Annotated in this window: 48 protein-coding genes and 1 tRNA gene; 17 read left to right on the top strand and 32 right to left on the bottom strand. The window is 64.8% G+C overall.

What is annotated here, in order from left to right:
* Positions 1-12: 12 nt before the first annotated feature.
* Positions 13-1,236, bottom strand: coding sequence for a hypothetical protein (locus B7R93_RS08340; RefSeq protein ID WP_232798201.1), 1,224 nt, complete (start codon positions 1,234-1,236; stop codon positions 13-15).
* A gap of 55 nt (positions 1,237-1,291) precedes the next feature.
* A complete protein-coding gene (locus tag B7R93_RS08335; protein ID WP_103020326.1) occupies positions 1,292-1,543 on the bottom strand; it encodes a DinB family protein in 252 nt (83 codons plus the stop codon).
* 446 nt (positions 1,544-1,989) lie between these two features.
* On the opposite strand from B7R93_RS08335, the gene B7R93_RS08330 reads away from it, so the two are divergent.
* Positions 1,990-2,418 carry a SpoIIAA family protein gene (locus B7R93_RS08330; RefSeq protein ID WP_103020325.1) on the top strand — a complete coding sequence of 143 codons (429 nt, stop codon included), beginning with the start codon at positions 1,990-1,992 and terminating at the stop codon, positions 2,416-2,418.
* 29 nt (positions 2,419-2,447) lie between these two features.
* On the top strand, positions 2,448-2,669 hold the full coding sequence (locus B7R93_RS08325; protein ID WP_103020324.1) for a helix-turn-helix domain-containing protein: 222 nt from the start codon (positions 2,448-2,450) through the stop codon (positions 2,667-2,669).
* A gap of 85 nt (positions 2,670-2,754) precedes the next feature.
* On the opposite strand, the gene B7R93_RS08320 is transcribed toward B7R93_RS08325, so the two are convergent.
* Positions 2,755-2,827, bottom strand: a tRNA-Thr gene (locus B7R93_RS08320).
* A gap of 131 nt (positions 2,828-2,958) precedes the next feature.
* Between B7R93_RS08320 and B7R93_RS08315 the strand changes: the two genes are divergently transcribed.
* Positions 2,959-3,708 (top strand): ATP-binding cassette domain-containing protein, encoded by a 750-nt coding sequence (locus B7R93_RS08315; protein WP_103020323.1) that lies wholly within the window; start codon positions 2,959-2,961, stop codon positions 3,706-3,708.
* A gap of 21 nt (positions 3,709-3,729) precedes the next feature.
* Positions 3,730-5,241 carry an ABC transporter permease/substrate-binding protein gene (locus B7R93_RS08310; protein ID WP_103020322.1) on the top strand — a complete coding sequence of 504 codons (1,512 nt, stop codon included), beginning with the start codon at positions 3,730-3,732 and terminating at the stop codon, positions 5,239-5,241.
* A 123-nt stretch (positions 5,242-5,364) separates the two neighbouring features.
* Here B7R93_RS08310 and B7R93_RS08305 read toward each other — a convergent pair whose 3' ends face one another.
* From B7R93_RS08305 to B7R93_RS08280, 6 genes are all read right to left on the bottom strand, one after another.
* On the bottom strand, positions 5,365-5,763 hold the full coding sequence (locus B7R93_RS08305; protein ID WP_103020321.1) for a CHY zinc finger protein: 399 nt from the start codon (positions 5,761-5,763) through the stop codon (positions 5,365-5,367).
* 15 nt (positions 5,764-5,778) lie between these two features.
* The gene (locus B7R93_RS08300; protein ID WP_103020320.1) at positions 5,779-7,254 is read right to left on the bottom strand and encodes a DUF5687 family protein; all 1,476 of its coding nucleotides are present in this window, start codon (positions 7,252-7,254) and stop codon (positions 5,779-5,781) included.
* A 75-nt stretch (positions 7,255-7,329) separates the two neighbouring features.
* Positions 7,330-8,829 (bottom strand): DUF5687 family protein, encoded by a 1,500-nt coding sequence (locus tag B7R93_RS08295; RefSeq protein ID WP_103020319.1) that lies wholly within the window; start codon positions 8,827-8,829, stop codon positions 7,330-7,332.
* 50 nt (positions 8,830-8,879) lie between these two features.
* The gene (locus B7R93_RS08290; RefSeq protein ID WP_103020318.1) at positions 8,880-9,614 is read right to left on the bottom strand and encodes an ATP-binding cassette domain-containing protein; all 735 of its coding nucleotides are present in this window, start codon (positions 9,612-9,614) and stop codon (positions 8,880-8,882) included.
* A gap of 66 nt (positions 9,615-9,680) precedes the next feature.
* Positions 9,681-11,189: a DUF5687 family protein gene (locus tag B7R93_RS08285; protein ID WP_232798200.1), complete on the bottom strand. Its 1,509-nt coding sequence runs from the start codon at positions 11,187-11,189 to the stop codon at positions 9,681-9,683.
* Between the two features lie 81 nt (positions 11,190-11,270).
* Positions 11,271-11,573, bottom strand: a complete 303-nt coding sequence (locus B7R93_RS08280) for a hypothetical protein (protein ID WP_103020317.1) — start codon at positions 11,571-11,573, stop codon at positions 11,271-11,273.
* A 212-nt stretch (positions 11,574-11,785) separates the two neighbouring features.
* On the opposite strand from B7R93_RS08280, the gene B7R93_RS08275 reads away from it, so the two are divergent.
* On the top strand, positions 11,786-13,291 hold the full coding sequence (locus B7R93_RS08275) for a carboxypeptidase M32 (RefSeq protein WP_103020316.1): 1,506 nt from the start codon (positions 11,786-11,788) through the stop codon (positions 13,289-13,291).
* A gap of 89 nt (positions 13,292-13,380) precedes the next feature.
* Here the strand turns inward: B7R93_RS08275 and B7R93_RS08270 are convergent, their stop codons facing one another.
* A complete protein-coding gene (locus B7R93_RS08270) occupies positions 13,381-14,856 on the bottom strand; it encodes a sensor histidine kinase (RefSeq protein ID WP_103020315.1) in 1,476 nt (491 codons plus the stop codon).
* 226 nt (positions 14,857-15,082) lie between these two features.
* Positions 15,083-15,811: a response regulator transcription factor gene (locus B7R93_RS08265; protein ID WP_103020631.1), complete on the bottom strand. Its 729-nt coding sequence runs from the start codon at positions 15,809-15,811 to the stop codon at positions 15,083-15,085.
* A 192-nt stretch (positions 15,812-16,003) separates the two neighbouring features.
* On the opposite strand from B7R93_RS08265, the gene B7R93_RS08260 reads away from it, so the two are divergent.
* Positions 16,004-17,362, top strand: a complete 1,359-nt coding sequence (locus B7R93_RS08260) for a class II 3-deoxy-7-phosphoheptulonate synthase (protein WP_103020314.1) — start codon at positions 16,004-16,006, stop codon at positions 17,360-17,362.
* Positions 17,363-17,413: 51 nt separating this feature from the next.
* On the opposite strand, the gene B7R93_RS08255 is transcribed toward B7R93_RS08260, so the two are convergent.
* Entirely contained in the window at positions 17,414-18,484 is a 1,071-nt protein-coding gene (locus B7R93_RS08255) for a M42 family metallopeptidase (RefSeq protein ID WP_103020313.1), read from the bottom strand.
* Between the two features lie 516 nt (positions 18,485-19,000).
* On the opposite strand from B7R93_RS08255, the gene B7R93_RS08250 reads away from it, so the two are divergent.
* A complete protein-coding gene (locus B7R93_RS08250; protein ID WP_103020312.1) occupies positions 19,001-19,711 on the top strand; it encodes a response regulator transcription factor in 711 nt (236 codons plus the stop codon).
* 105 nt (positions 19,712-19,816) lie between these two features.
* Here the strand turns inward: B7R93_RS08250 and B7R93_RS08245 are convergent, their stop codons facing one another.
* From B7R93_RS08245 to mnmA, 3 genes are all read right to left on the bottom strand, one after another.
* Positions 19,817-20,557, bottom strand: coding sequence for a response regulator transcription factor (locus B7R93_RS08245; protein WP_103020311.1), 741 nt, complete (start codon positions 20,555-20,557; stop codon positions 19,817-19,819).
* Between the two features lie 255 nt (positions 20,558-20,812).
* Positions 20,813-22,246, bottom strand: a complete 1,434-nt coding sequence (locus B7R93_RS08240) for an RtcB family protein (protein ID WP_103020310.1) — start codon at positions 22,244-22,246, stop codon at positions 20,813-20,815.
* Positions 22,247-22,463: 217 nt separating this feature from the next.
* Positions 22,464-23,615 carry a tRNA 2-thiouridine(34) synthase MnmA gene (mnmA, locus tag B7R93_RS08235; RefSeq protein ID WP_103020309.1) on the bottom strand — a complete coding sequence of 384 codons (1,152 nt, stop codon included), beginning with the start codon at positions 23,613-23,615 and terminating at the stop codon, positions 22,464-22,466.
* Between the two features lie 247 nt (positions 23,616-23,862).
* Between mnmA and B7R93_RS08230 the strand changes: the two genes are divergently transcribed.
* Positions 23,863-24,261, top strand: a complete 399-nt coding sequence (locus B7R93_RS08230; protein WP_103020308.1) for a RidA family protein — start codon at positions 23,863-23,865, stop codon at positions 24,259-24,261.
* A 78-nt stretch (positions 24,262-24,339) separates the two neighbouring features.
* On the opposite strand, the gene B7R93_RS08225 is transcribed toward B7R93_RS08230, so the two are convergent.
* From B7R93_RS08225 to radA, 6 genes are all read right to left on the bottom strand, one after another.
* On the bottom strand, positions 24,340-24,819 hold the full coding sequence (locus B7R93_RS08225) for a hypothetical protein (protein WP_232798199.1): 480 nt from the start codon (positions 24,817-24,819) through the stop codon (positions 24,340-24,342).
* A 154-nt stretch (positions 24,820-24,973) separates the two neighbouring features.
* Entirely contained in the window at positions 24,974-26,248 is a 1,275-nt protein-coding gene (locus B7R93_RS08220; RefSeq protein WP_103020306.1) for an N-acetylmuramoyl-L-alanine amidase family protein, read from the bottom strand.
* A gap of 172 nt (positions 26,249-26,420) precedes the next feature.
* A complete protein-coding gene (locus B7R93_RS15850; protein WP_232798198.1) occupies positions 26,421-27,164 on the bottom strand; it encodes a hypothetical protein in 744 nt (247 codons plus the stop codon).
* A gap of 51 nt (positions 27,165-27,215) precedes the next feature.
* Complete coding sequence (locus tag B7R93_RS15845) at positions 27,216-27,791, bottom strand: hypothetical protein (protein WP_232798197.1); 576 nt, start codon at positions 27,789-27,791, stop codon at positions 27,216-27,218.
* Between the two features lie 47 nt (positions 27,792-27,838).
* Positions 27,839-28,441 carry an RNA polymerase sigma factor gene (locus tag B7R93_RS08210; protein WP_103020305.1) on the bottom strand — a complete coding sequence of 201 codons (603 nt, stop codon included), beginning with the start codon at positions 28,439-28,441 and terminating at the stop codon, positions 27,839-27,841.
* Positions 28,442-28,580: 139 nt separating this feature from the next.
* Positions 28,581-29,960, bottom strand: coding sequence for a DNA repair protein RadA (radA, locus tag B7R93_RS08205; protein WP_103020304.1), 1,380 nt, complete (start codon positions 29,958-29,960; stop codon positions 28,581-28,583).
* A 233-nt stretch (positions 29,961-30,193) separates the two neighbouring features.
* Between radA and B7R93_RS08200 the strand changes: the two genes are divergently transcribed.
* From B7R93_RS08200 to B7R93_RS08185, 4 genes are all read left to right on the top strand, one after another.
* Entirely contained in the window at positions 30,194-30,946 is a 753-nt protein-coding gene (locus tag B7R93_RS08200) for an MlaE family ABC transporter permease (protein WP_103020303.1), read from the top strand.
* A gap of 58 nt (positions 30,947-31,004) precedes the next feature.
* Positions 31,005-31,775, top strand: a complete 771-nt coding sequence (locus B7R93_RS08195; RefSeq protein ID WP_103020302.1) for an ABC transporter ATP-binding protein — start codon at positions 31,005-31,007, stop codon at positions 31,773-31,775.
* 71 nt (positions 31,776-31,846) lie between these two features.
* The gene (locus tag B7R93_RS08190; protein ID WP_103020301.1) at positions 31,847-32,779 is read left to right on the top strand and encodes an MlaD family protein; all 933 of its coding nucleotides are present in this window, start codon (positions 31,847-31,849) and stop codon (positions 32,777-32,779) included.
* Between the two features lie 47 nt (positions 32,780-32,826).
* A complete protein-coding gene (locus B7R93_RS08185; protein WP_103020300.1) occupies positions 32,827-34,017 on the top strand; it encodes a DUF445 domain-containing protein in 1,191 nt (396 codons plus the stop codon).
* A 225-nt stretch (positions 34,018-34,242) separates the two neighbouring features.
* Here B7R93_RS08185 and B7R93_RS16025 read toward each other — a convergent pair whose 3' ends face one another.
* The 3 genes from B7R93_RS16025 to B7R93_RS08175 all read right to left on the bottom strand — a co-directional run bounded on the left by B7R93_RS16025 (position 34,243) and on the right by B7R93_RS08175 (position 36,309).
* Complete coding sequence (locus tag B7R93_RS16025) at positions 34,243-34,368, bottom strand: hypothetical protein (protein WP_262507556.1); 126 nt, start codon at positions 34,366-34,368, stop codon at positions 34,243-34,245.
* A 291-nt stretch (positions 34,369-34,659) separates the two neighbouring features.
* The gene (locus B7R93_RS08180) at positions 34,660-35,157 is read right to left on the bottom strand and encodes a hypothetical protein (RefSeq protein WP_103020299.1); all 498 of its coding nucleotides are present in this window, start codon (positions 35,155-35,157) and stop codon (positions 34,660-34,662) included.
* Positions 35,158-35,169: 12 nt separating this feature from the next.
* On the bottom strand, positions 35,170-36,309 hold the full coding sequence (locus B7R93_RS08175; protein ID WP_232798196.1) for a glycoside hydrolase family 19 protein: 1,140 nt from the start codon (positions 36,307-36,309) through the stop codon (positions 35,170-35,172).
* A 562-nt stretch (positions 36,310-36,871) separates the two neighbouring features.
* Here B7R93_RS08175 and B7R93_RS08170 point away from each other — a divergent pair.
* Positions 36,872-38,290, top strand: coding sequence for a wax ester/triacylglycerol synthase family O-acyltransferase (locus tag B7R93_RS08170; protein ID WP_232798195.1), 1,419 nt, complete (start codon positions 36,872-36,874; stop codon positions 38,288-38,290).
* Here B7R93_RS08170 and B7R93_RS08165 read toward each other — a convergent pair.
* The 3 genes from B7R93_RS08165 to B7R93_RS08155 form a co-directional block, all read right to left on the bottom strand.
* Positions 38,287-38,769: a phasin family protein gene (locus B7R93_RS08165; protein WP_103020297.1), complete on the bottom strand. Its 483-nt coding sequence runs from the start codon at positions 38,767-38,769 to the stop codon at positions 38,287-38,289. The two genes, B7R93_RS08170 and B7R93_RS08165, sit on opposite strands and share 4 nt — an antisense overlap.
* A 51-nt stretch (positions 38,770-38,820) precedes the next feature.
* Positions 38,821-39,261: an SCP2 sterol-binding domain-containing protein gene (locus B7R93_RS08160; RefSeq protein ID WP_103020296.1), complete on the bottom strand. Its 441-nt coding sequence runs from the start codon at positions 39,259-39,261 to the stop codon at positions 38,821-38,823.
* 219 nt (positions 39,262-39,480) lie between these two features.
* Positions 39,481-39,798, bottom strand: coding sequence for a hypothetical protein (locus B7R93_RS08155; protein ID WP_103020295.1), 318 nt, complete (start codon positions 39,796-39,798; stop codon positions 39,481-39,483).
* Positions 39,799-40,584: 786 nt separating this feature from the next.
* On the opposite strand from B7R93_RS08155, the gene B7R93_RS08150 reads away from it, so the two are divergent.
* Together B7R93_RS08150 and B7R93_RS08145 are read left to right on the top strand one after the other, a co-directional pair.
* Positions 40,585-41,067: a CBS domain-containing protein gene (locus B7R93_RS08150; RefSeq protein ID WP_103020294.1), complete on the top strand. Its 483-nt coding sequence runs from the start codon at positions 40,585-40,587 to the stop codon at positions 41,065-41,067.
* A gap of 718 nt (positions 41,068-41,785) precedes the next feature.
* Positions 41,786-44,653, top strand: coding sequence for a PAS domain S-box protein (locus tag B7R93_RS08145; RefSeq protein ID WP_103020293.1), 2,868 nt, complete (start codon positions 41,786-41,788; stop codon positions 44,651-44,653).
* 603 nt (positions 44,654-45,256) lie between these two features.
* On the opposite strand, the gene B7R93_RS08140 is transcribed toward B7R93_RS08145, so the two are convergent.
* The 3 genes from B7R93_RS08140 to B7R93_RS08130 all read right to left on the bottom strand — a co-directional run bounded on the left by B7R93_RS08140 (position 45,257) and on the right by B7R93_RS08130 (position 50,226).
* Positions 45,257-46,816 carry a methyl-accepting chemotaxis protein gene (locus B7R93_RS08140; RefSeq protein ID WP_103020292.1) on the bottom strand — a complete coding sequence of 520 codons (1,560 nt, stop codon included), beginning with the start codon at positions 46,814-46,816 and terminating at the stop codon, positions 45,257-45,259.
* A gap of 76 nt (positions 46,817-46,892) precedes the next feature.
* The gene (locus B7R93_RS08135; protein ID WP_103020629.1) at positions 46,893-47,612 is read right to left on the bottom strand and encodes a bacteriorhodopsin; all 720 of its coding nucleotides are present in this window, start codon (positions 47,610-47,612) and stop codon (positions 46,893-46,895) included.
* Between the two features lie 388 nt (positions 47,613-48,000).
* Positions 48,001-50,226 carry an ATP-binding protein gene (locus B7R93_RS08130; RefSeq protein ID WP_103020291.1) on the bottom strand — a complete coding sequence of 742 codons (2,226 nt, stop codon included), beginning with the start codon at positions 50,224-50,226 and terminating at the stop codon, positions 48,001-48,003.
* 933 nt (positions 50,227-51,159) lie between these two features.
* Between B7R93_RS08130 and B7R93_RS08125 the strand changes: the two genes are divergently transcribed.
* Positions 51,160-52,830 carry a sensor histidine kinase gene (locus B7R93_RS08125; protein WP_232798194.1) on the top strand — a complete coding sequence of 557 codons (1,671 nt, stop codon included), beginning with the start codon at positions 51,160-51,162 and terminating at the stop codon, positions 52,828-52,830.
* A 58-nt stretch (positions 52,831-52,888) separates the two neighbouring features.
* Entirely contained in the window at positions 52,889-53,722 is an 834-nt protein-coding gene (locus B7R93_RS08120; protein WP_103020289.1) for an HDOD domain-containing protein, read from the top strand.
* A 37-nt stretch (positions 53,723-53,759) separates the two neighbouring features.
* On the opposite strand, the gene B7R93_RS08115 is transcribed toward B7R93_RS08120, so the two are convergent.
* The gene (locus B7R93_RS08115; protein ID WP_103020288.1) at positions 53,760-55,121 is read right to left on the bottom strand and encodes an SPFH domain-containing protein; all 1,362 of its coding nucleotides are present in this window, start codon (positions 55,119-55,121) and stop codon (positions 53,760-53,762) included.
* 60 nt (positions 55,122-55,181) lie between these two features.
* On the bottom strand, positions 55,182-56,870 hold the full coding sequence (locus B7R93_RS08110; RefSeq protein WP_103020287.1) for a hypothetical protein: 1,689 nt from the start codon (positions 56,868-56,870) through the stop codon (positions 55,182-55,184).
* Positions 56,871-57,671 lie beyond the last annotated feature (801 nt).

The raw sequence follows: 57,671 nt of genomic DNA, 5'->3' as shown, positions 1-57,671 counted from the left end.
CCCCGAAATGTGCTAGCGAAGGGCCTCTGCGGGAAGGCGCCCGACCTGAACTCCGTCCTCCGGGTGTGTCCAGGCCGCGTAGAGATGGGATTCATTCTGCACGAGGCGCGGCATGCTCACCCCGCGCGAGGCCGACGGAAGCTTCGCCATCGAGCCCGAAGCTCCGGGCGACCCGTCGGCCTCCACGGCCCGGACCCGAAGGGCCGCGGAGTCGTCAACCGTCCCCAGCCAGCTTACGGCGGCGCGCCCGTCCTCAAGCAGTGCAACATCGACGCGCCCCGTCGGCGTGTCTTCGGCCACCACGACCGGCTCCGAAAAGTGCCGTCCGCCGTCGCCCGACAGGGCCACCTTCACGCGGGGCGTGCCCTTCGGGGCCGTAAACCACGCTGCAGCCACCCGGTCGCCACGGGCCGCCAGCGCCGGGCCGTTGACCGGACACCCTTCGATTTGCCACCCGTCGTCGTGTAGGAGCGAAGGCTCGGACCAGGACTGGCCATCGAACCGCACGAGTTGGATGTTGCGAATCTCGTTTTCGGACCGGTCCCGGTACGCCACGAGCACCTCGTCGCCCGTCCGCACCGCCGTGGTGGGACAGCACTCACAGGTACGGGCATCCAACAACGCCCGCTGCTCGACCGCCCCGGTGGAATCGAGCACGGCCCCACGAAGGGTCATCTCACGCTCGCGCCCCTCCTGCTCCGCCGTCTTGCGCCCGTCGAGCCACACGGCCAGCAGGCGGTTCTTTGGCCACGGGAGCATCGACACGAATCCGTGTTCGGTCTCCGTCCCATCGCCGTGCGGCGTGATGGCCGACCGCCACGCGCCCGCCCCGTCGGCCTGCACGATTCGCACCCCGTAGGCGAGCGGATCCGGTCCGTTGCTCCGGAGATAGTGCGCGCCCAGACGCCCGTCGGGCAGGGGCCGCAGGGAGGGCACGTCGGCCCAGTTTACGAACCAGTCGCTCCCACGCGCCACGGTGCGCGGCTCCGTCCAGTTCGTGTCACTGAGCGTGGCGTAGCGGAGGGCGTGCCGGTCCTCCCCCATCGGCTGGACCCAGCTGAGCCACACGGTGCCGTCCTCGCCAGCATGGAGATGGGGCTGCCCACTCTCGGCGGGGAGCGGAGCGTCCAGGCAGGTGGCCGTTTCGGGAACGGACGTGTCGGCGTCATGCTGGCACCCCCACCCGAGCACGAGCCCGGTGATCAGGAGGCCCCACGGGACGAGCGAACAGCGCATCGGCGACAGGAGTGGTGAAAAGGACGGTGCAGTGTTCCGGCGCACAGCCGTTCGGCTACGCGTCCCCGACGAGGTAGATGGAACCCGTCATGGGCGGGGCAACATCGGCCTCCCGGAGCACGAGTGCAACTTGGGCCCGGTGGTGGGTGCGGTGGTTGACGACGTGGCAGAGAATGTCCCGAGGGGATGTTTCGAAGCGGGGGCCCGTGGAATCGGTGTACGCGATGGGCCGACCACGACCCGCTGCGAACCGGTCGTTAAGGAGCGATTGCCAGCGCTCTACGCGGGCCCTCAGCCCGCTCGGCACGTGCCGGCAGGCCCTCGTCCCCCCAAAGGTCCGGGGCGGCTTGAACTGTCTTCGCTACTCGTTCCTGCCACACGTCTTGGGCGCGGGGAAATGGCTAAACAGCCCAACGGCCCGACTCGGAACCGCACCGGCGGCCCGTACACCATCGAGCACCTGGGCGTTGCGGCAGGTGTAGCGAATCAGTGTTGAACCATCGGCGGACGAACGGGGGAATTTGACATATGGCGGAGGGCGGCTGTACAGATGGATGCGCGCCTTCCGGCATGCCGGCAACGAAGACCCGTTTCGTTCTTCCCGCGAACACTCCCGACTCGGCATCCCAAACTCTTGAGATTCTGCAAGTGTCCTTGAACAGTGTGCGCCCCGCATCGTACGTCGACGTGTTACGCCGGTGCATCGTACATTCCGGCTTCTCGCTGCGCATTCATTACGGTCCATCGTTGCTCATGCACGAGACTTTCGACCTTCCCGATTCCAACCTCGTCGGCATCACGTTGAGCGACACGCTGACAGAGGAGGACTACGAGGCGTTCACTTCAGTCCTCGAAGACCAATTTGCAGCCCACATCACGACCCGCATACTGCTTGTAGTGGAGGACGTGGACGACTGGGCCCCGGAGGAACGCTGGGAAGACTTGGCGTTCGACGTTCGCTACCTGAGCGACGTGGACAAGGTGGCCGTCGTGGGCGACGACCTGTGGGACCGCTGGCTGGAGAAGACGGAGGCCCTCTTCCCAATGTCGACGATTCAGACCTACGACGCGGCGGACCAGGAAGAGGCGCTCAACTGGATTCGCGGCGGCATGGACGTGCCCGGCGTCGGTCCTGGCAGCGCGTCCGACCCGGAAGCCTCCTTCTCGGACGAGGACGAATAGCATCTTCTAAACTGCCCTGACCTGTCCCGATGTCGTCTCTCGACCTCTCCGACACAGAGGCCGCCGTGCTCCGGGCGATGCAGCCCGAGGACACCGCCGACCTCTACGACCTCGCCCGAGCGGTGGGCGTGGGCCCCCGGGCGGTGCAGGACGCCGTGCGGCGTCTCGCCCAACACGACCTCGTACACGTGTCGGGACGGCACGTGCGCTGCACAACCACAGGTGACCAGTGGGTGCGCGCCCACTCATAGATCGCCGCCGCGAGAGCCCACGGCCACAGAAAAAGCCCCGTTGCACAGAACGGGGCTTCGGCGGAGGCCTGAATGGAACGTCAGGAGCCAACGACCGGACTCGAACCGGTGACCTGTCCCTTACGAGGGGACTGCTCTGCCAGCTGAGCTACGTTGGCTTGCGCTGGCATTGTTTTCTCGACGCATAGTCACGAACGGCCCGTAACCGAAGATCCCAGCCGGCCCGCACTTTCACGTTTGATTAACGGTTTGGGGGACGACGTGTGTTCGGCACCGGGTCCCACGCGCGATGATTCAGCTCCACGGCGTTACCAAGCGCTACGGCGACGCCTACGCGGTGCAGGACGTAACTCTTACCGCTGCGTCCGAGGCGACAACCCTCCTCATCGGCCCCTCCGGCAGTGGCAAGTCGACCCTGCTCCGGCTCATGATCGGCCTGACTCGACCGGACACAGGCACGGTCACCGTGGCGGACGACCGGCTCGCGCCGTCCAACGCCCGGGCCCTTCGCCGTCGCATGGGCTACGTCATCCAGGAAGGCGGCCTCTTTCCCCACCTCACAGGCCGGGCCAACGCGGCCCTGATGGCCCGTCATCTCGGCTGGTCTTCGGACCGCATCAACGCCCGGATCGACGAGCTGACCCGCCTCGTCCAGCTCGACCCGGACCGCCTCGCGCAGTACCCCACGGAGCTTTCCGGCGGTCAGCGCCAGCGCGTGAGCCTCATGCGCGCCCTCATGCTCGACCCTGACGTGCTGCTCCTCGACGAGCCCCTCGGCGCCCTCGACCCCATGATCCGCGCCGACCTGCAGGACGACCTGCGCGACATCTTCCGACGCCTCGGCAAGACGGTCGTCTTCGTTACCCACGACCTTGGCGAGGCGGCCTTCTTCGGCGACCGAATCGTTCTCCTCCGCCAAGGTCGCATCGAGCAGTCCGGCACGATGCAGACCCTGCTCAGCGACCCGGCCTCCCCGTTCGTTACGGACTTCATCCAGGCCCAGCGTGCCCCGCTGGAGCACCTGCACGCTGAGGAGTAACCATAGCCCCCTGCCCCACCGATGGTTCAAAATGCGAGTCTCAGCCCTCGATCCATCCTCCTCTCATTTCTCGTTTTCCTGACACTCTCAGTCGCCCCCGCATACGGCCAGGGCACGGATTCCACCCTCACCCTTGGCTCCAAGAAGTTCACCGAGAACGTCATCCTGGGCTGGATGGGCACACACCTCATTCGGGCCGAGGGGCTGCCCGCCACGCACCGCGAGGAACTGGGCGGCTCGCGCTTTCTGTGGGAGGCCCTCCGGCGGGGCGACATCGACGCGTATCCCGAGTACACCGGGACGCTCCGTCAGGAGCTGCTCGCCGACGTGGACGTTGCCCCCGGCGCCCTGGCCGACACGCTGGCCCGCTACGGCATCGCCATGACCGCCCCCCTCGGCTTCAACAACACCTACGCCCTCGGCATGCGGGCCGACCGGGCCGCGGCGCTCGGCGTCGAGACGATCGCCGACCTGCGGGACCACCCCGACCTCCGGCTCGGCTTCACGAACGAGTTCATGGATCGCTCCGACGGCTGGCCCTCCCTGCGGCGGGCCTACGACCTGCCGCAGTCGGCCCGGGGGCTGGACCACGACATTGCCTATCGGGGACTCGAGAGCGGCGAGATCGACGTGATCGACCTCTACTCGACCGACGCCGAGATCGAACAGTACGACCTCCGCGTCCTGCGGGACACGAAAGACCACTTCCCCGCCTACGAGGCCGTGTTCCTCTACCGGCGCGACCTGGCGACGCGGGCGCCCGCCGCCATCACAGCCCTCAAGCGCCTCGCCGGCCAAATTCCGGCCGATACGATGCAGCGGCTCAACGCCCGGTCCAACATCGACCAGACGGACGAGGCCACCGTGGCGGCCGACTTCCTGAATCAGTCGCTCGGCCTCAACGCCACGGCCGAGACCGACACGCGGGCGGAGCGCCTGCGCCGGTACACGGCCGACCACCTCGTGCTCGTCGGCCTCTCGCTCGGCCTCGCGATCCTGTTTGGTGTCCCGCTGGGCATCGTGGCCGCGAAGCGGCGGATCCTGGGCCCGGGCGTCCTGGTCGTCGTGGGCGTCATCTACACGATCCCGGCACTCGCGCTGCTGGCGATGATGGTGCCGCCGCTCGGCCTGGGCCGCGTGCCCGCAGTGACGGCCCTTGCCCTCTACAGCCTCCTCCCGATCGTGTGGACCACGTACACGGGCCTGAAGGGCATTTCGGGGCCGCTGCGGGAGTCGGCCGACGCGCTGGGGCTGTCGGCCGCGGCGAAGCTGTGGCGGGTGGAGCTGCCCCTGGCGGGCCGGTCCATCCTGGCCGGCATCAAGATCGCCGTCATCATCAACATCGGCGCGGCCACGCTCGGGGCCCTCATCGGGGCGGGCGGCTACGGCCAGCCCATCCTCACCGGCATCCGGCGGGCCAACCTGGGGCTCATTCTGGAGGGCACGGTGCCGGCGGCAGTGCTCACGATCCTCGCGCTGGCGCTGCTGGAGGGGCTGGAGCGCGGCCTGCTGCCGCGGTCGATGCAGTCGTGATGCGTTTGCGGACTGCACGCGGCACCGTCTAATTGCACGCCGGGCGTCACCATCGGCGAGAACAGGAGATTGCTTAACGCGCCAACGGTGCAACGTCGAACGTGGGCACGTCCGCCCAGGGGCTCAACGCACCTCAAAGTAGCGGTCGTGGTGCCGGGCACAGCCGGGGTTGAACGCTGCGCCGCACGTCGGGCACGTGGGCCCCGCCTCCAGGTACTGCCGGATGGGGAGGACCGACCGGCAGGCTCCGCAGAGGACCGCGGCCTCGTCGAACTGATCTGAGGACCATCGCCGCGCCTCGTGGCCCGTCGCGTCCTCGTGGCACGCGAAGCAGGGGTAGAATGCGTCGCAGCACGGAAAGCGAATCGCGATGATGTCGCTGGGGCCGTGGTAATGCGCGCACCGGGTCTCGGGGCCCACCTCCACGCCGCGCACGGGCACGTCGAAGCGATCATCGAGACCGGGCGCGCGGGTGGTGCGCCGCGGTCCCCATCGGTTGGGCTGGGCGTCGTCGTTCATCATCGGAGCGCAGAAGAACTATTCGTCGCGAAAGCCGGACGCCATGGCGTGGCGCTGCTGCCGGAGCAGCCTGCTCACACCGCGGGTCCAGAGCGGCACTGTCACGAGCCCAAGAAGGCCCAGCCCCGCGGCAACGAGCAGCGTTAGCGACAGTCCTACCCCCACCACGAGCCCAATTGGCAGGCCCATGACTGGCAACACCATGAGGAAGTGATGGGTGGACGTGCCCTGGTAGTTGAAGAACGTGCTCTGGTCAAGCTTCAAGGCCGTGCGGCCCCACGTTCCGAGGACAAGGAACAGAGGGGCAGTGACCCCGGCGTTGTAGAGAAAGAAACTCCCGAGCGACGCGAGCAGCTGTGGACGAACGGCCGCAATGACCGGCACGATAAGCATCAGCGGGGCCATACACAGTCCCACGAACGTGACAACCTGCGCCTGCACCAGCAAGCGCGGCGCCACCGCCCGGGCGAGGAGTCCATCAAAATGAGCCCCGTGCCAGGCGTAGCCGAACTGCATGTAGGTCAGCCCCAGATAGCCGCTCAGCACGAAGCCGAAAAGCACGACGTTCATCGGAGGGACCTCTTCCCCAAGCAGCAGTATGCCGAGAAACGGCCCGATGACCAGGAGGCCAGCGCCAAGCATCTGGCGCGGGCGCTTGTTGCGAAGGATGAGCTTCAGGTCCAGCAACGCCAGCGACGCGATGCGGCCCTGTCCGCGTCCTACCCCGCGGAGGACCCCCGTGGACTGCGTGCGGGGGGAGTCCACATCCCCCAACACGCTGTAAAGCCGCCCCCGAAGCATCCGGTGGGCCGCTCCAGCCAGGACACCCGTCCCGGCGAAAAGCAGGGTCAGCGGAAGGATCCGCCCTGCCGCCAGCCCCTCAAAAAGCCACGTCGAGGCCAACCGCAGCACGCCGGCTCCCGTCCAGTTGCTCCCTATGATCAGAACCGCAAGGAGGCCCGCTGCGCCGAGCACAAGCCCAGCATTCCGGTCCCGCACCGCCCGCAGGAGGCTGTTCAGGAACTGGGTCGCGGCCACCAGCAGGAGCGCCCCGACGGCCCAGTACGTTGCCCCCACGGCCGAGGTGGCCGGGAGCACCGTGCGTCCCCACAGCGCCGCAAGGACGAGGAGGGGCAGCAGGTTCAGCAGGCTGAGCGACGAGAGCACCTGCATGAGGCGAACGATCTGCGGGCGGCGGAGGGGCAGGTGCAGGTACGGCCGCACGTCGCTCCCCGCGGACCGCTGCAGGAAAAATCGAGCCGGCACGAGGCCCACGGCTCCATGCAGCAAGAAACCGTTGAGCAGTTGCAGCGGTTTCCGCTCCAGGGCCACTTCCGCCACGATGTCCGGAAAGAACCAGCCGAGCGCGACGAAGAGAACGCCGAAATATCCGGCTGCCAGCAGGAGGACCAGGGCGCCAATCAGGCTGCGGCCCCAGGTTGGTGATCGCGTCCGGCGGCGCCACTGGTGGCGCAGCGCGTCGAAAAGGGTCATGACGAATCAGCTCTGTAGCATCAAGCGTCTGTAGCTTCAAGCGTCGAGAGGTCGTACCTCGTGTGTGTTCTCGTCTCAGATCGGCTCGTTCTCCCGGAAGCCCGCCAGCATCTCGTGCCGACGGGCACGAAAGCGCCGGGTCAGCAGCTGTGGCATCCAGTAGCACGCAAGAAGACCAACCAGGCCGGGTGCTCCCAGCAGCACCGATGTGGACCACCAGTACCCAGTGGCGTCGACGAAGGTAAACATCGGCGCGAGCGCGAGAAGGAGCCCCCCGATCTCGTGAAGACTACTGGTTCGAAACGAAAAGTGAGAGGCCGAAAGATCGACGGGTTTTCGGGCATACATTCCCATCCACACGAACCCCGGAACGACGATGCCCCACCACCAGAAAACGCTCGCAATGAAGAACGCACTTCTGGAAGCGGGCAGCCCTGCACATACGCCGAGGAGGAGCACTGTGCCCGGAACCGTGCCGGCCCAGAGGACGATCAGCTTTGCTCGCACGGCAGCTACGAGGCGGTGGGGATGCGCAAACAACACATCGGCGTAGCTCGAAGAAGCCCCAAACACGACGGGCCCCAGTCCCAGCGCAGCCCCGCCGATTCCGGTCGTGCAGGCCAAGACAATGTAGAACGGCTCAATCGACCCACCCGACACGACGATTATCAGTCCCCACCCGTGTATCGCCCCCAGGGCGAGTGACGTGTACAGCATCATTCCCCGCAGCCGACGTGTGCGGACAATCTGCCGCAGCTCCAGCGCCACGAGCCGGCCCATCGGCAGCGTCCGCTCGACCCACCGGTAGAAGGCCGCTCCGCGGCGCGAGGACCCACCGATTCGCTGTCGCGCCCGCCGATCCACCTCCAGCCGTGGCCGCATCACCCACAGCAGTGCGGCGTGCATACCCCCCACGCCCCCAACCGCCGCAACCACACCGACGCTCGGCCGGCCAAACACACCCCGAGAGAGCCCGCGAAAGAGATCTGGGCCCAGCATGGCATCGACCACAACAACCAACGCGACCCCGGCCAGCGCGCCCACAAACCCCCACGGCCACCGCCCCAGCAGCAGGTGCAACAGGTTCGCCCCGTAGCTTGGAAGGACTACCGTCGCCAGGAGGGCGATGGCGAGCCAGGCAGCGGCCCCGAGCGAAGGCCAGGCCGTCGCAACCTCGGCCGCCCACACCGGCCCGACCAAGACGACCGCAAAGACGGTGTGGACCGACAGCAGAGACAAGGCAATCTGCCCGTTGAGCAGGCCCGTCTGCGACACCGGTAGGGTCGTGTAGGCAGCCCCCCGCTCCGAGGGGAGTGCCTGAAGAAAGAATCGGCTCGCCGTAAACACCGGCACTAGGTACAGCATCCCGCCGTTGATCAGCCGCAGCGCGTCGGCCTCCGGGTACAGCTCCCGCAGCACGTCGCCCAGCACGTAGCTGCCCAGCCCGAGCGGCGCCAGCAGAAGCAGCAGCAGACCGAGCAGGACGATTTGTCCCGCCACCGTGCCGGTCCCCCACGACGGGTCGCGCAGCCAGCGCGTTACGCGGTGCCGCAACAGGATCCGAAGAGCGCGCATGTCGGGAAGGACACCGTTCAAAAAAGTCGAGGAGCATCGACATCACTACCCTACGCCTCCGCGTCGGCGGGCCCGGTCTCCTTCGGCCGGATCGCCTCGGCGAAGTAAGTCCTCAGGTCCTCCAGCGTGTCTGGGTCCGTCGGCTCGTCGCGCACGATCTCCCCGCCCTCCAGAATTGCAATCCGGTCGCTCACGTCGGTCACGTGGCCGAGGTCGTGACTGGAGACGAGCATCGTCGCGTCGCCCCGCCGCGCCTGCAGGATCTCCTTGAGCTGAATCTGCGAACGCGGGTCGAGGCTCGCGAACGGCTCGTCGAACACGAGCAGGTCCGGCTCCGGCAGCAGGGCCGCCACGAGGCCCGCCTTGTTCTTGTTACCGGTCGAGAGGTCGCAGATGTATTTCGTGGTGTCTCCGATCGGCTCGTCGACGTAGAAGTCCTCAAAACGCGCCAGCCGCTCATTGACCGTCGCCTCATCGAGGTCGTAGGTCTGCCACACGAAGTGCCAGTACTCGTCCGGCGTCAGGAAGTCGATCAGGAACGAGGGACCGAGGTAGGAGCCTGTGCGTGTTTTCCAGTCGAACACGTCGGCCACGACGTCGCCATCCAGCATCACCTCTCCATCATCGGCCCGAATCAGGTCAAGGGCGAGTCGGAGAAAGGTCGTCTTGCCCGCGCCGTTGTTGCCGACAAGGCCGACCGCCGTTCCCGGCTCGATCTCAAAGTCAGGGATGGAGAGCTCGAACTCGTCGTAGCGCTTCGTGAGGGCGTCGGTGGTGAGGCGCATCGGTGTAGGCAAGGTGATGAGAGAAAGAGCAGTCGCTTACGAAGCAGTCGCCCATGAAGCAATCGCTTATGAACGAGAGGTGCGGAAGCCGCGCATCATGGCGTGCCGGTTGCGGCGGTAGAGCGCGACCAGGACGCGGCGCCAGAGAGGCGCGGCTGCTGCCGAGAGGAGACCGAGTCCACCGATAAGTCCAAGCGACAAGACTAGGTCGTCCAGAAGAAACAGCAGCAGGACCGGAAGGCCGAGGGCAGGAAGCATAAGTGCAGCACGTACCACTGCCATCCCCGGACTGATCGCCATCGAATGCTGATTCGGGTCGACAGGTGTTCGGGTGAACGCCGAGGCCGCCAGCATGACCGGCGCCACGACCCCGATGTTGTACAGGAAGAACGCCGTGTGGAAGATGACGAACGGACTCCACGTCCAAAGCATGACCGGCAAGGGCAACGCGAATGGGACGAGGGCGCCGAGGGCCAGAAACACCCATCGGCCTTGCATCCGGTCCTGGATGGAGACAGGGCGGGACTGGAGGGCGTCTAACTGCTCCCCCTCGTAACTGAACAGATTGGGGCCGCCCTGAATGATATGATGTCCCGTCCCGAAGAGTCCAACAACCAGAAGGTGGATGAGCCCAGAGTGTAGCTCCGCGACCGAGTCCGTTGCGTACCCAACGACGGCGAGTGACCCGACCATCACCGGCAGCACGAAGATCGACACCCGAAGCTGTTTGTTGCGGAGGTAGCGCCGCACCTGCAACACGGCTTCCTGCCAGGCCGGCCCACGCCGCGCCAGTTGATCGAGACGAGTGCTCGACGCCCCCGGAAGAATCGTCGGCTGCGTGCCGCAGTCCAACACCATTTCCCCCTGCACCCATCGGACATACCAAGTCCCAACACCTCCAATCAAGAGAGTCGTCGCGGCGATAGGTACTGTTCGACCGGCCACCGCCCCACCCAGTAGCCACCCCGACACATCGAGCAGCGACGCGAGTCCACCCGCCGCATCGACCCATTCGAGCGCGGCGGCTCCTACGGCGAGCAGCAGGGCCACGGCGGCAAGCACCGGTCGGCCTTGAACAGTCTGGCGCAGCATCGGCACGGCGTAGGTCACCGCCGCCAGCACCCCCATGCTCACGAGCCCAAATCGCAGCGCAGGCCCCAGGGCCCCGCCTAGCGCCGCCTCCACGCAGACCGTCGCCACGAACGCCAGCGGCACCGCGTTCCACAGGCTAAGCAGAGCCAGGACGGCCGCCACACCAGCAAGGACGGACCGGCGGAGGGGCAGCGGCAAGTAGGGCCGTAGGTCCACGCCAACGCCCGACTCCACGAACACGCGCACCGCGGCGTAGACGAGGGCAAACGGCAGGAGCCCCTGACTCGCCACGAGCAGCGGATCGGCCCCCGGCGCGACCGCCCGCACCAGGTCGTCGAAGAAGAGACCAAAGAGCACAAGCCCCCCGCCCAGGTACAGCGCCAGAAAGCCGCGCAGGAGAAGCGAGAGGGCACGGCGCCCGAAGAAGGGGACTCGCCGATAGGCACGCAGGCGGTGGCGAAGAATCTTCCAGAAGGGCATCATGACCATCGACCCCGGACCCGAACGAACAAGGCCGTCAGCCCGCTCCAACGTTGCTTTCCGCGGGCCGTCGCCGTCCTCTTCTCACCAGAGCTGGACGAGCGAGAAGACCTGGTAGAGGATCACCACTCCGAACACGACGAAGCCCGCACGGCGCCACCATGCCTCTCCCTCTGCGTCCCACTGCTCCAGCACTCTGGACCACACGAAGCCCCCTCCCCCGATCCCGATTCCGGCGAGGCTTGCGGCCCCGGAGTAATCACCGACCCAGAGGCTGAGGCCGATGACGACCACCACCAACGCGTTGACTGCCCAGATCGCGGGCCAGTTGATGGGATGAGAGCTCCAGAAATCAATGTCGTGCCGTTCGGGGACCGTGTTCGGCATCGGGGGCTGAGGCGGCTTGCTTTGTGGAGGCAGCAGGGTCAACCACGAGGTCTATATTTCACAATGCTCCAATGTTTCGGATGAAGCGGGCCATTTTTCCTCGTGTCTACGTTCTCACAATCCAATTCGCCCCATTTTCCCCACGCCCCTGACACCTCGATACCGCTCAGCCATTTCTCTAGGGCTGTTCCTGCCAACAATTCCGCTCCTTCATGTCCGACCCTCTCGAGGCCCTTCGCGACCACCTTGCCCCCATCGAAGACCTGAAGGCCGCCGCCGCGGTGCTCCGATGGGACCAGGAGACAAACATGCCGGACGGCGGCGCAGAGGCCCGAGCACAACAGCTCTCGACCCTCCAGTCCACCGCCCACGAGCGCTTTGGGGCCGACGAGACCGGGGAGCTGCTCGACCGGGCGGCCGACGCCGTGAGCGACGCCGACCCGATCGATCCGAACGCGGCCCTCGTCCGTGTGACGCGGCGCGACTATGAGCGAGCGGTACGCGTCCCGTCGGCGCTCGTCGCGGAGCTGTCGAAGGCCAAATCGCAGGCCCAGCAGGCGTGGACCCAGGCTCGGCAGAACGACGACTTTGCCCGGTTCGCCCCGCACCTGGAGAACCTCGTGGAGCTCTCGGTCGAGAAGGCAGAAGCCATCGGATACGCAGACGAGCCCTACGACGCGCTGCTCACGGCGTACGAGCCGGGGCGCACCACCGCCGAGGTCGAGGCGCTCTTCGACACGCTCCGGGACGACCTCATCCCCTTGGTCGACACCATCGACGACGCGCCACAGGTTGACGACGAACTTCTGCGGGGGACCTATCCGCAGTCCGCACAGCAGGAATTCGGGCGCTCGGTGATTGAGGACCTCGGGTACGACTTCAACCACGGGCGGCAGGACGTCTCGGCCCATCCCTTCACCACCGCCTTCTCGCCGGACGACGTGCGCCTCACCACGCGCTACGACGAGGCGAACGTCGCCTCCGCCCTCTTCTCCACGATCCACGAGGCCGGGCACGGCCTGTACGAACAGGGCATCGCCCCGTCGCTCGCCCGCACGCCGCTCGGCGACGGCACCGCGCTCAGTACCCACGAGTCGCAGGCCCGCCTTTGGGAAAACCACGTGGGCCGCAGCCGCTCGTTCTGGCGTCACTACCTGCCACAACTCCAGGACCACTTCCCCGACGCCCTTGGCGACGCGGCCCTGGAACCGTTCTACCGCGCGATCAACCGGGTGGCACCGTCCCTCATCCGCGTAGAGGCCGACGAGGTGACCTACCACCTGCACGTGATGCTCCGCTTCGAACTGGAACGTGGGCTCATCGAGGGCTCGGTGTCCATCAACGACCTGCCGGAGCGCTGGAACGCCGCAATGGACGACTCCCTCGGCGTGACGCCGTCATCGGACGCGAACGGCGTGCTGCAGGACGTGCACTGGTCGCAGGGCGCGTTCGGCTACTTTCCCACCTACACGCTCGGCACCCTCACGGCCGCCCAGCTCATGGACGCCATCGTGGACGACCGGCCGGACCTGCGGGCACACATTGCCGACGGTGACTTTGCCCCGCTGCTCGACTGGCTTCGCACGCACGTCCACCAGCACGGCCGCATCCTGACGGCGCCCGACCTCCTCGACCGGGCCACGGGCGCCTCCCTCTCCGCCGCCCCGTGGCTCCGGTACGCCCGCGACAAGTTCGGGGACATCTACGACCTGACGTAGGGGCGGCCCGGGGCCATCTGCCATAGGCCACGAGTCCTCTCCGAAGACCGGGGGTCGACAGCTCGGCCCAGCTGCGCGCAGGGACAGCGCTACGCTCGCGATTCCGCCCTTGCCTTTACGGGCAGCCAGAAGCGGAAGGTCGTTCCCGTCCCCACCGTGCTTTCCACCTCCAGGGTAGAACCGTGAAGCTCCAGGATCGTCTTGGCGATGGCGAGGCCGAGGCCCGCCCCGCCCCGGTCTCGATCCCGGCTCTTGTCGACCCGGTAGAACCGCTCAAAGATGTGCGGCAGATCGTCTTCCGGAATGCCGGGCCCCGTGTCTTCCACGTCCACACGGACCTCGCCCTGTTCATTTTCGAGGCGCACGCGCACCATCCCGTCCGCCGGCGTGTAGTGGATGGCGTTGTCGATGAGGTTGGACAGGGCCCGCTCGACGAGGCCAATGTCGGCCTCCACCCGGACGTGGCGCTCCGGCAGCTCCGCCTCCAGGCCCACGCCCTGCTCCTCGGCCTGAGGGTCGTACTGCATCACCACGTCCTGCACGAGCTCGGCGATGGGAAACGACTCAAGGGTCGGATCAATCTGCTTCGTCTCCAGCTTCGACAGCTCAAAGAGCTCACTCACGAGCGTGTTGAGGCGCTTCGTGTTTTGGAGTGCCGTCGTGACGTAGCGCTGACGCTCCTCGGGGGCAAGGTCGCCGTCCTTCATGTGAACGGTTTCCAGGTAGCCCTGAATCGACGCGATGGGGCTGCGCAGGTCATGCGACACGTTGGCCACCAGCTCGCGCCGCATGCGGTCGGCCTGGCGTAACTCCTCCATCGTCGCCTCCAGGTTATCGGCCATGCGGTTAAAGCAGTTGCCAAGCCGACCGATCTCGTCGTTCGAGGTGACCGTCATTCGGCGGTCAAACGCGCCCTTCTCGAAGTCGGCCACCACGTCCTGCATCCCGCGCAGGCGCTGCGTGAGGCGCCGGAAGAGCAACAGGCCCACACCGGCCGTCACCAGCACGATGAGGCCCAGGCCCCAGAGTGCCGTCTGCAGGATGTAGCTCTCCCCCACCATGCCGGCCACCGAGGCGTACTGCTCGCTCCCCAGAAGCACGTAGAGGTAGCACCCCTTCCGGCCCATGATTTCGATGTGGGCGGCCGAGAACGGCGTCTTCGTCCCGGCCCTCATCGGATCGTCGCCCCGGATGGGCAGGTCGCCGCCCTCCATGAACCGTTGCACAGGGGCCAGATCGACGCGGCGCTGCTCAATCTGCGTGTCGGGCACGGCGAAGGAGGCCTTCAGGGCCCCGTCACGCTCCAGCAGATAAATCTCGATGCGGCGGTTGATCCCCGTCATGTCCTGGATCGTGGCCTCGATCGCCTCCGTGTCGATGCGGTCCTTCAGGTGCGGCTCGAAGCGAGGCACCATCTCTTCCGCCAGGGTGCGGTTGAGCTTCTGCTCCACCTCGCTGGCATACTGCCGGGCGGCCCGCACCCCGAGGGTAGCGAGAATGACCCCAACCCCGACGATCAGCACGAGGAAGAGTACACTCAGCTTGGCGTAGAAGCTGTTGAGCATGGGACGGAGGGGGTGTGATGCGTGAGGGCATTCGTGTTCCGGATTCCCAACGCACATTCTGTCCTGTGACTGTCCTGTGAAGGACACGAGAAAGGGGAGACGCGGAGAAGTTTTCTCGTTGCGTCGCCTGTTCCCCGCGTTCCCGCGTCGGAGCGAACGGAGCGCCGACGCATGAGGTCACGATTTCGGGTATCGCACAAACGCTCAGTGCGAACCGTCCACCGAACTACGCCCCGAGCTCCTCCGGCTCGGCGAAGCGGTAGCCCACCCCCCACACGGTCTTCACGTACTGCGGCTCGGAGGGGGTCGGTTCAATCTTGTTGCGGAGGCGGTTGATGTGGGTATTGACCGTGTGGCTGTAGCCGCTGTACTGGTAGCCCCACACCTCCTCGAGCAGCTCGTCGCGGCTGAAGGCACGCCCGGGATTGCGGGCGAACAGGAGAAGCAGCTCGAACTCTTTGCTCGTGAGGTCGATGGCCTCCTGGTCGACGACTACCTTGCGCTTCTCCGGCTCAATCACGACCCCTCCGAGCTCAATCGGGGACTCGGCGCCCTGCCCCTGGGCCTCCTGATCGACCTCTACCCGCCGGAAAAGGGCCTTGACCCGGGCCAGCACCTCGCGGATGCTAAAGGGCTTGGTGATGTAGTCGTCGGCCCCCAGCTCCAGGCCCAATACCTTGTCGACCTCTTCGGTCTTGGCGGTTACCATCAGAATGGGCGTCGGGCACCTCTCTTGGCGCAGCCGGCGGCAAATGTCGAACCCGTCGGTACCGGGCAGCATGATGTCCAGAATGATAAGGTCGTACTCGTCCTGGAGGGCGCGCTCCAGCCCTTCGTCCCCGTCGCTCACCTTTTCGACCGCGTGCCCGTCGTCGGTGAGGTGCAGCGTTAGCAAATCCGCAATGTCGTCGTCGTCCTCAACGAGCAGAATGTGCTTGTCGGTGGCGGTGGTCACGGGGGCAATCAGTAGTTCGCAGAATGACGCCTCGTTTACGTCTGTCGTGCAGGCCGGATGCACTGTTACGGAGCCCCGGCGCCAATGATTGTCCCCCTCGCGCGCGACCTGCGTCACTGCCCGGGCCCCGGAAACGTGTACGATGGACGGCTCGTAGGGCGTACGATTGTCTCTTGCACAAATTCCCCCTCCATGTCTCAGACCGCTACGCAGGACTGGACCCTTCGCTCTTGGCGCGAACACGACGCCCTTCAGCAGCCCACGTATCCCGACGAAGCGGCGCTGGAGGAGAAGCTCGCCCATGTCTCGGCCCTTCCTCCCCTCGTCACCTCCTGGGAGGTGGAGAACCTGAAGCAAGAAATTGCCCGGGCCGCACAGGGAGACCGGTTCCTCCTGCAGGGTGGCGAGTGCGCCGAGTCGTTCGGCAACTGCCGGGCGGACGTCATTACGGGCCGCCTCAAGATTTTGATGCAGATGAGCCTCGTGCTCACCTATGGGCTCCACACCAGCATCGTACGGGTGGGGCGCTTCGCGGGGCAGTACGCCAAGCCGCGCTCCTCAGACACCGAGACACGCGACGGGACCACGCTCCCCAGCTACCGGGGCGACATCATCAACGGGCCTGAATTTTCGGCGGAGGCGCGCCGCCCAGCCCCGAAGCGGATGGTGGAGGCCTACTCCAGCTCCTCCCTCACCCTCAACCTGGTCCGGGCCCTTTCCGAGGGCGGCTTTGCCGACCTCCGACACCCGGAGTACTGGGACCTCGACTTCATGGACCACTCGCCGCTCGCGGAGGAGTACCACGCCCTCGTCGACGCGATCGGGGACACGATCGACTTCGTCGAGGCCGTGACCGAGCAGGAGCTCGACTCCCTTGAGAGCGTCACGTTCTACACGAGCCACGAGGCACTGCTGCTGCCCTACGAAGAGGCGCTCTCCCGCTCCGTCCCGCACAAAGACGGCATCTACAACCTCGGCACGCACCTGCCCTGGGTGGGCAAGCGCACCAATCAGATCGAGAGTGCCCACGTGGAGTACGCGCGCGGCATCGAAAACCCCGTGGGCCTGAAGGTGGGGCCGGACATGACGCCCACCAAGCTCAAGACGCTGGTCCGCACCCTGGATCCCGACGACGAGCCGGGCAAGCTTACGCTCATCTCCCGCCTCGGGGCCGACACGATTGGCGACCGGCTCCCCCGCCTCGTCGAGGCGGTGCAGGCCACCGGCCAGTCGGTCCTCTGGATCGCCGACCCGATGCACGGCAACACCGAAACGACCGACGACGGCACCAAGACGCGCCACTTCGACAACATCCTCGGCGAGCTGGAGCAGGCCCTCGACGTCCACGCGGCGGAGGGCTCGCGTCTGGGCGGGGTGCACTTCGAGCTCACCGGCAAGAACGTGACCGAGTGCATCGGCGGCGCGCGCGGCCTGAGCGAGGCCGACCTCGGGCGCGCCTACGAGTCGCACGTCGACCCACGACTCAACTACGAGCAGTCCCTGGAGATGGCCTTCAGCATCGTCCGCAAGTACCGGCGGCTGCACGAGTAGCGGAGCGCCCGCCCCCACGGACCACTGCAGTACCCACTGCAGCAGTATCCACTACAGCGAGACACCAAACTCCTCGTCCGCCCCGAGGGAGCGCACGAGCGCCGCGTAGAGCTGCACGCAGTGCTCGATGTCCTCGGTGTCGACCACCTCCACGGTCGAGTGCATGTAGCGAATCGGCACGGACAGGAGCACGCTCGGTACGCCGCTGCGTGTTTTGAAGATCGAGTCGGTATCGGTGCCGGTGCGGCGGCTGCTCGGCTCGTGCTGGAGTGGAAGGTCCTCCGCGTCGGCCACCTCGACGACGCGCTCGACGAGCTGCGGGTGGTTGGACGTGCCGTGGGTCACGGTCGGCCCGTCCCCAAGCGCAACGTCTCCGTGCTTGTTGCTGTTGATGCCCGGCGAGTCGGTGGCGTGCGTCACGTCGAACGCAATGGCGGCATCGGGATTGAGGCGGTGCGTGATCATCTTCGCTCCGTGTCCCCCAATTTCTTCCTGGACCGAGTTGGCCGCCTGCACCTGCCACGCCGGACGGTCTTCGGCGAGCCGTGCCACGGCCTGTGCAAGGATGAAGCCCCCGAGGCGGTTGTCGATGGCCCGAGCGGTGAGACGGGTGTCGGTCAGCTCGGTCGGGCCCACGTCAAACACCATCGGGCGCCCCACCCGAACGCCCCGGTCGTGCACCTCCTCCTCGTCCTCGGCCCCAATGTCCACGAACAGCTCGTGCACCTTGGGCACCGTCTCGTTCTTGGTGTCGCGGATGTGGATGGCCGTGTTGCCCACCACGCCGGTCACCGGCCCGTCCTCTCCCAAGATGCGCACGCGCAGCCCGCGTGCGATGGCGCGGTCCGAGCCCCCGATGCGGTTGATGTAAATAAAGCCGTCGTCGGTGATGTGGCGCACCATGAACCCAATCTCATCGGCGTGCGCGTCGAGCATGACGCTGGGGGCCTCATCGGCCGTGCCCTCCAGGCGGGCCCAGGCCGTTCCGTACGCGTCGGTCTCCACCGCATCGGCGTGGTCGCGCACGTGCTCGGTCCACACGCGCTGGCCGGGGGCTTCGAAGCCGGTCGGGCTCGGGGTGTCGAGAAGGTCGAAGAAGAAGGATTGCGCGTCGTCAGTCATGCGGAGGGGGGAAGTAGATCAACAAAATTGTGGGCGTCGGGTCAGGCGTTGTGTTTCTATACGGAACGTCCCCGTGCAGTGTCCAGCCCCTCTCCACACGACAGATTTTTTACCGGGGGATGGTCTGATCAATCGTCTCGGGATCGACCACTCCGAAGACGCCTGCGACCGGTGCGTCCTGCGCGTCGCGACGTGCTTTCAGAGCGGCCCCGTCCGACGCCAGCAAAAAGCAGGGGGGCGCGGCGGCCTACATCCAGGGCGCACCTCCAAAACGCCGCCGCTTCGTCCGAAAAGATCCTTCACTGACGCTCGGGACGCCCCGTCACGAGATGTTTGTCGCGTGGTGCGGTGCGGCAGGCACGTCAAATCCCGGAAGGCCCGGCGGTTTCCAACTCGAGCGTCACAGCCTCGGCCTCTGCCCCGGGACCAAAACGAAAAGAAGGAGCTATGTTATACCCGTTTCTTGCATATCGCCGTCGCAATTTCTCCTTCTCCCGTTCATCCATCCCGCCAACCATGCCGACAACAACGGACCGCACCTACCACATGCTGATTGTGGAGGACGACACCGACATCCTCATGGGGCTCGAAGAATACTTCGAGCTTGAAGACTACGAGGTAGACACGGCCGAGGACGGGGAGGGGGCCCTTCAGAAGATGAAGGACATGGACCAGTGCGATGTTGTCCTCCTTGATGTGATGCTCCCCGAGAAAGACGGCTTCGAGGTGCTCGAGGCCTCCCAGGAGATGGGCTTCAGTGCCCCCATTCTCATGATCACGGCCCGGGGCGAGCAGGAGTCGAAGCTGAAAGGATTCGGCCTTGGGGCGGACGACTACGTCACCAAGCCGTTCAACGTGGAAGAGCTGGCGGCCCGGGTGAAGGCCATTCTCCAGCGCACGATGCCGCCCGCCGAGGCCCCGATGGACGTGTACGAGGTCGGGGAGGTAGAGGTTAATTTTTCGACCCACGAGGCGCGCCGGGGCGGCGACGAGTTGAACTTCACAGCCCTGGAATTCGACATCCTCCGTTACCTCATCCAGCACAAGGGCCGGACCGTCACGCGCAAGCAGCTGCTTCGGGACGTCTGGGGCATCGACGAAAACATCATCACACGAACGATCGACCGCCACATGGCTTCTGTTCGCAAGAAGATCGAGCCGGACCCGTCCGATCCCACCTACATCGAGACGGTCTACGGCATTGGCTACCGGTTCGACGACGAGTAGCCCGTCCGGACGAGTGCTCCGGCACGGCTACTTATACCAGTTGCGAGGGATCACCATGCACCGGATGGCTCTGAGACGTCTCGGAAGGCCTGCCGACCTCTGGTATTACGCCGCCTCCTGCTCGGACTCCGTCGTCCGCTCGGCCCCCTCCAGCTTGTACCCAATGCCGTAGACGCTCTGGATGGGCCACGCATCTTCTCCCTCCCCATCCATCACATCCCGAAGAGCATTGACGTGCCGGTCGATGGTGCGCGTCTCAACCTCGGTGGGCAGGTCCCAAACGTCGCGGAGAATCTGCTCACGGGTGGCCGTGCGGCCACGGCGGCGCAGCAGGTACGCAAGCAGTTTGTACTCCAGATCGGTCAGGTCGACGGGCTCTCCGTCCCGCGCGACCTCATCTTCCTCGAGGTTTATGTGGAGGCCCCCGACCCGAAACGTCCCGGTTTCATCGGTCGCCTCCGCCTCCCGCCGAAGCAGCACGTCGATCCGGGCCACAAACTCCTCCGTCTCGAACGGCTTCGTGAGGTAGTCGTCGGCCCCGACCTGAAAGCCCCGCATCTTGTGCTCGTGGTCGCCGAGGCCCGTGAGCATGAGCACCGGCGTGCGGACGCCGTCGTCACGGGACTGTCGGAGCACCTCGAAGCCGCTGAGGTCCGGCAGCTTCGCGTCGAGGACGATGAGGTCGTACCCCGGCAGCCGCGTGGCCTCCTGGAGGGCCGTCTCCCCGGTCTCGGCAAGCGTCACCTCGTAGCCCTCAGATTCCAGATAAAGCAGCAGACTCGTGCTAAGCTCGCTGTCATCCTCAACGACGAGGAGAGACGGGCCTTCGGGATCGGAGTCGGACATGGGAACGGAAAGCTACGTGGGGGAAGATCGGAACGGATGTCGCCGGTTCATACAACGCGGAGCGCGATGCGCTTCGGATCAGGCGCCGCGTCCTATTACCCTTTCGCAACAAGAGGGACTGGTTCAACAGATTCACATCCCCTCGATTGTCTCCGAAGTCTCATCGGCCGTCGCAGGCCCGAACGAGGCCTATGGGAACAGCCAAGGGGCACGCGCGGGAAACGCCCGTTGGTCCGCACGGGAACGTGCAGGACGTCAGCCGTGCATGACCGCGAGGGGCTCCAGCCGCGCCACCTTGCCGGCGAGCCGGGACCCGGCCACCGTCTCCACGACACCGCCGATGTTCTCTTTCAGCTGCACCCCAGCGGGAGCCGAGCCGTCGGCGGACCGGACGGCAACGCCATCCCCCTCTCCGTCGAGCGGCACCGGTTCGGCCTGGTGGTTCGCTTCGTGGCGGCTCATTGTCCGCCCGGCCCCGTGACAGGCCGAGCCGAAGCTCTTCTGCATGGCATCCCGGGTGGCCAGCATGACCCATGAAGTCTCGCCCATGCTTCCGGGCACCAGGACCGGCTGCCCAAGGGCGCGGTACGGAAGCGAGATGCCGGGCGTACCGGGCCCGAAGGCGCGCGCCGCTCCCTTGCGGTGCACGTAGCAGCGCATGTGCTTGCCGTCGACCTGATGCATCTCCACCTGCCCCAGGTTGTGGGCCACGTCGTACACCGTCTTGAGCCGTTGGCCGGCCCCCTCTTCGAGAAGCCCATCGAAGACCTCGCGGACGCGGTGGGCCAACACCTGTCGGTTGGCGTAGGCGTAGTTCGCGGCCGCCCGCATGGCCCCCATGTAGTCTTCGGCCTCGCTCGAATCGAGCGGCACCGACGCCAGGCTGGGATCCGGCGGATCGATGTCGTACGACGGCGCCACTTCCTGAAACCGCTCGATGTAGTCGGCACAGACCTGACGGCCGTACCCGCGGGAGCCGCAGTGAACCTGAGCAACGAGGGTGCCCTCCTTCAGCCCCATCGTGACGGCCGCTGCGCGGTTGAAGACCTCCTCCACGGAGTGAATCTCAATGAAGTGCTCCCCGCCCCCGAGCGTGCCGAGCTGCTGCGCCCCAAGCGACCGGGCCGCCTCACTCACCTTCTTCGGATCCGCCTCGTTAAGACGTCCTCCCTCCTCCGCCCGGACGAGGTCGTCCTGCTGCGCCATGTCCTTGCGCAGGGCCCACTGGGCCCCAGACTGGGCGACGTGGTCGACCTCGCTCTTGTTGAGTGAGATGGAGCCCTCCGCGTCCGTCCCACTTGGGATGTGATTCGTCAGGGCATCGGCGAGGGCATCGAAGTTGCCCTCCGCCTCCTCCACCTTGATGTCCGACCCCAGCAGCCGAACGCCCGCGTTGATGTCGTGCCCAATGGCGCCGGGTGCGATGGTGCCCACCGGCCATTTCGACACGGCCACGATGCCGACCGGGGCGCCCTGCCCACTGTAAACATCGGGCATCACCACCAGGTGCCCCACCAGCCCAGAGAGCATAGAGGTGCGGATGGCCTGCTCGATGGCCTTTCGCTCAAGAATCTCGTCGATGAGGTTCTCACTGGCAAGGATGCGCACGGGCACCCGCATCGCTTCCTGGAACGACTGGGGGATTTCCCATGTGAACTCGTCGATCCGCGTCAGGTCCGTGCGTTCCATAGACTGGGGGCTCGCGCGCTCCGAGACGGGCTGCCGTCCGGAACGCCGCGTCTTGTTGTTTTTGAAACATGAATGAGCGAAAATTGAACCAGGGGGCGAAATTCAGTGTTCCACCCGTCCCCAATTCTGTAGGCTGCTGTGCCTCTTTCTTCGGAACACGCAGGGGGGAGGCTCCGCCCCGTCCGCCCACACAGACGGTGCCTCGGCAGGGACGGGCCTACACCGGCGCTTCGGCCCCCCGCTCCGCCGTGTCGGCCTCGGCACTGCCCACCTCGTGGATCCATCCCCCACCGAGCACGTCGTCGTCCTCGTACAGCACGAGACTTTGCCCCGGCGTGATGGCGCGTTTCGGCTCGGCAAAGGCGACCTTCAGGGTGTCCGCGTCCGGCTGCCACGCAAGGCACCCCGCCCCATCGTCGTTGTAGCGGATGGTGCCCCAGGCCGAGCGCTCCTCTTCAATCTCGGGGTACTTCACGAGGTTAATCTCGTGGGCCGTCAGGGTCTGCTCCATGAGCTCCTCCTTCGGCCCTACCGTGATCGTATTCGTCTCGGGATCGATGTCGGTGACGTAGACCCGCTCGCCGAGCGCAAGGTCAAGCCCTCGACGCTGGCCGACGGTGTAGAACGGATAGCCGTCGTGCTCTCCCACGACGGTGCCGTCACTGAGCACGAACGTGCCGCCGCTCACCTCTTCCGTGAGCCCATCCACACGGTCTTTCAAAAAGCGGGGGTAGTCGTTGTCCGGAATGAAGCAAATCTCGTAGGAGTCGGGCTTGTCGGCCACATTGTCGAGGCCAAACTCCGCGGCCATCTCGCGGATCTCTGGCTTCTCGTACGCCCCGAGCGGAAAGATGGACCGGGCGAGGTGCTCCTGCGGCAGTCCCCAGAGCGCATAGCTCTGGTCCTTGTTGCGGTCGAGCCCGCGGCTCAGGAGGTAGCGCCCCCGTTCATCGTCGTAGCGCACGTTGGCGTAGTGGCCCGTGGCAATGTGCTCGCAGTCCAGGTCGTCGGCCCGCTGCAGCAGGGCATCCCACTTGATGTGGGTGTTGCAGAGCACGCAGGGGTTGGGCGTACGGCCCGAGAGATACTCGTCAGTGAATCGCTCAATCACCCAGTCCCCAAATTCCTCCCGGAGGTCAACGACGAAGTGCGGAAAGCCGTGCTTCGTCGCCACCACACGGGCGTCGTTCATCGACTCGATGGAGCAACAGCCCACCTCTTTGCCCTCCGTCCCCCCGCTGGTCGAATAGTCCCACGTCTTCATGGTGAGGCCCACCACGTCGTAGCCACGCTCCTTGAGCAGAACAGCCGTCACCGAGGAGTCGACGCCGCCACTCATGGCGACGAGCACACGTCCCTTCTCGCTCATGACCTGGAAAGTGAGTTGGGGAGCTGGTAATATAGCTTGCAGTACAACGTATGAACCGCTCTGCCCGGACAGGCGTTCCTGATCTGTCTGTAGGTTTACATTGGGCCCCACTTCCGCCCCGACGGCCCTCATTTTTCGACCGTCCCGGACGGAAATGGGTCTTCAGAAAATATTTGCTTGTACCGCATCTTGGGGAAACGGAGGTTTAGGGACGTTGCTTTTCCCAACTGCCCCCGACCCGTATCCTATGTCCACGTCGACCTCTGCGTCTCGTAGTACCGTCACGACTCCACTCGCCCCCGCGGCCATCGGCCCGTACAGCCAGGGCGTCCTCGTTGACGACCGGCTGTACGTCTCGGGCCAGATTGCAATTGACCCGGACACCGACAGCATGATCGACGGGGCGATTGAGGCAGAAACCGAGCGCGTGCTCGAAAATGTTGGGGCCGTCCTCAAAGCCGCGAGCATGTCGTTTGAGAACGTGGTGCGGTGCGAGGTTTTCGTCACCGACATGAACGACTACGCGCAGATCAACGAGGTGTACGCGCGGTACTTCAACGAACAGCCCCCGGCCCGGCAGGCCATACAGGTCGCAGAACTGCCCCGCAACGCACGGGTCGAGATCTCCTGCATTGCCATCCGGTAGCGCCTTGAGAAGCTGTTTGGCGGACGTTCTGTAGCCCCCCGGCGACTCATCCATCCCCAAACAGCTCCTGCGGCCCCCCTACACGCCCTCTACCTCGAGCCGGTAGTAAACCCGGGCCCGGACCACTCCGGCCCCGGGGGTCTCGAGCTCAAACCGGCCGTCGAGCCCTTCTGCACCATCTTGCACCGCCCGGACAACCGTCCTGCGCGTGTCGTCGACGATCGTGGACCGGCCCTCCGACGGAAATTGAACGCTGGCGACGCGGGGACCGTCCCTTCCCAAAAACAGCTCCACGTTCCTCAGCGACGGGGCGGACACCCGTTCGATCCGCACGCTGTCGACCCGGGCATTGATCACGTCGCGCCGGCTGAATCCGTTGCGGGACAGAATGGCGTCGAGGTCGTCCGACTGAACCTCCGACTCGACCGCCACGTCTCCCTCAACGACATCTTCCTCTGCGTACTCAAACCGGTGCCGGACGGTCGGGGGAAAGGTTGAGTTCGCATTTAGGATGGCCGTGCTGTCCCCCGACGCAAGGTCACAGCTGGTCCAAACCATCCCTCCGGCCATCAGAACGATGAGCAGGGATCCCCGAAGTAGAGTGTGCGCGGCGCTGGTCATGACGCAGAAGGTCGGCTGTAAGGGCCTGGCAGAAAACGCAGGGCATTGACAAGGGCAGCCGAACACCGGCCGGCACCGCCCTCGAATGTCTTTACTCGCTGGAGACGATGCCCTTGTTGTACTGGTTCTTGTACTTTCGCACGGCGCGGAAAATGGCACTCGCCAGGTAGGTCTGCCCGCGGTCGCTGTTGAGGAAGCGCGCCTCCTGGCGATTGGTCAGGTACCCAAGCTCCACGAGGACCGACGGCATCGAGGCGCTCCACAGAACGTAGAACCCGGCCTGGTGCACCCCGCGGCTGCGCCGCTGGACGCGTTCTTTGAACTGGTTCTGGACGATCGACGCGAACTCCTCGCTGAACTGCATGCTGGCGCTGAGAAACAGCTCGCCCTTCACAAAGGCCTCCGCGTCGTATTCCTCGTAGCGATCTGGATTCTCTTCGTACTCCTGGACGACCCTGTTTTCTTGCTTCATTACGCGCCGTGCCGCGTCTGTCTTGGAACGCCCCAGGAAGTACGTCTCCGTGCCCTGGACAGACGACGACTGAAACGCGTTCGCGTGGAGGGAGATGAAGAGGTCACCGCCCGTCCGATTGGCAAGATGCCCACGCTCCTCCAAGGCGATGAATCGGTCGGTCGTTCGGGTGTAGATCACCTCAAGGTCGAGGCGATTCTCGATGTAGTCGCCCAGCTTGTGGGCCACGTCCAGCACGATGTCTTTTTCGTGCAGTCCGTGGGCCACCGCCCCGGGGTCCTTGCCCCCGTGCCCCGGATCAATCACCACCGTGTCGAGCCGTGAGCGCTCACGGGAGAGGGTCGCCATCGGGTCTCGCTGACGCCGCTCTTCCCGCGAGGCCGTCGGGGCTTCGGCGGGAGGCGAAGAACGCTCCGCGGCTACGGGCGTCGCGTCGTCGTACGCGAGGTTCAGGAGCAGGTCGTCGGAGGCCCCATCGCGGTACACCATGGGCGAGATTGAGCGGTCCGCGGTCAGGGCAACCCGAAGAATCAGGTGGCCGTTTTGCTGCGTCAGCGTGTAGGTTTCGATCGGCCCTTTCGGCGTCCGCTTCTCGTAGTCCGCGTGCACGTCTGTGTTGTAGAGCACCCACTTCAGCTCGTGCGCCTTCTCTGACTGTAACATATAGGCCTCGGGAGACGCCGTCGTTTGGACCCGCACAACGTGGCCCTGCCCGTCGGATCGGGGAGAAAAGATCACGTCGGTCACGAGCACCTCGGCCTGCGCCGCCCCTGCCGCCAACAACACCGGTCCCACCGCCAACAGCAGAAGCCCAACCACGCCCCACCGAAGGCCCCAGGGAGACCTGTCCCGGACTTCACGACGACAACCGTTGGGAGCCCGAAACCAATCCATAGACCGGAACGACACTTCTGACGCAGGGCGACATGCGGAGGGCCGTCGTGCACGACCACTAACCTATGCACAACTACCGACCTGTAAGATGCGACACAGCCCTCCTAAAGTAAAGGATGAGGTGACAGGAGGGAAAGAGAGCACGGCAGGCATCGGGCTTTGCACAGAGCCGCTAGCGGCCACGGGTGGAATCGATGAGCTGTCGGAGGTGGCGATCAATCATGCGCTCTCGCATCTGGGCTCGTCGCTGGAGGTTCTCCTGCAGACCCCGAATCTGCCGCTGGAGGCGCTCGATCTCGCGGCGCCGGTTTTCTTGTTTGACCGCAAAAATGTCCTTGAGCATTGCGCGAAGGGTATCGATCTGAGCCTGGCGCTCTCTCCCCTCCGGCAGCAGCCGAACGGTGCGCGCGAGGCGCTGTGCGTCCTGCTCCATCTGGCGCTCGCGCTGGAGCCGTTCGTAGAGCTCTCGGCTGGAGCGCTGCACCGCATTGAGGTACTGCCGGTGGGACGCCTCCGGGCTGTTTGCGGGCCCCATCCCGCCCCGAGACGCAGCGGCCCGTGCCTGCACTGCGTCGCTTCCCAGCACAACGGAGGCTCGTTGCTCGCGCACCTCCTCTTCGCTGATGGGTCTCAACCCGTCTTGCACAACGAAGAGGCGCCCCTTGAGCTCAACGACGGGGCGCTGGATGCCCACGAACCGGTAGTCGGCCTGGACGCTCTGTAGGTTCAGGCTGTCCGGCAGCCGGTCCTCCGACAGGGGCTGCCCGTCGACGTAGACCGTGCCGCCCCGGATGTTCAACGTACGGGTCTGCTGAGCCGACGCCACGGGCAGGAGCCCCCCCCACAGAAGGAGTCCGAGGACGAGCCCGGCGACGAGCCGACGACACGTAGGTCCCAAACAGCGCAAAGCGATCATGGAAACGCGAGACGTGAAGATGAAATGAGCGAGGCAGATCGTGAACATTCGTCAGGGCCGACCGACCCGCTGGAGGGCCCCCCACCGATCCGGGGCGCTTCGGGCCTGTAGCCGGTCGATGCGCCGCTGGATGCGAACCAGCTCCTCCCCGTCGTCCCAGGCCGGAACATCGTCCGTGCTGCTCGTCCGGGTCTCGGCGGCCGTGGGGGCCTGCCGGGCCGGTTCGTCGAGCGCACCGGGCGTCGCGGAGTCCGCGACCGGGCCGTCGGACCTCCCACCGCCCTGCCACCACCCCAGGCCGATCACCATTAGCAGGGCAAGTGCGGCCCCGGCCGTCTGCAGGCGACGGGTCCAGGGGCGGGACGGGGAGCGCGCCGGGCGATCCTCAGCCGGCGACGTAGACCGCGGCCCGGACGAGTGGGCCGCCTCGCGGGCTTCGTCCACCACCTGGTCCACGACCGCCGCGTCCGGCCGGCGTGCGGGCCGGTCGTCCAACGCCCGCTTCGTCGCGGCCAGCTCCTCATACTCGCGATAGAGGTCTTCGTCACCGGACAATCGACGCGCAAGCGCCGACTCATCCTCTTCTTCTCCGTACAGATATCGAATGAGGTGTAGCCGATCGTCCATGGGAAACGGAGTTGCTCTGTGAAGCAGGTCGGAGCGCGTCGGACTCTCTACGGGTCGATCGCGCCGACCAGCGCGGTCTCGTCGGAGGCTTCCATCATCTTTCGAAGGTTCTTGAGGGCATACCGCATGCGGCCGAGGGCCGTGTTGATGGACACGTCCTGGAGCTCGGAAATCTCACGGAAGGTCAGGTCCGTCTCCTGCCGCAGGAGGAGCACCTCTTTCTGCTCAGGCGCGAGCTGCTCGATGTGCTCGTCGAGCCACTCGCGCTGCTCCGCGCGGTGGAGCTGCTCGTCGGCGTAGGGGGAGTTGTCCTCCAGGGTGTCCCAGAAGGACCGCCCGTCGTCTTCGTCCTGCGACACGTCTGCCCATTTTTTCTGCTTCCGTGTGTGGTCGATCGCGGCGTTGCGCGCGATGCTCATCACCCAGCTCAGCCACTGGCCCTGCCGGTCGTAGGACCCACGCTGGCCCTGCATCGCCTTGATCACACGCTCGAAGGTCTTCTGGAAGAGATCATTGGCGACCGCCCGGTCCTTCACCATGCCCATCAGGTAGCCAAAGATACGGTCCTGGTGCCGTTCGACGAGCCGCCGGAAGGCCCCGTCGTCTTCGTTCAGGTACGCCGTGACCAGTTCCTCATCCGTAGGCTGCATGCAGAGACCCTATCGTTAGCAGGTGCCGGGACGTGGGGGCATGGCGTCGGTTCAAACGAGCGTCCCAGCGCAATTATTGTGTGCCCCGTTCGCTCAGGGGATGTATTTACAAGGACCGTTCCGGAGTGGCCTCTCCGCGCTACAGCACCACGTCCACCACCCCTTTCAGTTGCTGGGCTCCCGTCACGTCGATGTCGTAGTCCCCAGCGACACGGTCGAGGTTGTTCTCCGGCACCACCGCCCGATCGAAGCCCAGCTTGGCGGCCTCCTTGAGGCGCGGCTCCACCCGGCTCACGGTGCGGATCTCGCCGCCGAGCCCCACCTCCCCGATCAGGACCGAGCCGGTGTCGGCAGGGATGTCGCGGAACGACGAGGCGGCCGCAATGGCCACGCCCAGGTCCACGGCCGGCTCCTCCAGCCGCACCCCACCGGCGACGTTGATGAACACGTCGTGGTCGCTGAAGGCCAGTCCGGCCCGCTTTTCCAGAACCGCCAGGATCATCTGCAGCCGCTGCGACGCGAAGCCGGTGACGGTGCGCTGCGGGGTGCTGTAGGAGGTGGGCGTCACGAGTGCCTGAATCTCGACCAGGATGGGCCGAGTGCCCTCCAGCGAACAGACGACCGTGGAGCCGCTCACGCCGTAGCCGCGCTCAGACAGGAAGATCTCGCTTGGGTTGGGCACCTCCCGCAGCCCGTCTTCCCGCATCTCAAACACCCCGATTTCGTGGGCCGCCCCGAAGCGGTTCTTCACGCTTCGGAGGATGCGGTACGCGTGGTTCTGATCGCCCTCAAAGTACAACACCGTGTCCACCATATGCTCCAGCACCCGCGGCCCCGCGATGGTCCCCTTCTTGGTGACATGCCCCACGAGAAACGTCGAGAACTCGCGCTCTTTCGTCAGCTTGAGGAGCGAGGCGGTGCTCTCGCGCACCTGACTCACGGAGCCGGGCGCGCTCGACAGGTCGGGCCGGTAGATGGTCTGGATCGAGTCGGCCACGAGCAGGTCGGGCGCCACGTCGTCGACGGCGTTGGCAATTTCCTGCACGTTCGTCTCGGCCAGCAGGTAGAGCGCGTCGCTGTCGACCCCGAGCCGCTGAGCCCGTAGCTTCACCTGCCGCTTCGACTCCTCCCCCGTGACGTACAGAATCGTGTGGTCCGGCAGGTAGCCGCCCAGCTCGGTCATGAGCGTGCTCTTGCCGATGCCGGGATCCCCGGCGATGAGGCTGAACGAGCCCTGCATGATGCCGCCGCCCATGACGCGATCAAGCTCGTCGACGCCGGTGCGGAGGCGGGACTCCCCCTCCATCTCGACCTGCGTCAGCTGGGTCGGCTGGTTCTGCGCCCTTGCCCGTCCGTTCTGTCCGTCCGTGCTGAGGTCTGGGACCCGGGCCTCCACGTCGGCGCTCTCGGCTTCCTTGACGAGCGTATTCCAGGCCCCACACCCGGTGCACTTGCCCATCCACTTGTGGGCCTCGTACCCACATTCCTGACACACGTACTGCGGTTCGGAGCTGGCCATGCAAACAGTGGGGAGCTCGTGTACTGACGATTGCGGACAGGCACGGGCCATCGTTCTGCACGATCCGTGCACGTGCAATGCACTGTCATCCGCCCTCCAGAGATCCCCTACGCCCTCGGCGCAGAGGAACCTCCTCGCCGGATTGGATGTGCATATGCAGGCTGTGACGCAAAGCCTCCCCGCTCCTGGAGGCCCCCGTTCGTACTCTTCGCATTCTGTTCCCTTCCGTCTCGTTGCTCGACACGCTGCTCTCTCCTTTCCGGGCCCTCGGCCGGTACGCAACGCTCATGGGCCGGGCGTTTGCCTCGATCGACAAGGTGGGCACCTACTGGAATAACCTCTTCATCCAGATGGTGCGCGTGGGGATCGACTCGATTCCCATCGTCGCCCTCGCCGCGGCGTTTACCGGGGCGGTGTTTACCGTGCAAACGGCCTACCAGCTGGAGACGCCCTTCATTCCGAAGACCATCATCGGATCGATCGTGGCGCCCTCCATCATGCTGGAGCTGGGGGCCGTGATTGCGGGCTTCATTCTGGCGGGGCGCGTGGGAGCGCGCATCGCAGCGGAGCTGGGCACGATGCGGGTGTCCGAGCAGATCGACGCCCTGGAGGTGATGGGGCTCAACTCCGTCGGGTTTCTGGTCCTGCCGCGCGTGCTGGCCGGTGTGCTTATGTTTCCGGTGCTGTACGTCGTCTCCTGCGTCGTGGGGATTGGGACCGGCATCGGGGTGGGCCACTTCGGGGGCTTTCTGAGCGCCAGCGAGTTCCTGGAGGGCGCGCGCCAGTTTTTCAAGCTGCTCGACCCCACCATCGGCCTCATCAAGTCGTTCGCCTTCGGGTTCATCATCACCTCCGTCGCCTGCTACAAGGGCTACTACACGGGCGGCGGGGCCGTGGGCGTGGGCGACAGCACGACGCAGGCCGCCGTCCTGAGCTGCGTGTTTATCCTGGTCGCTGATCTTCTCATTGCCCTGTTGCTGCTGTGAGCGGCTTGTCTGCCCGCCTTCGCTCCATCGTGTTCCTCCTCGCCGTCCCCGTCTAGCCATGATTGAGATCCAAAACTTGTCGAAAGGGTTCGGCTCCCTCCAGGTGCTGGAGGGCGTCTCCCTCCAGATCCACGACGGCGAGACAATTGCTATCATCGGGCGGTCCGGGTCCGGGAAGAGCGTGCTGATGAAGCACCTCGTCGGGCTGCTGACGCCGGACGAGGGGCGCGTGCTCGTGGACGGCACGGACATCGACACGATTCCCTACGAGGCGCTTCGCCGCCTTCGGCGCCAGTTCGGGGTGCTGTTCCAGGGCGGGGCGCTCTTCGACTCGATGACGACGTTCGAAAACGTCGCCTTTCCCCTCCGCTACTTCTCGTCCCTGGACGAGAAGGGCCTCCAGGACCGGGTGCAGGAGTGCCTCGACCTCGTGCGCCTCTCGGGGGTGGGGGCAAAGAACCCGACCGAGCTGTCTGGGGGCATGCGGAAGCGGGTCGCCCTCGCCCGCGCCATCGCCATCGAGCCCGAATATATTCTCTACGACGAGCCCACGAGCGGCCTCGACCCCGAGACCTCCAACACCATCAACGACCTGATTCGCCACCTCGCCGAGGCGCTCAACGTGACGAGTGTGGTCGTCACCCACGACATGCACTCCGTCCTTTCCATTGCCGACCGGGTGGCCTTTCTCCACGAACGGGACCTGGAGTGGGTGGGGCCTGTGGCGGGCATCCACAAGTGCTCGAACCCGCACCTCAACGCCTTTGTGAAAGCCAACGAGTACCAGGTGGGAGACACCACCCCGGCCTTGTCCGGGCCGTCGGCCTGACCGCTCGGGCCCACTTCGGATTCTTCGCCGTCTTCGCACGCCCCGCTCTCTCGCTACCACCCTCTCGCTCCATGGAGTACAGCAACGAAATCAAGGTTGGAATCGCCATTGTCATCGCGGTGGTCGCGGCCGTCTTTGGGGTTCGCTTTCTCCAAGACCTTCCGCTGTTCGGGGACACGTACGCCGTGCGCGCTGAATTTGAGGAGGCCAGTGGCCTTACGGCGGGCAACCCGGTGCGCATGAAGGGCGTCAACGTGGGCTCCGTGGGGTCCATCCGCCTGGACCAAGAAACCCAGACCGTGCGGGCCCGCCTCCGCATCGAGGAGGGCATCAGCATTCCGGAGGGCTCCCACGCAAAGGTGGCTGGCTTCAGCGGCATCGGGGGCGTCCGCATCAGCATTCTCCCCGGGCCCCGCGAGAACCCTCCGCTTCCCCCGGACGCTACGCTCTCGGCGCCCCCTGAGGGCAGCGTTTTTGACCGCCTTACCGACCAGGCCCCCGAACTGGCGAACAAGGCCGACAGTGTGCTCACGAGCACGAACGCGACCATGGCGGCCCTGAGTGAACAGCTCCAAAACCCCGAGAGTGACCTGCGGCAGGCCCTCGCCTCCGCGAACAACATCGCGGGCGACCTCGAATCGGTCACCGAGGCGGAAAAGGAAACCCTCCGGGCGCTCCTCCAGAACCTGCGGTCGGTGTCGGGCGACCTGGACACGTTCATGGGCGAGAACGGCGACTCGCTGGACGTGGCCGTGCGGCGTCTCAACCAGTCGCTCGACCGGCTCAACCGCGGGCTGGCGTCGTTTGAGGAGACCTCGGCCACGCTCGACACGGTGGCCACCAAGCTGAATGAGGGCGACGGCACGGCCGGGCGGCTCCTCAACGACCCGACCCTCTACCTGCGGCTGGACTCGGCCGCAGCCCGAACCAACACGCTTTTGAAGGACTTCCAGCGCGATCCGGGGCACTACCTCAACGACATGACGCTCGTGAAGGTGTTTTAGCACGGAGGCCTCGGAGGGGCACCTCACCACGCAACCGATCGCTACGCATGGCGGCTCCTGATTCCGACATCGAGGACGGTCCGGAGGACATGGCCTCGGAGGCGGCGATGCGTGCCCCGTCAGGGGACGGCACGACCGAGCGCACCGCGTCGTGGCCCCGCCTGCAGCGGCACATCTTCCGTGCGGCGAGCCGTCACCTGCCCAACGCTGCCGGCGCAGAAGGGGAGGACGTGGAGCCGCCGCCCAAGCACACGGGCCGCTACGCCCGCTGGCTGCCGGTGCTGAAGGCGCTTCCTTGGGTGCTAGGTGCCCTCTTCGCCCTCTCGTTCGTATGGGACTTTCCGGGGGTGCGCCTGAGCGTGGCCGGGTACACCGTCGTGCTCGAGGACCTGCTGCGCTTCACCGCCGTCAGCGGCCTCGTCGGCTTCGGGACGAACTGGCTCGCCATCACGATGCTCTTTCGGCCCCGCGAGGCACGCCCCCTCGTGGGCCAGGGCCTCGTGCCCGCCCAGCGGGAGCGGGTGGCCTACCGCCTTGCCCAGGCCGTAAGCGACGAGCTGATCAACAAGGCCCTCATCAAGGAGAAAATCCGGGAGAGTGGCCTCGTGGCCCAGTACCGCGACCTGCTCGTGGCGGCGGCCAGCGACGTGGCGACCGACGACGCGGTGCGCACGGAGGTAAAGGCCCTGCTCCGCCGCGCACTCCGGGACGTGCTCTCCACCCCGTCCGTCCAGGAGCGCATCGTCGCCCTCACAGCCAAGCAGGTGGAGGCGCAGGCCGGCGAGGGCCTCTCGGGGCTCATGCTACGGGCCTACCGGTACTTTGGCGAGGACAACTTCCGGGCCCGCCTGCGCGAGACCGTCCGGCGCCTGCCCGACGCGGTCGACCCGCTGGTGGAGGAGCTCGACCCGGTGCTCGACCGCCTCCCCGCCGAGCTGGAGCGGCGCGGCGACGAGATGGAGGCGTTGCTCACACGGGTCCTCCTCCGCCTCGTGGATACGCTCGACCTGGAGCGCATGATCTACGAGAACGTGCGGGCCTACGACGAGCGCCAGCTCGAGAGGCTCTTACGCCGCACGACCAACGAGCAGCTCAACTACATCAAGTACCTCGGGGCCGCGCTCGGCATCGTCGGCGGCTTCATCATCTGGGCCCCGGCGGCCGCGCTCGCGGTGGTCACCGTCCTCGGCCTCGCCGTCTACGCCCTAGATGAGGTGCTCTATCGCTCCTCCGCCTGACTCTTGGCCATTCACCTCTTCGCTCTTCGGGCGCGAGGGCTCTTAACTGTGCGGTGTTGACTCCATCGTCGCACAGACAATTTCCCGTCCTCGTACTTTCGTTTCTCTGCCCCCCCACGTCGGCACTTCCTTCTCATCGTTTTCGGGTTCTTGACCCGCGTCCTCGATCTACGTTCCGACGATCATCTAGCGGGCCTCCTCGATGCTGGGGCCGACCGTGTCGACCTAGGCCACCTCAGACCGTTCCGCAGATGAAGCGGGGCGGGCGGCCTCCTCCGGCACGAAGCGAGCGGCGCTTCCCGCAACGGCGAGCGCAGCGATAAGAAACAGCGCTCCTTCTTCGCTAATCACGGTTCCCTCGTTGATAAAAGTTCACGTGACGTTGCCCCGGTCGAACTCGCCGCGAGGACCGTTGTGGTCGAACATCTACGTTCCGACCGCAGCGATTTGATCTCGAAGAAGCTCAAGGGAATTGCTCGCCGATTGATCTGAAGAGTATCCACCTGGAGTTACAGTCTCCGTAGATCCAGTTGCCGAGAGGCCAAGGCCGGCAAGAACAACACAAATCAGCAGTCCGGTGAAACCAATACTGAGCGTCGAGCCATCGTCCATCGCAGTTCTCCTTGATCGGGGTGCCCTCTCTCACTCGGCTGGAATGAGAAATAAATCGGTTCCATTCGAGGTCATAAGATTCAAAACCTTTCCTTCTGGCGGACCAACTTCGTCAATCCCTGAAATAACGTAGCAGTCCTCAAGATCGCCACTCGACCTGACTTCCAGATAGGCCACATCTCGTTTCCCAATTTCTCCGTAGCGACCACAGCGCTTAACCAAAGAGTAGGTCCTCGTGTGGGTCTCGTCGCCGTCCCTGACTGTCATCGTTTCATCATCGGCGAACGTCCATGTGACATCGCCACGGTCGACCTCGCCAAAAAGACCATTGTGATCGAACACCCACGTCCCAACCGCCACTATACGATCCTGAAAAACGTCAAGGGAATCATTCACTGTGTGCTCCAAAGAGGGGTTGGTCGGGATTGTTGCCTCTATATTTCCGCTTACAGAGAGGCCAAGCCCTACGAGGGCAGTGCAAAAAAGCAGACCAGTGACACTAATCTTGAGTGTGGACTTACTAATCATTGGTTCAGTTTTCTAATTTTTACAGTCAATTTCTTTCGCCTTTTCAAAGTGATCCTTCCGGGTCTCAAGTTCCGTATTTCCTACATTGATTGCTTCTGTAATGTCCGCCACGGTCAGGTTGTCCTCGTCGACTTCGTCACTACCGAGGACATTCTCGTCCCAGTATTGAAGTGCAGCAAGCGTACCCGTCCTTGCGTTACTGCTGAGTTTTCCGGGTTTCTCTGTGAAATCGGCAGATCCAAACCCCTCGTTCTGGTACCAGTCCTCGAACGCCCGATAGTTATCCTTCCCCGTAATCTGCATCGGTCCCCTTCCCCTGTATTTGTAAGCATCTCCACTTCCTTTCTCTCCATTCCCTAACCTACCGGCGTAGGCGATTTTAGCTATCTCCTTCGGCTTGCCAATGTAATCAGAGGTCTTGTATTTACCTCCTTTTCCATCGATTGAGAACTCGCTAAATGTTGCAGCTAGGTTCTCAGCATCCTGGTAGTTCAGATTTTCAACCCTCGTAATCGCCCCTTGCGACTCGTGAGCAGTCTGCGCGATGAAGTGCCTCACGTCCTCGGAACTGTCAATTCCATACTTGTCTCCGTACTTCTGGAGAGTGTTGATTAAGGTCTCTTTGGCTGTATCATCAGCCTGATCGAACAGATAATATCCGTCAGCGAGTTCCGCGGCCGATAGGTTGCACCCAATTTCGCCATAGCCAGGCGGATCGGCCGACTCGCAGGGATCGGTCTCCGGATCGGGGCTGTCGATGGGCCCACCGTTGACGCCGTTCGGATAAAGCCTGCGCAGGTTGTATCCATCCTGAGCTAGTCCCCCATCCCATACCCCTCCTCCGAAACTGGGCCCGCCTCCCGAATTGCAACTCTCCCAACTGTCTACGACCCCACAGGTACTACCGGCACAAGTTACGGCGGTGGTCTCCTCACACTCCGAGGACGTTTTATTCTTCTCCCTCGCATCTTTTCTCGCGGAACTATCAGCCTTCTCGAATCCTGCGTTCCGAAGCTGTTTCGGAGAAAAGCGAAAAAAGGAGCGGACCCGCTTTTGTGCTCCCTCCACGTCGGGAAGACGACAGCGAAGACGTACCCCGACATTGCTTGGATGAGGCACATCCGGAGTCTGAATGTGAGCCTTGAGGGGCATGGTTGCCCCGTCGGCCTTTTGCAATGTCGAGTCTGGGTACGACAGCGTCGCGGATCGGAAATAGTAGCCCGGTCCCCGTAGCCCGTCCGAACGGTAAAGACTAATCGTGCAGGCGTGCTTGCCGTCAAACGACTTGCTTTCGATATTGCCGTTTGCTTTTACTTGTGGACTCCTTACCGCCTGCGCCCGGAGCGGTCCAGGATCCGACATGCCCGTGACCACTCGGTTCGGCTCAAGCAGCGAGATCCGAAGACGATCAGAGCCGGACCGATCGGATGGACTGGTCGGAAGCAGATCGCAGGACAGTAGAAAAAGGCCTACAACGAGGGTCGCCGCACAGGCCGGAAGTGTAATGGGGAAAGGAGAGCATCGAATTGGAATCATTGGCCGGGACCGGAGGAGTACGTCTTTTCCATTCAAACGTACCATACAATAGTAAGGGGGGGTAAAACATCAAATCTCTCTTACAGCCCCCCTCGGCCCCACAGTCTTGGCGGTTTGACTCTGTCGCCCCGGGCCTTCACTTTCCAGATTGCCTCCATACACCCTTCTTTCTCCTGCTGTGTCTGTGACCACCACCCCCGAGCCCCTTTCCGGCGTCGACGCGGCATGGCTGCGCATGGACGAGCCGACGAACCTGATGACGATCACGGGCGTGCTCTTGCTCGACGACCCGATGGACGTCGACACGCTCAAGGCACTTCTGGAGGAGCGCTTTCTCGGCTTCGACCGGTTTCGGCAGCGGGTGCGCGACCCGGAGGGCTCCCCGCACTGGGAGCGCGACCCGCACTTCGACCTCGACCGGCACGTCCACCGCACGGCCCTGCCGGGGGCGGCCGGAACGGAAGAACTGAAGGAACGGGTGGGCGAGCGCATGAGCGAGCCGCTCGACCGCGAAAAGCCGCTCTGGGAGATGGACCTGGTCGAGGACTACCTCGGCGGCAGTGCCCTCATCGTGCGGCTGCACCACTGCATCGGCGACGGGATGGCGCTGCTGCAGGTGCTGCTCTCACTCACCGACGAGCACTTCGACCCGGGCCGCTTCCCGACGGCCGAGGACCGCGGGCTGCTCTCCGGCGTGGTGCAGGGCGCCCTCCACACCGTCCGCGGCACCGTCGAGGCCGGGCGACGCCTGCTCCGTGAAGGCGCGAAGTCGCTCGTCCGTCCGTCCCACGCCCTGCGGCGCGTGAAGCAGGGCCTGAGCTTCGGGGCCGCGCTGTCAAAGTTTCTCTCGCTCCCCCACGACGACGGCACGCCGCTCAAGGGCGAGCTGGGGGTCAAGCAGCGCGCCACCTGGTCCGCCCCGCTCGACCTGACGCGCGTCAAGCGCATCGGGGCCGTCGTGGACGCGAAGGTGAACGACGTGCTGCTCGGGGCCGTGGCGGGAGCGCTGCGGTACTACCTGACCTCCCGCCCGGAGCCGACCGACGCGGAGACGGTGCGCGCCCTCATCCCGGTCAACCTGCGCCCCCCGGAGCAGGCCTTCGAGCTGGGCAACCGGTTCGGGCTCGTGTTTCTGGACCTGCCCGTCGGCCTCGACGAGCCCCTGGAGCGCGTGCTGGCGGTGAAGCAACGGATGGATACCCTGAAGGGCTCGGCGGAAGCGGTCGCCGCACTGAGTGTGTTGGAGGGCCTCGGGTACCTGCCGCTGAGCGTAGAGGACCGCGCCGTGCGCCACTTCAGCAACCGGGCCAGCGCGGTGATGACGAACGTGCCGGGCCCGCAGGAGCCGCTCCACATGAAGGGCCGGCACGTGCAACACGTGATGCCGTGGGTGCCGCGGGCCGGGCACGTGGGCCTGGGCGTCAGCATCTTTAGCTACGACGGCACGGTGCGCCTCGGCATCGCTAGCGACGCCGGCCTGATCCCCGACCCCGACACGATCATCGAGGGATTCGAGCGGGAGTTCGACCGGCTCGCGGACACCCTGCTGCCCGCCGCGGAGGACGCCCCGAAGCGTCCGCCCCCGACGGCAAACTAGCCGTCGTTCTCTTCGGCCAAGCGTGCGAGGCGCTCGACCCGATCGGCGAGGGCCCCAATTCCTTCCCGAAGTTCCTGGACCTCGTCGCGGGTCGGCACACCAACCCGCCGAAGCATCTCATTCACCTCGCTCTGGACGCGCTCCTCCGTCGCCCGGAGCACGTCGTCCTCCTTCGTCATGGCCCGCACCCGTCGGGCCGTCGCCTCCGTGCGCTCGCGCCGGGCCTGCTCCCACGAGCGCCCCTCGTCCACGAGCGCATCGAACACCTGCGTGCCGGCGTCCTGCACGGCCCCAATGACCCCGAGGCCGGCCCACCACGCCGCACGGGCCCCGCGAAGCATGCCGCCCACCACCGCAGCGGGCCCCGGCAGCCCCCACCCCAACGACCGCGATCGCGTGGACGACGCGGACGGCTTCGGTCCAGCCTGCTCGGTTCGTTTGCCGCGCGTGACGGTAATTGTGGGGCCGTTCTCACTCATGAGTCTGTGCGGGCGGTGTGGCACGGAGGATTCTGTCCGTTCAACACGCACCTAGTACGTTTTCTCCACGTCCGCCGCCACCGACATCATGCCGCGGAAGACCCCCATGTTGGACATGATCTGCATCATGGAACCGTCGATCTTGTAGTCCGGCGACGCGATGGCCTCGGTGGCGCCCATCTCGCCCTGGTCCATCTGCACCCACACGTCGTAGGGCGCCGTGGCCCGCGCCATGACGGCGTCGGTGTCGACCCCTTCTTCACGCATCTGCTCGGAGGGGGCCTCGTCGATCCACACGTCTGCGTCGGTCACCTGTCCCTCCTCGAACGTGTAGGTGGCCGATACGTCCTCGTCGTCGGGCGTGTCGAGGCAGCACAGCTCGATGGTCTCGGAAAAGGAGCCCGCGGTGTCCTGAAATGCATCGTCGTCGTTGAGGGCCTCGACGAAGCGTTCGACGTACTCGGGCGTCCAGTAGCGGGGAGCGTCGCTCATGGGGGAGGAGAGATTTGAGGGAAGACCGCGCCGTAGTGTAGCCGTGCGGAGGGGAGAGTGGCAAGCGATAAGCCCCACGACACCGCCCAGCCCGGATTGTTTGCGACACGCCTGTTCCCCACCGTCGGGCCTCGTTCGGGAGGCAGTTCTGCTCCGTCCACCCTCGCTCCTCAATCCGTAATCAAACCACAGACGCCCGACCCACATGCTCCTCCGGCCCTATGAATCAACCGGGCCGGCGCCCTTTCCCCAGGAAGACATCAGGCGAGAAACCCCTCGGCCGAAGAGCTGCCCGGCGAGGCCAAGGGTGACACCGAGCCCCATCCCGAAGATGGCAAGTTCCTTCACCCCCAGGTACCTGCTGGCACTGAGAAATCCCATCCAGGAGAGCGTGCGCTGAACGATGCCGGTCTGGTCGGAGACCACGAAGAGGACGGCCCCAAATACGAATCCAAAGAAGGCAGACCGGACCAGGTCCTCGATCAGAAGGCCTCCGATCAGAGAGCTAGATGGGTTCTCGTCTTCGCTCTGGTTCATGGGGATGGATGTTCAGACACAGAAAAAGGCCTGCTGGGACAAGCGTACGGGAGCAGGCGCACGGCATCGCCTTGGACCGCCTCTCACCAACGCCAACCCCACAAACTTCGCTCCGCAATGCCTCTCTCCGTCCCGTAACGGAGTAGGAAGGACTGTTCGCAGGGATCAGTTCTCCGGACCCGGGCACTCAGGAGGCGAGGGCCGGACGGTTCAAAAACCAACACGGCGGCGAGGGCGGCTCGCCCCCGGTCGAGAATCGAGCGAGCCCCTACGTCCCTACCCTCTTTTCGCCCGAGCATCATGGGCCACGCCGCATCGATCAACGGGCTTTGGGGGGCTTTCTCTGGGTGGAACCGTGGCTTTAAGATCCCGCATTTGCTGTTTATTCCGTTCCGGGCAGACCGGTCCAGCGTCTCTTTTGATTTACGAAATAGAAGGCACGAAATTCTCAGGTCCCACGGGATGATTGCGAGCAGAGCCCCCAGGCCTCTGCGCTGATCACACCACGCGGCCGGTCTTCGCTCCACTCAGGGGCCATCCCACCACGCGAACGAACTGCCCCGAACAAATGGAGGGCTCTACACGAGCGAAGTGAGGACCACGGGGCATGCCCCTTGCGATGGGGTATCGTGAACCCGTTACAATGTGTAAAAAGCGGGAACGACCAAGCAAGGATAGGTGAACCAGCAGTTGTACTTTCCTTCTTACTCGGCTCGCCCCCGACCTTCTCCCGACGTTCGGGGCGTGCGAGCCACTCCGCTCCCACTTCACATATCTCCTCTTGCTATGGACGAGCGCAAACTTGTTGAGACGCGAGTTCGGGACGTGCTACGGACGAAGGGCACCCTACAGCAGAACGGGGATGTCCTCACGGCCGGGCCCACCGACACCGTTTACGACTGCATCGACGCCATGGTAGACCGGGGCATCGGGTCCATCATCGTGATGGAGAACGACGAGATGGTCGGAATTTTTACCGAGCGGGACTACATGCGCGATATCGCCCTGAAGGGGCGTTCGTCTCCGGAGACCGAGGTTCGGGAGGTGATGACGCAGGAGGTCGTCACTGCCGAGGCGGGCGATCAACTTCGGGACTGCCTCGATCGCATGAACACCCTGCAGTGCCGTCACCTCCCGGTGGTCGACGACGAAGGAAGCCTCGCCGATATCATCTCGATGCGGGACTGTGCGCAGCAGATCGCTGCGTCGGCCGAGTCGGGCGCGACACAGCTGGTGAACTACGTGACGGGCCAGTATTCCACCCGGTAGAAACAGGCGATTCCTTTCGGGGGACAGGATTCGGCGAATCGGTGATTGGCTCTTTCGATGCATACGGCCGTTCGGGCCCGGGTGCGCCCTGAGCTTCCCCCCTGACACACGAAAAGTTTTGCCGGCAGAAGATCTGCGCTGATCGCTCCAGCATCGGTCACCCCGGAGGGCCTGCGACCGAGCCCGCCTGGTTGTCGGCGGCGATGTGCGTGTAGAACGACTCTTCTCGACTTTGACGAAAAGCAGGGGCCCTCGGCAGCCTGCATCAAGGGCGGTGTTGTCCCCCACACGCCCCCGCCCCATTCGGAGAGATCCTCCACCAACGCTTGAGACACACGACCGGGTGTCCCGCGGCCAGCCAACACAGCATCTCGCGCACACGCAGAAGGCGCCGTGGGGAGAACGGGACCCACCTCCATGGACAGCGCCGCTGCCTCAGACGTAGAGGCGGCAGGGATGGGTGAGCCGCCTAGGGCAGCCAAAGGGCCTTACGATGTACTCCACATGCAGCTGTCCCCCACCGGTCCATTCGCCCCTTCCACCGGCTTGGGCGCAGGAGGTCACAACGTGAAGGCCAGCAGATTTTCCCCTGGAGGTTCTCAGCCCGGAACCCTCCTCCACAGCCCATAATGCAAGGTGGTGTGCCGCAGCTTGCAGGCGGTTCTCACATCTTTTCCAAATACGAGGCTGCCGGGGGTTCTCGCTTCCGGGACGTGCCATGTCTGCTCCCGATCTTGACGTTGCCACACTGTTCTGGCCGAACGACGACACGCTCTCCGTCACTGCCAAGTCACGGGTGCAGGTCGTGCGTCTGCTTTGCCTTCTGGGAAGCATTGTAGTTCCGCTCTACGGCCTCTTGTACAGGGTCGTGCAGCCCACCGCGACCGATCCGATGTGGGTTCGGCTCGGCATTGCGGGCCTTCTGGGAGCGTTCGTTGGGGCCACGTACGTCTTCAAGAAGCTCCGCACTCACTGTGTCGGCGTTGCGTGGGGGATGCTCTACGTCTTGATGGCCTGGGCCACGGCCCTGGCAGCGGCGAATCAGTTTTCCGGGGAGTACGTGGTGGGCATGGTCGTCGTCTACGCCGTCTCGGCCACACTCGTACTGTTTAGCAGCGAATTGCTTCGGTCCGTGCTGTCGTTCTTGCTGGCGGGCCTGCTCTTTGTGGGGGCCGCCCTGCTGTGGGCCCCATCCGCTCAGGTGAGCCCACTGGTATTGGGAGGGGGCATGGTGATGGTGGCCCTCCTCGTGGGCATCGTCGCACGGTGGGTGCTGCTCGTGCGGCGGCGTCTTGCACGTCAGGAACAGGAACTTCGGGAGCAGCGCAATCAGCTCGAAGGACACCGGAGGTACACCAATCGTCTACTCAACGCAACCGACGACCTGTTCTTTGCCCTGGACGAGGAGGGCCGATTCCAGTGGTGGAACGACCGGGTGTTGGAGGCGACCGGTCTTTCCGACGACGAAATTAGAGACGTGGACGCGCCGGGCCCGTTCGTCTCGGCCAGGAGGAAGCGACAGGCCAAACAAGCGATCCGGCGGGTGTTTAAGACCGGCAGCGGCCAGGCTGAGGTGCCCCTCCGCATCGACGACGGGGCGACAGTGCCCTACGAGTTCGTGGGCAACCTCGTCGAGGACCCGGATGGGAAACGACAGATCGTATGCGTCGGCCGCAACATCGCCGACCGGAAACGGCGGGCGCGGGAGTTGAAACGGAGTGAGCGGCGCTTCCGGGCGACGTTCAACGACCCGAACCTTCTGGCCGGGGTGCTCGCGCCGGACGGCACGCTCATCGAGCAAAACGAGACGGCGATGGGGTATGTGGATGCCCGACGTGAGGACGTGGTGGGCCAGCCGTTTTGGGAAACGCCGTGGTGGGACGAAGAGACGCGGCCGAGCATCCGGGAAAAAGTCGAGCGGGCCGCGGGGGGAGAGTACGTCGAGTACGAGGCGGACCTTGAGACGTCCTGCGGGGATCCCTACACCGTCGCGGGCTCAATCCGACCGGTCGTCGGTGACGACGGGGCCACCGTCTCGATGGTCGTTTCGGCCCGGGAGATTACCGAACGGAAACGACGGGAGGAGGCGCTTCGGGCGGCGGAGGGGCGCTACCAGACGCTCATCGAGAACTTCCCGGGCGGCGTGTTTCTCTTCGACGAAGACCTCCAGTACACCCTGGCCGGCGGACGGGACCTCAGAGATGTGGGACTTGCCCCCTCGGACGTCGAAGGGAAAGGTCCCCGTGACATCTTCCCGGACGGATTGGCCCGGGAGCTGGAAGAGCATTTCCGATGTGCGCTCGATGGAGAGAAGAACGTGTTTGAGCAGGAGATGGGCGGGCGTCGCTACCTCAACCGCGCCCTTCCGGTTCGGGACGAAACCGGCGCCGTGATTGCCGGGATGGCCGTTGCCCAGGACATCACCGAACGGCGCCGACGCAAGGAGGAGCTTGAACGGAAAAACGATCTCTTCCAGCAGGCCCAGGAGATCGCCAATGTTGGCGGGTGGGAATTTGACCTGGACACGGGCACCCTCACCCTCACCGACCAGGCCTACCGCATCCACGGCCTCTCCCCCGGCAGCAGGATGACCCCCGAACGGAGCCATGCGCTGTACCACCCCGACGATCGAGAAGCGGCCGAAGAGGCCTTCCGCCGCGCCGTCGACGGCGAGGGGCCCTACGACGTAGAGGCCCGCCTGATTACCGAGGCCGGCGAGAAGAGGTGGATCCGCACCCGCGGGGAGCCGCAGGAGGTGAACAATCGGACCGTCCGCGTGCGGGGCGCGATTCAAGACATCACCGACCAGAAGGAGCGGGAGGAGGCCCTTCGCACAGCGAAGGCCGACGCCGAAGAAGCCAACCGCCTCAAGAGCGCGTTCCTCGCCAACATCAGCCACGAGATCCGCACGCCCCTCACGTCTATCATCGGCTTCGCCGAACTGATTGGCTCGGAGGCTGGGGGACTAGACCTCCCAAACAGTCCGCTTCCCGGGTACGCCACCATGATAGAGCGGAGCGGCAAGCGGCTGCTGGAAACCCTGGAAGGGGTCCTTAATCTGTCCAAGCTACAGGCCGGGCAGATGGAGATGGAGACAAAGCCGGTGGACCTGGTCCAACAGATTCGCTGGACCGTCCAGGAACTCCGTCCCAGGGCCGAGAAGAAAGACATCGACCTTCAGCTCGAGACCGATCGTGCCATGGCCGAGGCCGATGAGGGCGGTGTTCAGATCGTAATCCGGAATCTCGTCTCCAATGCCATCAAGTACACCGAAGAGGCAGGACAGATCTGGGTTCGATCTTTTCGGGCGGAGGACGGCGCGGTACTGGTGGTGGAGGACACCGGAATTGGAATGGACCCGGCGGTTGCCGAGGGCCTGTTTGAGCCATTCCGGCAGGCGTCGGAAGGACTGAACCGCAAATATGAGGGGACCGGCGTCGGCCTGGCCGTCACGAACGAGGCGGTTTCCAAGATGAAGGGGGCGATCGAGGTAGACACCGAAAAAGACACGGGCACTCGGTTTACCGTCCGGCTTCCGGCCTCGACGGAAGAGAATTCGGCCGACGGATCCTCATCCACGACCTAGCACCGGCCGGTCCCCTACAGACAAGAGACGGCGATTCGTCCGTTCCGGCGCAGGCGCGCGCTGCATCCGGGAGACGTTTTCCGAACGAGACATGGAGCCTGACAGGCGCGACCTTCAGAAACTGCTTGGCGGACGCCTTGTGGCCACTCCGATGAGCACTCGGTCACTCTGCTCCCAGCGCACTCTGAAAGCACTCGGTCGCCCTGCTCTCAGCGCACTCTGAAAGCACTCGGTCGCTCTGCTCCCAGCGCTGCGACTTCGTGGGTCTCTCGCAAAATGGCTTCTGCATTTGCCCGGTCGCTCACCAGGGGCATGACCTCGCTCTTGCTCGGCCCCCGCGACAGAGACCCACTTGGGCACCATTTTGCAGCTTTGCCTACTGTGTTTGCTCGGCCGAGACTCGTCAGTCGCTACGCTCGTGTCGGCTGAACATCAATCCCCCAGACAGCTTCTCAGGCCTTTCGAAAGGCTTGCCCAGGAGCGATGGGGAGGCGTCGTTCGTCTCCGAACTGACCCCGGGACGGCATCTTTCCGCCCCGGGCCCTCCGGTCACGCAATCCCCAGGAAGAACGGCCCGTCGAGCGGACGCCCTCGGGGCCCACTCTACGCCCCAAGCCCCGGTGCCTCTCTTCTCGGGGCCGCACCGTCTCCACTCGTCGCGTTCTCCAAGCCCCCACCGGTGCCGGTCGAAGACGCCTGAGGACGGTCCGCGGGGCCGTTGTCTCCCCCATGACTGCCAACGTGAAACTCTTCGACGACGCCACGGAGACTGCCGGTCAGCTCCTCCAGCTCCTCGGCGGCTTGAAGGACCCCTTCAATGTCCTGGGCCGACTCGTCGGACACATCCGAGATCGACTGCACGCTCTCGGAGATCTGGTCGCCCGTCGCGGCCTGCTCCTCCGTCGCGGTGGCGATGCTATCGACCCGGTCGGTAATGCCCCCGGTGCTGTCAACAATCTCCTCAAAGGCGTCGGCCGCCTGGCCGGCCAGCTCGATGCCAGCCTCCACCTCGCTCTGTCCCTGCTCGATGGCCCCCACCGCCTCACTGGTGTCCTTCTGCACCGACCCGACCATCTGCTCGATTTCGTCGGTCGCCTTCGACGTTCGCTCGGCCAGCTCGCGCACCTCCTCGGCCACCACGGCAAACCCCTGCCCCGACTTGCCGGAGCCCTCGCCCCCCGCGCGAGCCGCCTCGATCGCCGCGTTCAGGGCGAGCAGGTTCGTCTGATCGGCAATCTCGTCGATCGTCGCGACAATCTTGCCGATCTCTTCGCTTGACTCCTTCAGGCCACTTACGGTCTCGGCGGAGCGCTTCACGACATCCCCAATCTCCTCCATCTTGCCGACCGCCTCTAGGACCACCTCTCCGTTCTCCTCGGCCAGTTCCCCGTTTCGCTGAGCGGCCTCGGCCGTTTGCGTCGCGTTTTCGGCGTTGTCGTCGATCGTCCGGGCCATCTGCTCCATCGCCGCGGCGGCCTCGTCGGCCTTTTGGGCCTGCGTCTGGACCCCAGCATTGAGCTGGTCAGCGGAGCCGGCGAGCCGGTTGGCGACCGCGTCGGTCTGGTCGATCGCTTCGGTAAGACGGCCAAACACCTGCCGGATGTTCTGCACCGACTGGTTGAACCTGCGTTGCAGGCGGGCGATCTCCTCGGCCTGGGAGGCCTCCATCTTCGACGCCAGCTCTCCGTCCATCTCAGTGCCCACCTGAACCGTCAAGTCCCCCGCGGCGAAGCGGTCCATCGCCTCGACCATTCGGTCCACCTCTTCCGACAAGGCCTCTTTTTCCTCCGCCCGCTGCTCAGCGAGGGACTCCGCCCTGCTTTTCGTCTCTTGTGCCTCGGCCTTCCGCTCTTCGGCCTCCTCAATGCGATTGAGAAGCGACTGCCGGAGGTCGTCAACCGCCCGGTACACGTCGCCGAACTCGTCGCTGCGCCCGGTCCGGATGGACTTGTCGAGGTTGCCCTCCGCAAGCCTCGAGGTCACGTGGCGCAGGTCCGTGAGCGTGGTGATCGTGATCGTCCCCGTAATCGACCCGATCGTGAGGAAGCCGACGAACGTCGCCAGCCCGCTGGCGAGGGGACTTTGCGTGACCAGGACCGTTGCCACGATCATGATGCCAGTGAGCACATACCAGAAAATGTATTTCGTCAGGAACCGTTGCATAGGGGATCAGGGCGTTGTAGAACCGGAACAGTGAAGCGGGAAGTGCCACAGGGGAAAATGCTGCAGGGGATCGAGTTTAGGCAGCAGACGGGACCGCCGCCGTGCTGTCCTGTGGGGAGGCGGCCTCGGGCACCTTGTCCTGCACCTGGACGAAGTTTTGCCGGGCCCGGTAGATGAAGTAGACGAAGGGGACCTTCGCCGTCACGTCCAGGTAGCTGATGATGACCGCGATCCCCGTCGCGTCGACCCACTGCAGCCCCGGCCCGAAGAGCCACACCAGCGGGTACGCCAGCCAGAGAAGCCCAATGTAGTTCAGAAGAAGCCGCCCGAGCCGTCGGTGGGAGGGCGGCTCCTCCAGCGCAGAACTGCGCACTGGCCCGTATAGGGAGACGAGGATGGCCACGTGGCACACCGAGGAGAGCCCGAAGAACATCCACTGGGTCGGAGAGGAAAAGGCCGCGGCCCCTACGCCAAGCACGATCATCAGGAAGTCCGCAAGGGCAATACCTATAATCGTGTTCCGGCCAGCCCCCGCGACGTAGGCGGTATATCCCACCAGCAGGGGCGTCGTAAGGGCCCAGTCGATGTACCGGGGAATCGGGACATGGTAGCCCTGGAACTGCACCGAGCCGATGTCAAACGCCATCAGCAGGTACATCAGGGCCGCAATTCCCGGGATGGCCCAAAGATAATCGAAGTCCAGCCCCACCTCGTCGCCCATGAGCGACAGGGCCGGGGGAATCCCGATGAGCATTCCGAGGGTGCCGACGATGTAAATGACCGTAATCGGGTCCATGAAAGTACTGATCTCAAGGTTTGGAGAGAACGTTTCGTGCTTTTGCCAGACGAAGGGGCCTTTCGGCTCCGCCTCGCACAGGGCCATTCTTGCAACAAGATTTTAGGGGAGGAGGACGTGCGGGCCCACTTGTCTCCCACAACGCTTCTGCTAGCCCCAGAGTCAACCGGAGTACTCTTCAGTACTGAGTTATCGGGTTTAGTGGGCCGTTTTTAAGTCGAGCACACGAGACTCAGTGCGTTGTGCCCGATACAGGACGACAAAACACATTGCGGGCTCGCATCGTGCATGGGTGCGTTTCGTGCATCTCTTTCCCAATACCGACGTCAGGCGGACGGTTTGTGGGGGCCGGCGCAGGGGGCGGCTCGGAAGCGGCCCGTTCCTCCGTCTACGCGTGGCGATCGAGGCGGCCTGATTCCCTTCGATTCCCCGCTGGGCCCTCATCAGCCCCGTGTCTCGCCGGGAACCGTACGGTAAACGTGCTCCCCTCCCCCTTCTCCGTTTCCACCTCGATCGATCCGCCCATCTGCTCAGTCGCTTTCTTCGTCACCGCCAGTCCAATGCCCGTTCCTTCGTACTCACGGGACAACCCCTCAGACCCTTGCCGGAACGGCTCGAAGAGCGAGTCGGCCACCCCCGGATTCATCCCAATTCCCGTGTCTTCGACCTCCAACACAGCCTCGTTACTTTCCTGATACGTCCGCACCTGAACCGTCCCGTCCTCGGTGTACTTGATCGCGTTGGAGAGAAGATTTTGGAGCACAATCTGAAGCCCGCCCGCATCGGCCCGGACGCCGGCCGCGCTGGCTTCGACCTCCAGCGCAAGCCCGCTTTCCGTGGCCTCGGCCGCAAACCCCTTGGCCACCTGGTGGGCCTGCTCCGCCAGATCGACCGGCCGGGACTCCAGGGTCATCTGTCCGGCCTCTAGCTTCGAAAGGTTGAGCACCGCGTCCAAGGTGTCCAACAGCCGGCGCCCGCTGTCTTCAATCAGGTCTGCGAAGTGGGCCACTCCGTCGTCCCCCTCAATCTCGTCCCCAATCGCCTCGGCGAACCCGATGATGCCGGTCAACGGAGTGCGGATCTCGTGACTCATGTTTGCGAGCATCGCCGATTTCATCCGGCTGGCCTCCTCGGCCTCTAGCTTCGAGAGCTCGGCCTGCTCCTTCGCCTGTTTGAGCCGCCGAGCCTTCCGGTTCCGCTCGGTGATGTCTCGGGCCGTGACAAAAATCGAGACGACCTCCCCCTCTTCACCGGTGACCGGGCGCATGATTCCGGTGACGTTCCGCGCCTCTCTGCTCGGCGTCACATGCTCGGCCTCGAAACTCACGTATTCCCCCTCCGCCGCGCTCTTTACCTTCTCCTGAACAGCCGACTTGTCCTCCGCTTTCCACCAGGGCGTGTCCCAGAAGGACTGGCCGAGAATATCCTCCCGGGTCGCCTCGATATACTCCAGAGCCGTGTCGTTGACTTTCTGGAATGTCCCATTTGGCGCAAGCACGCCCGCAAGGATGTTGGGGTCGTTCAGCATCGCCTGAAAGCGCCGTTCGCTCTCCCTTAACTCTCGCTCCCGCCGCTTCCGCTCCGTAATGTCCGACAGGATTACCGTCTGGGTGTCCCCAGACTCGCGCAGGCCGGCCTGTACCACTTGGAAATACCGACTCCCACGTCCCGGATCGACACGCCGGCGTCCCCTCTCTGGATGACGGCCGTTGAACTCGACCGTCCACACCGACCGCCCGTCCCGAATCGTCTTCACCAGCCCCGGGAGCACCTCTGCCAGGGGCCGGCCAAGATCCTCTTCCCCGAGGGGCGGCACAGCGTCCGTGACCCCACCCCCGAGCCCTCGGATCCGCCCCTCCCCCCCGACCGTGAGGCTTGGGGCCTGGGCACTCCCCGCCAGCTGCACGACGCTAAGCTGCGTCTCATACACGAACAACAGCCCGGCGGCAAACACCGACACCCCCAGCGGCTCGTGGGTGATGTCTAGCAGAGACGGCTCAACGTGCCCGATCACGTTGAAGGCTGCCGGCAGGGCCGTCAGGCCGGTCAGGGCCGCCAGGGGCACCACGTTCGCCTCCGCCTTCAGAAACAGCTCGTAGATCATCAGGTAGCCGGCGGCCGACAGGGCGTACGCCACGGCCATTACGACCCAGTAGAGCGTCTCGTGGGTCACGACCAGGCCAAACGCCCCGCCGGTCGGCTCCAGCCCGTAGTAGAGGCCATGCCACGGATTGGTCACCTTCAGGCCCGTCACGGCAAGGTAGACCGCCGCCGCAAACCACTGAACCGTCCGGTTTCGGTGGAGAGTGCGCCCGCTGTAGGCGGAGCAGAACCAGAGCCAGGCGAAGACGGTGCCAAAGCCGACGATCAGGCTGAACTGGTAGAACAGATGCTTCCCGAGGGCCGTCTCCACCAGCAAAAACCCAACGTAGGCCCCGGCCCAGCCCCCGCTGCCCAGAAAAAACCACGTCAGGGCCCGTCGCGTCTCCGGATCGGACACTGCCGACCGGGCCCGCCACCCCGCCCCGAGGCAGACGACCGCCGCAACGACGAAGGCAAGAAGGTACCCCACGTACGTCAGGGAGGGGAATGTATCGATCAGGCTTCCGGTCATGATTGGACTGTCGTGCAGAACACTCACCGCGACATGGTGCGTGCTCTTTTGGAGCAAGAAGAGCGCCGAAAATGCTCCGCTATCGGATCCGTATCGGACTCGTCAAACTCGACGTGCGTCGTCACGGCCCCCGTCGAATTTCGTCCTTCGGGGGGTCCTGTATTGGGGAACCGCCCTTCGGGGAGGTCCTTTCACAGCTACTGATCGCCGGAAAATTTGGGCATGCACGCTGCGGCACTGAGCCAGGCGTAGGGCATTTTTCCCACCACGGCCCGGCACTCGTTCGGTGTTCATTTGCTTTTCAGTCTTTCAGTTGCCCCCGGCCCTCCCTCCCATTCCTGTTTTCGGTTCCACCTGCGTGGGCCCGTGGGCGGCTTTGTCGTCACCTTCGAGGGAAGAATTCCGGCCTCGGCGGGTACTCTCGCAGGCAGGGTGGGGATTGTCCGAAGCGAAGTTGAGCCCGGAGGACGGGCGGTCCGACGCGAGGCCTTTAATGCTTTGCCGGTCGAGCCGATAACTGCAATCCAGTGAGGGGAGTGCTTTGGGGACACGGGACTGAGCCACTACACACTGCACGACAAAAATCTCACTACGGGTCACGAGGCCCCACCCTTCTCTGGACTCGAAGAGATTTTTCCTCGAGCGCCCTCGGGCACTTCGGTCGCAGGCGTCCTCGAAGTGACCGATTGCGGAGTGGTCAGGGCGGACTTCACTCGGGTGAAATTCTTGTCGCAGAGCAAAGAGATACTGACCACCACCGGCGACTGGCACACTGGTCTGCGTCGTTCGGTGTTGTCCAATGCGCCAACCCTGAGACTTTTCTTTCTGCTTCGAATGGACGGCGAGACGCTTCCTGTCGGTCAACGTGCCCACGTTCGAGTCACCCGGCTGCTGTGCCTGCTCGGGGCCATTCTGGCATCGCTGTATGCCCCATTGCACCGCCCTGCCAGCACTGAGGCCGCCCCGGGCTGGTGGATTCACCTCGGCGTTGCGGGACTGCTCGTGGTCTTGCTCGCGGCCTCCTACGTGTCGGAAGAGATCCGTCGTCGTCACGTGGGGATCACGTGGGGCCTCCTCTGCTGCATGATGGCGTGGACCGTGGTGCTGGCGGCGCTGAATGAGTTTGCCGGGGAGTATGCGCTGGGCGTTCTTCTCATGTACGCCGTTTTTGGGGGACTGGTGGCCCTCGGAAGTGCCTCGATGCGCCCCGTCTTGTCGTTTCTCGTCGTGGGCGCCCTGGCCGTCGGGGGGGGACTGCTGTGGCCCCCAACCCTTCAGACGAGCCCGTGGGCCCTGAGCGGAGCCCTGGCCGTTGTGGCCCTCGCGGAGGGAGGGGCCATACGGTGGGCACGGTCGATGTGCGATCGGCTTCGGACCCAGAGGCAGGGCCTCCGCGAGCAGCGGAATCTTCTGGACCGTCTCGTGGAGACAACCCCCCACGCGGTTGTTCGGGTCGACGAGCGCGGAACGCCCATCGACGTGAGCGACCGGGCCGAAGGGATGCTTGGCCCCGAGGTGGATGCGCTTTTTGGTCCCCAACACGACCCCACGGCCGCGGAGGCATCCCTTGTCGGGGAAAACGGGACGCCGGATGCGAGGCATCCCATCTCGCAGGTCTTCCAGGCGGGGCGCAGCGTGCACAACAGAAAGTGCCTGCTGAGGACCCCAGATGGGACCCAGCGCACACTGTCGGTAAGCGGGGCCCCGGTATGGGGAACGGATGGTGAGATCCGCGAGGCCATCTTTCACTTCGAAGACGTGACGGCCCGGAAGCACCGGGAGGAGGCCCTCCAGCAGGCCGAAAAGGAGGCCGCGGAGGCCGATCGCCTCAAGTCCGCCCTGCTGGCAAACATGAACCACGAAATCCGCACTCCCCTGACCGCGATCATCGGGTTCGCCGAGGCAATCGGCACGCGGGCCAGCGAGCTGGAGCTGCCGGAGGCCACGCCCCTACCCGGCTACGCCGACCTGATCGAGGAGAGCGGAAAGCGCCTGCTCAAAACCCTCGAGAACATTTTGGACCTCGCGCAGCTGGAGGCACAGGAGATGGCACTCGGCGTCGAGGCAGTCAACCTCGCCGAGCAGGCCCGCCGGGCCGTCGCGGAGTATCGGGCGGACGCCCAGGCAAAGGAGATCGACCTGCGGCTGGACGCGGCCCCGGTGGAGGCGCGCGCCGACGAAAACGGGGTCCAGCTCGTGCTGCAACACCTGCTGGACAACGCCATCAAGTACACGACGGAGGGCGGCACGGTGGAGGTACGGACCTATTCGGAGCCGGACTGCGCCGTGTTGGAGGTCGAAGACGACGGGGCCGGGATGGAGCCGGCGATGGTTGACCAGCTCTTTGAGCCGTTTCGCCAAGCCTCCACGGGACTGGGGCGTGAGTACGAGGGCGCCGGGGTCGGGCTGGCGGTGACCAAAGAAGCGACCGAGCAGATGGGCGGGGCGATTGAGGTGGAGACCGAGGCCGGAACGGGCAGCCGGTTCCTCGCCCAACTTCCAACGACCGACTGCAATGCGCAGCGCCGTGGAGACGACTCTGCCGAACAGCCCGTGGAGGAGACTGCTCCGTCGCCGAACAACCGGGGATCCCTCACGAAATAACACCGGGTGCGGACACGGGTCCGCACTCCTCGCATCACGTTCCTCGTTCCTTTCGATCATGAGCACACGTGCTGTGGAGCCCGAACTGCTGGATGTATCGTTTCCCACACTCCCATCCAGAATTGAGGAGGTCGAGGAGTTGATTGCGTCCGGGCAGACCGATCCTGCACAGCTGATCGACATCGTCAAGCACTGCCCGTCCGCGTCCCTCAACATCCTCCGCCGGGCAAACTCCGCGTACTACGGGCTGCGACACGAGGTCGAGAGCGTCGGGCAGGCGGTGCGTCTCCTCGGGTTCATCGAGGTCACGTCCATCGTCATCCTCGAAGGCGCCAACGAAATGCGGGAGCAGCTCACGAACCACACGGACCTCCTCGACCGCATCCTGTACGCCTCCATCTTCACCGGGCGGTTCACGCAGCAGCTGGCCCGCCAACTTGACCTGGACGACGCGTGGACGCACCTGGCCTTCTCGGTGGGCCTCATCCACATGATGGGTCGGCTCGTGCTTCTGTACTCCGCCCCGGATCCATACGGGGCGTTGGCCGCCGAAAAAGACGCGCCCCTTCCGGAAGCAGACGAGGAGCATCGTCTCCTCGGAGAAAGTCACCGCGCCCTTGCCCTGCAGGCCAGTAGGCACTGGAACCTGTCGGACCGCGTCTGCTCGATCCTGGATACGGCCATCGACCTCGCAGGGCGGCCTGCCGGTCGGCAGCGCACCTTGGCAGTCGCCGTTCGGGCCGGCAGCGCCCTCGCCCTGCAAGACCTGGCCGGCACCCCGCTGGCACTGCCCCAAGACCTGTCGACGGCCAACACGCCCCTGTCGGACGAGCCCGTGGCCCTCGCCGCCGAGGACGCGACGGACTACGCCGCGAACCTGGGCATATTCTGATTCGAGCTCGGCCCCGCAGTTGGGCGGCACAGGTGCCCTATCCCGCTGCCGGATCCTGGACCGTTGGGTCCTGCTCAACGAGCGTGTCGGCCCCGTTGCCTAGAATTTTCTTGACGACGTCCGTGCTCATGCCCAGCCCCACGCCGGTGCCGATGCCGGACGCGCCGAGCACCGTCACCTGATCGGGGCCGATAAGATTGAACGCACGGCGCTTGAGCTTCGACGTCCGGAGCTCAAAGCTGCGCCTGAGCGCCTCCAGGGAGCTCTGCAGCGAGATGGCCTTCTTGAGCCGCGCCCGGAAGTTGGCCAGGTCCCGGTCCAGCTCCGACGCCCCCTCCTCCAGCTTTCGCCGCGCCTCGATGAGGACCTCCTGGCGCTTCTCGTTGACCAGCTCGGTGATGTCAGTGTCCAGCGAGATCTTGGCCTGCTGCAGCTCCGGGGTCAGGCGACGGGCCTGCTTCCGCTTCGTGCGAAGCTCGGACTCGACGGCCTTCACCGCCGATTCGAGCCGCACCTGCCGCTTTTCTTTCATGGCGTCGATCTCCTTGAGCAGCGTGCGGATCTCTTCGAGGTCCTCCAGAATCTGATTGTTGGCCGAGGGCATGCTCACGTTCGTCACCTCGATGCCGAAGTCGTCGGACAGGTGGTCGTTGAGCGCCGCCACGATGTTGTCGAGCGAGTCGCGGCCGCTGAACTTCACGCGGGCGTCCTCCACGGAGGTAATGATGCGCAGCGCGATGTAGGAGGCGTAGAGGTTGAGGCTCTTCATGATGCCCGCTGGGGTCGTGTTCGCGATGAACTTCTTCGAGTCGACCACCTGGAAGACAATCTGGCTGGAGATGCCGATGCTCGCGTAGTCGGCGGTAAAGTTCGCGTTGTGCATGTCCACCACCTGGTCCCGCTTCGAGACGAGGTAGGGGATGTAGTCGGAGAACTGAAACAGCCAGTTGCGCCCGTTGCGGGTCTCTTTGTCTTCGTAGGGCTCCCCGAATCGACAGAGGACCCCCTCGTAGCCCTCCGGCACGTCCACCTTGGCGTTGAGCAGATACCGGAGCCCGAACGCCAGGGCGCCGCCGAGGAAAAACAGGTAGGCGACCACGTTGAGGATCGAGGGCAGCAGGACCAGCAGGAAGAGCCCCATGAGCAGGGGCCCGATGCCCGCAAATCGACGCTGGTCGGGGACAAACTTGAGCACCTCCTCCTCGTCGATCCCTCGAAATTGCTCCTTGAGGGTTTCGCGGGCCGAGTCGGTCACCATCCCGACCATCGCCCCGAGCTTGTCCTCGATCTCCCCCTGAACCTTCCTCCGTCCTTCCTCGATCGAGGCCTGGAGCTCGTCCGAGGCCTTGTCGCCTACGTCGCTCGCGATGTCGCCGGCGGCGTCCTGTACGCGTTCCATAACGGGGTGGGCTTCTTCGATGCCAATGCGAAGTGAACTACGGAGGACGAAGAGAACACGCTAGTCCTCCTGCAGCGACGCTTCGACGTCCTCGGAAATTTCTTCGAGCCGCGCCTCAACGTTGTCCAGCGAAAACCGCTCGGTCGAGATTTCCGACGCGGACGAGATCCGATCGAGGGCCGTCTGGAGACGCCCCATAATCTCGTCGACGTTCACGTTCTCGGCCTTCGTCTCGATCTCTTGGATGATCTCCTCAATCTCCGCCTCGGTGTAGGAGTCGCCGGCCTCCTCAACGAGGCGTTCGAGCTGCTGCAGCGTTCCGGTGTCCTCCAGTACGCGCTGGACCACATCCTCCCCGGGGATGATGTCCTCGTTTACCCCCCCCACGACGACGGACTCGACCTGTGGGACGTATTCCGGCAGCTTGGTTTCGAGCTCGTCCAAAACCTGCTCCCACTCTGAGTTGAATCGCTCAATCGCTCCGATCGTGCTCATCTCCTTGGCCCGAATCTGCGCCTGCAGGGACTCGATGAGCGAGATGGCGGGGGCGATCTCCTCCTGCGCCGCGTTCTCGATGGTGGCCTCGCGGGCCTGCATGATGGCTTCCTTGTTCTTCTCGTCGTTGAGCGTCTGCCGCATCGACTTGATCTCGCGGAGGACCTGGTCGGTCTCCCGCACCGCCAGCTTGAGCTCGGCCACCTTCGCCTGGATTTCCTCGTCGATCTCCTCCTCGGTAATCTCGCGCAGCGTCTCGGTGGCCTGGCGCAGCCGCGTGATCGACGACACGAGCGGCAGGGCCAGCGTGCGCAGGTAGTCCCCGCTCGTCAGGTTGCCCACCGGGATGTGGTCGATGATTTCGATGCCGTAGTCCGACCCCAACCGCTGCAGCCGATCCAGGATCTGGCGCCGGTCCGGGTCGTCGGACTCCTCAAGGTCAAACCGCGAGATGTCGATCTCTTCGATCTGGGAGGCGCCCGTGAGGTACTCGACCGAAAGGTCGCTCGACTCCAGGCTGTCGAGGCGCTCTGTGACGCTCTCCCCCTCAATCTCCGGCACCGCCACCGACTCGACCATGAACTGGTTAAACTCCCGCGCGCTGATTTTCAGCACCGCGTCCTTGATGATGCTCTCGTAGACCTCCCGGAGCTGGCGGAGGAATTTCTCGAAGCCGCCCCGCTCGAGGAGGCGGTACGTATCGGTGACCCGCATGCGAATGGCGCCCCGATACTTCTGGGTAATGTTCTCGCTGGTGTTGCCGTCAATCTCCGGCATCTCCAACACGATCAGCTTCGAGGAGACCACCGCGTAGGGCTGAACCCGCGGGTCCAGGACGAAACTCCACTCGCCGGGCCGGAGCGTCTTGACGATCTTCTCGTGCTTCATGAAGTGAATCTCGGCCCCGGGCTGGCCGGTGTAGAGGTTGTTCTTCACCAGCGAGAACCCGAAGTACAGCAGATAGAGCAGGACGGCGGTCAGCCACGTCCCGAGCGACACCACCTCCCACCCATGGAGCGCATCGATCGTCCAGTGCACCCCCTCCGGCAGAACGCCGAGCGGCTGGTTCAGAAAGTACACCGAGAGGACAAACACGAGGCCGAGGGCCCGAAAGAACGTCGGAAAGAAGCTGAGCATCCCGCTCCCGACGTAGACAATGCCGATGGTCTGCCCGTCCTGGTCCTGCTGCCCAATCCGCCGGAGCGCTTCCTGGTAGCTGCCCTGCTTTTCGGTAATCCCTATCACAGAATCCATGGGGAAATGGTCGATGCTTGTATAATCGATGCTTGTATAAAGAGCGTGTCCCCGAATGCCGGGCCGCAGGCCGGCACGCCCCGTCCGTGTGCCAGAGAATGGAGTCTGCGGATTTTTGCTGTTTCCCGTATGTCCCTTCACGGCGGAACGGGCGGAGTTGTTACAGGCCCTTCAGCGCCGACCGGCGTACCGTTCCGCCTCCCATCTTCCCTGCACCACTCGGACCCTATGGCCTCAATTGGGGGGCTAGGAACGGTCTGCTCAGTGCAGGCTTATGTGCAGTAGCGATGACGTTGGTTCCACTGTCGTCCCCTCTCCGACAGTCCCGGACGCCGATGGGCGTGACCTCAGCAGACAAGCACCCGGACCTTTCGTTCAGGGCACGGCTCGCTGCCCTCCGGCCGAGAGATCATGCGACCCTGCTCCTCACCCCGACGCTCGTAGGGCTTGGCATTCTGGAGGGGGTCACATCAAGAGGCGCCCCCACCGACCTGTTCTCCGCCGGGGTCCTGCTTTCGTTGGCCGCCATGGGCGGATACCGTGTGTACATGGCGTGGACGAAAAGTGCTGACCCCCAGTCCGGAAGAATGGAGGACACTCCGGCGTCGTAGGACGAGCGCACACCACGCATGCCTCCCGCCTCGGAAGAGCCGGAACGCCCGAACGCGTTCGGGCTCGTTTGTGTGGTCCGTAGACGTTTGGACACAGGGGCGACCGGGACCGGGCACACACCACCGGGATCGGGCCGTGGCACTTCGGACTGGGCTTCTGGCCCCCACCTCTTTCTCTTTCGCACAGCTC

This window comes from Salinibacter altiplanensis (assembly GCF_002894645.1).
In the GTDB taxonomy this organism is placed as follows: Bacteria; Bacteroidota; Rhodothermia; order Rhodothermales; family Salinibacteraceae; genus Salinibacter; species Salinibacter altiplanensis.
This window is presented reverse-complemented; position numbering and strand designations above follow the sequence as displayed.

Excerpts from the sequence above, each read along its gene's own strand:
- B7R93_RS08250 (WP_103020312.1), top strand. The coding sequence starts at position 19,001 with ATGCCGACAACAACGGACCGCACCTACCACATGCTGATTGTGGAGGAC.
- radA (WP_103020304.1), bottom strand. The coding sequence starts at position 29,960 with ATGGCCAGCTCCGAACCGCAGTACGTGTGTCAGGAATGTGGGTACGAG.
- B7R93_RS08140 (WP_103020292.1), bottom strand. The coding sequence starts at position 46,816 with ATGCAACGGTTCCTGACGAAATACATTTTCTGGTATGTGCTCACTGGC.
- B7R93_RS08185 (WP_103020300.1), top strand. The coding sequence starts at position 32,827 with ATGGCGGCTCCTGATTCCGACATCGAGGACGGTCCGGAGGACATGGCC.
- B7R93_RS08220 (WP_103020306.1), bottom strand. The coding sequence starts at position 26,248 with ATGGATTGGTTTCGGGCTCCCAACGGTTGTCGTCGTGAAGTCCGGGAC.
- B7R93_RS08260 (WP_103020314.1), top strand. The coding sequence starts at position 16,004 with ATGTCTCAGACCGCTACGCAGGACTGGACCCTTCGCTCTTGGCGCGAA.
- B7R93_RS08325 (WP_103020324.1), top strand. The coding sequence starts at position 2,448 with ATGTCGTCTCTCGACCTCTCCGACACAGAGGCCGCCGTGCTCCGGGCG.
- B7R93_RS08330 (WP_103020325.1), top strand. The coding sequence starts at position 1,990 with ATGCACGAGACTTTCGACCTTCCCGATTCCAACCTCGTCGGCATCACG.
- B7R93_RS08115 (WP_103020288.1), bottom strand. The coding sequence starts at position 55,121 with ATGGAACGCGTACAGGACGCCGCCGGCGACATCGCGAGCGACGTAGGC.
- B7R93_RS08300 (WP_103020320.1), bottom strand. The coding sequence starts at position 7,254 with ATGACCCTTTTCGACGCGCTGCGCCACCAGTGGCGCCGCCGGACGCGA.
- B7R93_RS08225 (WP_232798199.1), bottom strand. The coding sequence starts at position 24,819 with ATGGTTTGGACCAGCTGTGACCTTGCGTCGGGGGACAGCACGGCCATC.
- B7R93_RS08290 (WP_103020318.1), bottom strand. The coding sequence starts at position 9,614 with ATGCGCCTCACCACCGACGCCCTCACGAAGCGCTACGACGAGTTCGAG.
- B7R93_RS08180 (WP_103020299.1), bottom strand. The coding sequence starts at position 35,157 with ATGATTAGTAAGTCCACACTCAAGATTAGTGTCACTGGTCTGCTTTTT.
- B7R93_RS08255 (WP_103020313.1), bottom strand. The coding sequence starts at position 18,484 with ATGACTGACGACGCGCAATCCTTCTTCTTCGACCTTCTCGACACCCCG.
- B7R93_RS08285 (WP_232798200.1), bottom strand. The coding sequence starts at position 11,189 with ATGATGCCCTTCTGGAAGATTCTTCGCCACCGCCTGCGTGCCTATCGG.
- B7R93_RS08145 (WP_103020293.1), top strand. The coding sequence starts at position 41,786 with ATGTCTGCTCCCGATCTTGACGTTGCCACACTGTTCTGGCCGAACGAC.
- B7R93_RS08275 (WP_103020316.1), top strand. The coding sequence starts at position 11,786 with ATGTCCGACCCTCTCGAGGCCCTTCGCGACCACCTTGCCCCCATCGAA.
- B7R93_RS08150 (WP_103020294.1), top strand. The coding sequence starts at position 40,585 with ATGGACGAGCGCAAACTTGTTGAGACGCGAGTTCGGGACGTGCTACGG.
- B7R93_RS08270 (WP_103020315.1), bottom strand. The coding sequence starts at position 14,856 with ATGCTCAACAGCTTCTACGCCAAGCTGAGTGTACTCTTCCTCGTGCTG.
- B7R93_RS08135 (WP_103020629.1), bottom strand. The coding sequence starts at position 47,612 with ATGGACCCGATTACGGTCATTTACATCGTCGGCACCCTCGGAATGCTC.
- B7R93_RS08240 (WP_103020310.1), bottom strand. The coding sequence starts at position 22,246 with ATGGAACGCACGGACCTGACGCGGATCGACGAGTTCACATGGGAAATC.
- B7R93_RS08195 (WP_103020302.1), top strand. The coding sequence starts at position 31,005 with ATGATTGAGATCCAAAACTTGTCGAAAGGGTTCGGCTCCCTCCAGGTG.
- B7R93_RS08295 (WP_103020319.1), bottom strand. The coding sequence starts at position 8,829 with ATGCGCGCTCTTCGGATCCTGTTGCGGCACCGCGTAACGCGCTGGCTG.
- B7R93_RS08305 (WP_103020321.1), bottom strand. The coding sequence starts at position 5,763 with ATGATGAACGACGACGCCCAGCCCAACCGATGGGGACCGCGGCGCACC.
- B7R93_RS15845 (WP_232798197.1), bottom strand. The coding sequence starts at position 27,791 with ATGGACGATCGGCTACACCTCATTCGATATCTGTACGGAGAAGAAGAG.
- B7R93_RS08155 (WP_103020295.1), bottom strand. The coding sequence starts at position 39,798 with ATGAACCAGAGCGAAGACGAGAACCCATCTAGCTCTCTGATCGGAGGC.
- B7R93_RS08175 (WP_232798196.1), bottom strand. The coding sequence starts at position 36,309 with ATGCCCCTCAAGGCTCACATTCAGACTCCGGATGTGCCTCATCCAAGC.
- B7R93_RS08130 (WP_103020291.1), bottom strand. The coding sequence starts at position 50,226 with ATGACCGGAAGCCTGATCGATACATTCCCCTCCCTGACGTACGTGGGG.
- mnmA (WP_103020309.1), bottom strand. The coding sequence starts at position 23,615 with ATGAGCGAGAAGGGACGTGTGCTCGTCGCCATGAGTGGCGGCGTCGAC.
- B7R93_RS08110 (WP_103020287.1), bottom strand. The coding sequence starts at position 56,870 with ATGGATTCTGTGATAGGGATTACCGAAAAGCAGGGCAGCTACCAGGAA.
- B7R93_RS08280 (WP_103020317.1), bottom strand. The coding sequence starts at position 11,573 with ATGCCGAACACGGTCCCCGAACGGCACGACATTGATTTCTGGAGCTCT.
- B7R93_RS08190 (WP_103020301.1), top strand. The coding sequence starts at position 31,847 with ATGGAGTACAGCAACGAAATCAAGGTTGGAATCGCCATTGTCATCGCG.
- B7R93_RS08120 (WP_103020289.1), top strand. The coding sequence starts at position 52,889 with ATGAGCACACGTGCTGTGGAGCCCGAACTGCTGGATGTATCGTTTCCC.
- B7R93_RS08315 (WP_103020323.1), top strand. The coding sequence starts at position 2,959 with ATGATTCAGCTCCACGGCGTTACCAAGCGCTACGGCGACGCCTACGCG.
- B7R93_RS08310 (WP_103020322.1), top strand. The coding sequence starts at position 3,730 with ATGGTTCAAAATGCGAGTCTCAGCCCTCGATCCATCCTCCTCTCATTT.
- B7R93_RS08230 (WP_103020308.1), top strand. The coding sequence starts at position 23,863 with ATGTCCACGTCGACCTCTGCGTCTCGTAGTACCGTCACGACTCCACTC.
- B7R93_RS08165 (WP_103020297.1), bottom strand. The coding sequence starts at position 38,769 with ATGAGTGAGAACGGCCCCACAATTACCGTCACGCGCGGCAAACGAACC.
- B7R93_RS08245 (WP_103020311.1), bottom strand. The coding sequence starts at position 20,557 with ATGTCCGACTCCGATCCCGAAGGCCCGTCTCTCCTCGTCGTTGAGGAT.
- B7R93_RS15850 (WP_232798198.1), bottom strand. The coding sequence starts at position 27,164 with ATGATCGCTTTGCGCTGTTTGGGACCTACGTGTCGTCGGCTCGTCGCC.
- B7R93_RS08160 (WP_103020296.1), bottom strand. The coding sequence starts at position 39,261 with ATGAGCGACGCTCCCCGCTACTGGACGCCCGAGTACGTCGAACGCTTC.
- B7R93_RS08210 (WP_103020305.1), bottom strand. The coding sequence starts at position 28,441 with ATGCAGCCTACGGATGAGGAACTGGTCACGGCGTACCTGAACGAAGAC.
- B7R93_RS08340 (WP_232798201.1), bottom strand. The coding sequence starts at position 1,236 with ATGCGCTGTTCGCTCGTCCCGTGGGGCCTCCTGATCACCGGGCTCGTG.